Annotated in this window: 59 protein-coding genes and 1 pseudogene (1 of these 60 only partly in view); 31 read left to right on the top strand and 29 right to left on the bottom strand. The window is 39.7% G+C overall.

The features are described 5' to 3' along the window. Nucleotides 1–114: 114 nt before the first annotated feature. The 3 genes from SLH46_RS14900 (at nt 115) to SLH46_RS14895 (ending at nt 2270) form a co-directional block, all read left to right on the top strand. Nucleotides 115–528 carry a hypothetical protein gene (locus tag SLH46_RS14900; protein ID WP_320282004.1) on the top strand — a complete coding sequence of 138 codons (414 nt, stop codon included), beginning with the start codon at nt 115–117 and terminating at the stop codon, nt 526–528. Nucleotides 529–734: 206 nt separating this feature from the next. Then, a complete protein-coding gene (locus tag SLH46_RS21715; RefSeq protein WP_442873562.1) occupies nt 735–1226 on the top strand; it encodes a helix-turn-helix domain-containing protein in 492 nt (163 codons plus the stop codon). 288 nt (nt 1227–1514) lie between these two features. After that, nucleotides 1515–2270 carry an energy transducer TonB gene (locus SLH46_RS14895; RefSeq protein ID WP_320282003.1) on the top strand — a complete coding sequence of 252 codons (756 nt, stop codon included), beginning with the start codon at nt 1515–1517 and terminating at the stop codon, nt 2268–2270. Between the two features lie 1325 nt (nt 2271–3595). On the opposite strand, the gene SLH46_RS14890 is transcribed toward SLH46_RS14895, so the two are convergent. From SLH46_RS14890 to SLH46_RS14865, 6 genes are all read right to left on the bottom strand, one after another. Continuing rightward, a complete protein-coding gene (locus SLH46_RS14890; protein WP_320282002.1) occupies nt 3596–5254 on the bottom strand; it encodes a right-handed parallel beta-helix repeat-containing protein in 1659 nt (552 codons plus the stop codon). Nucleotides 5255–5278: 24 nt separating this feature from the next. Further along, nucleotides 5279–5695, bottom strand: a complete 417-nt coding sequence (locus SLH46_RS14885; RefSeq protein ID WP_320282001.1) for a VOC family protein — start codon at nt 5693–5695, stop codon at nt 5279–5281. Nucleotides 5696–5819: 124 nt separating this feature from the next. Continuing rightward, nucleotides 5820–6512, bottom strand: coding sequence for an HAD family hydrolase (locus tag SLH46_RS14880; RefSeq protein ID WP_320282000.1), 693 nt, complete (start codon nt 6510–6512; stop codon nt 5820–5822). Between the two features lie 92 nt (nt 6513–6604). Then, on the bottom strand, nt 6605–9097 hold the full coding sequence (locus SLH46_RS14875; RefSeq protein WP_320281999.1) for an endonuclease MutS2: 2493 nt from the start codon (nt 9095–9097) through the stop codon (nt 6605–6607). 99 nt (nt 9098–9196) lie between these two features. Then, nucleotides 9197–10234: a sialidase family protein gene (locus tag SLH46_RS14870; RefSeq protein WP_320281998.1), complete on the bottom strand. Its 1038-nt coding sequence runs from the start codon at nt 10232–10234 to the stop codon at nt 9197–9199. 104 nt (nt 10235–10338) lie between these two features. Beyond that, entirely contained in the window at nt 10339–12069 is a 1731-nt protein-coding gene (locus SLH46_RS14865) for an alanine/glycine:cation symporter family protein (protein ID WP_320281997.1), read from the bottom strand. A 336-nt stretch (nt 12070–12405) separates the two neighbouring features. Here SLH46_RS14865 and SLH46_RS14860 point away from each other — a divergent pair, with 336 nt between their 5' ends. Further along, nucleotides 12406–12657 carry a hypothetical protein gene (locus SLH46_RS14860; protein WP_320281996.1) on the top strand — a complete coding sequence of 84 codons (252 nt, stop codon included), beginning with the start codon at nt 12406–12408 and terminating at the stop codon, nt 12655–12657. Between the two features lie 64 nt (nt 12658–12721). Beyond that, entirely contained in the window at nt 12722–12943 is a 222-nt protein-coding gene (locus SLH46_RS14855; RefSeq protein ID WP_320281995.1) for a PspC domain-containing protein, read from the top strand. On the opposite strand, the gene SLH46_RS14850 is transcribed toward SLH46_RS14855, so the two are convergent. From SLH46_RS14850 to SLH46_RS14835, 4 genes are all read right to left on the bottom strand, one after another. Continuing rightward, nucleotides 12933–13637, bottom strand: a complete 705-nt coding sequence (locus SLH46_RS14850; protein WP_320281994.1) for a M15 family metallopeptidase — start codon at nt 13635–13637, stop codon at nt 12933–12935. The two genes, SLH46_RS14855 and SLH46_RS14850, sit on opposite strands and share 11 nt — an antisense overlap. Before the next feature lie 3 nt (nt 13638–13640). Beyond that, nucleotides 13641–15776 carry a Tex family protein gene (locus SLH46_RS14845; protein ID WP_320281993.1) on the bottom strand — a complete coding sequence of 712 codons (2136 nt, stop codon included), beginning with the start codon at nt 15774–15776 and terminating at the stop codon, nt 13641–13643. Nucleotides 15777–15897: 121 nt separating this feature from the next. Then, the gene (locus SLH46_RS14840; protein ID WP_320281992.1) at nt 15898–16488 is read right to left on the bottom strand and encodes a hypothetical protein; all 591 of its coding nucleotides are present in this window, start codon (nt 16486–16488) and stop codon (nt 15898–15900) included. 192 nt (nt 16489–16680) lie between these two features. Then, entirely contained in the window at nt 16681–17361 is a 681-nt protein-coding gene (locus tag SLH46_RS14835; RefSeq protein WP_320281991.1) for a hypothetical protein, read from the bottom strand. Between the two features lie 228 nt (nt 17362–17589). On the opposite strand from SLH46_RS14835, the gene ffh reads away from it, so the two are divergent. From ffh to SLH46_RS14820, 3 genes are all read left to right on the top strand, one after another. Next, nucleotides 17590–18930: a signal recognition particle protein gene (gene ffh, locus SLH46_RS14830; protein ID WP_320281990.1), complete on the top strand. Its 1341-nt coding sequence runs from the start codon at nt 17590–17592 to the stop codon at nt 18928–18930. Nucleotides 18931–18980: 50 nt separating this feature from the next. After that, entirely contained in the window at nt 18981–19856 is an 876-nt protein-coding gene (folD, locus tag SLH46_RS14825) for a bifunctional methylenetetrahydrofolate dehydrogenase/methenyltetrahydrofolate cyclohydrolase FolD (protein WP_038554468.1), read from the top strand. A gap of 212 nt (nt 19857–20068) precedes the next feature. Beyond that, nucleotides 20069–20458, top strand: a complete 390-nt coding sequence (locus tag SLH46_RS14820; protein ID WP_320281989.1) for a DUF3276 family protein — start codon at nt 20069–20071, stop codon at nt 20456–20458. Between the two features lie 11 nt (nt 20459–20469). Here SLH46_RS14820 and SLH46_RS14815 read toward each other — a convergent pair whose 3' ends face one another. From SLH46_RS14815 to SLH46_RS14805, 3 genes and pseudogenes are all read right to left on the bottom strand, one after another. Further along, on the bottom strand, nt 20470–22356 hold the full coding sequence (locus SLH46_RS14815) for an ABC-F family ATP-binding cassette domain-containing protein (RefSeq protein WP_320281988.1): 1887 nt from the start codon (nt 22354–22356) through the stop codon (nt 20470–20472). Nucleotides 22357–22359: 3 nt separating this feature from the next. Further along, nucleotides 22360–23304, bottom strand: a pseudogene (locus SLH46_RS14810) (serine hydrolase domain-containing protein); the annotation flags it as partial. Between the two features lie 12 nt (nt 23305–23316). Further along, complete coding sequence (locus SLH46_RS14805) at nt 23317–23625, bottom strand: hypothetical protein (RefSeq protein WP_320281987.1); 309 nt, start codon at nt 23623–23625, stop codon at nt 23317–23319. Between the two features lie 290 nt (nt 23626–23915). Between SLH46_RS14805 and nth the strand changes: the two genes are divergently transcribed. Then, nucleotides 23916–24560 carry an endonuclease III gene (nth, locus tag SLH46_RS14800; protein WP_320281986.1) on the top strand — a complete coding sequence of 215 codons (645 nt, stop codon included), beginning with the start codon at nt 23916–23918 and terminating at the stop codon, nt 24558–24560. 21 nt (nt 24561–24581) lie between these two features. Here the strand turns inward: nth and SLH46_RS14795 are convergent, their stop codons facing one another. The 4 genes from SLH46_RS14795 to SLH46_RS14780 are packed head-to-tail and all read right to left on the bottom strand — an operon-like array spanning nt 24582 to nt 27702. Continuing rightward, nucleotides 24582–26024 (bottom strand): pyridoxal-dependent decarboxylase, encoded by a 1443-nt coding sequence (locus tag SLH46_RS14795; RefSeq protein WP_320281985.1) that lies wholly within the window; start codon nt 26022–26024, stop codon nt 24582–24584. Between the two features lie 44 nt (nt 26025–26068). Continuing rightward, nucleotides 26069–26341 (bottom strand): acylphosphatase, encoded by a 273-nt coding sequence (locus SLH46_RS14790; RefSeq protein WP_320281984.1) that lies wholly within the window; start codon nt 26339–26341, stop codon nt 26069–26071. A gap of 42 nt (nt 26342–26383) precedes the next feature. Next, complete coding sequence (locus SLH46_RS14785; RefSeq protein ID WP_320281983.1) at nt 26384–27301, bottom strand: hypothetical protein; 918 nt, start codon at nt 27299–27301, stop codon at nt 26384–26386. 44 nt (nt 27302–27345) lie between these two features. Continuing rightward, entirely contained in the window at nt 27346–27702 is a 357-nt protein-coding gene (locus tag SLH46_RS14780) for a hypothetical protein (RefSeq protein ID WP_320281982.1), read from the bottom strand. 161 nt (nt 27703–27863) lie between these two features. Between SLH46_RS14780 and SLH46_RS14775 the strand changes: the two genes are divergently transcribed. After that, nucleotides 27864–28112 carry a hypothetical protein gene (locus SLH46_RS14775; RefSeq protein ID WP_320281981.1) on the top strand — a complete coding sequence of 83 codons (249 nt, stop codon included), beginning with the start codon at nt 27864–27866 and terminating at the stop codon, nt 28110–28112. On the opposite strand, the gene SLH46_RS14770 is transcribed toward SLH46_RS14775, so the two are convergent. The 3 genes from SLH46_RS14770 to SLH46_RS14760 form a co-directional block, all read right to left on the bottom strand. Then, nucleotides 28069–29118, bottom strand: coding sequence for an FAD:protein FMN transferase (locus tag SLH46_RS14770; protein WP_320281980.1), 1050 nt, complete (start codon nt 29116–29118; stop codon nt 28069–28071). The two genes, SLH46_RS14775 and SLH46_RS14770, sit on opposite strands and share 44 nt — an antisense overlap. Nucleotides 29119–29222: 104 nt before the next feature. Beyond that, complete coding sequence (locus SLH46_RS14765) at nt 29223–29660, bottom strand: MarR family winged helix-turn-helix transcriptional regulator (RefSeq protein WP_320281979.1); 438 nt, start codon at nt 29658–29660, stop codon at nt 29223–29225. Between the two features lie 88 nt (nt 29661–29748). Beyond that, the gene (locus SLH46_RS14760) at nt 29749–30234 is read right to left on the bottom strand and encodes a glutathione peroxidase (RefSeq protein WP_320281978.1); all 486 of its coding nucleotides are present in this window, start codon (nt 30232–30234) and stop codon (nt 29749–29751) included. A gap of 253 nt (nt 30235–30487) precedes the next feature. Here SLH46_RS14760 and SLH46_RS14755 point away from each other — a divergent pair, with 253 nt between their 5' ends. The 7 genes from SLH46_RS14755 to SLH46_RS14725 all read left to right on the top strand — a co-directional run bounded on the left by SLH46_RS14755 (nt 30488) and on the right by SLH46_RS14725 (nt 34437). Further along, nucleotides 30488–30787 carry an ArsR/SmtB family transcription factor gene (locus tag SLH46_RS14755; protein ID WP_320281977.1) on the top strand — a complete coding sequence of 100 codons (300 nt, stop codon included), beginning with the start codon at nt 30488–30490 and terminating at the stop codon, nt 30785–30787. A gap of 56 nt (nt 30788–30843) precedes the next feature. Continuing rightward, nucleotides 30844–31074: a thioredoxin family protein gene (locus SLH46_RS14750; RefSeq protein ID WP_320281976.1), complete on the top strand. Its 231-nt coding sequence runs from the start codon at nt 30844–30846 to the stop codon at nt 31072–31074. A gap of 57 nt (nt 31075–31131) precedes the next feature. Next, on the top strand, nt 31132–31569 hold the full coding sequence (locus SLH46_RS14745) for a nitrophenyl compound nitroreductase subunit ArsF family protein (protein ID WP_320281975.1): 438 nt from the start codon (nt 31132–31134) through the stop codon (nt 31567–31569). 6 nt (nt 31570–31575) lie between these two features. Further along, nucleotides 31576–32289 carry an aromatic aminobenezylarsenical efflux permease ArsG family transporter gene (locus SLH46_RS14740; RefSeq protein WP_320281974.1) on the top strand — a complete coding sequence of 238 codons (714 nt, stop codon included), beginning with the start codon at nt 31576–31578 and terminating at the stop codon, nt 32287–32289. Next, on the top strand, nt 32277–32501 hold the full coding sequence (locus SLH46_RS14735; protein ID WP_320281973.1) for a (2Fe-2S)-binding protein: 225 nt from the start codon (nt 32277–32279) through the stop codon (nt 32499–32501). Before SLH46_RS14740 ends, SLH46_RS14735 begins: the two co-directional genes overlap by 13 nt. 146 nt (nt 32502–32647) lie before the next feature. After that, on the top strand, nt 32648–33631 hold the full coding sequence (locus SLH46_RS14730; protein WP_320281972.1) for a permease: 984 nt from the start codon (nt 32648–32650) through the stop codon (nt 33629–33631). Nucleotides 33632–33663: 32 nt separating this feature from the next. Continuing rightward, nucleotides 33664–34437 (top strand): pyrroline-5-carboxylate reductase family protein, encoded by a 774-nt coding sequence (locus SLH46_RS14725; protein ID WP_320281971.1) that lies wholly within the window; start codon nt 33664–33666, stop codon nt 34435–34437. Nucleotides 34438–34534: 97 nt separating this feature from the next. On the opposite strand, the gene SLH46_RS14720 is transcribed toward SLH46_RS14725, so the two are convergent. Next, entirely contained in the window at nt 34535–34927 is a 393-nt protein-coding gene (locus SLH46_RS14720; protein ID WP_320281970.1) for a hypothetical protein, read from the bottom strand. A gap of 96 nt (nt 34928–35023) precedes the next feature. Then, nucleotides 35024–35347, bottom strand: a complete 324-nt coding sequence (locus SLH46_RS14715) for a hypothetical protein (protein ID WP_320281969.1) — start codon at nt 35345–35347, stop codon at nt 35024–35026. Nucleotides 35348–35655: 308 nt separating this feature from the next. Between SLH46_RS14715 and SLH46_RS14710 the strand changes: the two genes are divergently transcribed. The 10 genes from SLH46_RS14710 to SLH46_RS14665 all read left to right on the top strand — a co-directional run bounded on the left by SLH46_RS14710 (nt 35656) and on the right by SLH46_RS14665 (nt 46771). After that, nucleotides 35656–36588 carry a magnesium transporter CorA family protein gene (locus SLH46_RS14710; protein WP_320281968.1) on the top strand — a complete coding sequence of 311 codons (933 nt, stop codon included), beginning with the start codon at nt 35656–35658 and terminating at the stop codon, nt 36586–36588. Nucleotides 36589–36853: 265 nt separating this feature from the next. After that, a complete protein-coding gene (locus tag SLH46_RS14705; protein WP_320281967.1) occupies nt 36854–37192 on the top strand; it encodes an ArsR/SmtB family transcription factor in 339 nt (112 codons plus the stop codon). A 20-nt stretch (nt 37193–37212) separates the two neighbouring features. Continuing rightward, entirely contained in the window at nt 37213–37638 is a 426-nt protein-coding gene (locus SLH46_RS14700; RefSeq protein ID WP_320281966.1) for an arsenate reductase ArsC, read from the top strand. A gap of 120 nt (nt 37639–37758) precedes the next feature. Next, on the top strand, nt 37759–38838 hold the full coding sequence (gene arsB, locus SLH46_RS14695) for an ACR3 family arsenite efflux transporter (RefSeq protein WP_320281965.1): 1080 nt from the start codon (nt 37759–37761) through the stop codon (nt 38836–38838). Nucleotides 38839–39295: 457 nt separating this feature from the next. After that, a complete protein-coding gene (locus tag SLH46_RS14690) occupies nt 39296–41656 on the top strand; it encodes an arylsulfatase (protein ID WP_320281964.1) in 2361 nt (786 codons plus the stop codon). Between the two features lie 217 nt (nt 41657–41873). Beyond that, a complete protein-coding gene (locus tag SLH46_RS14685; protein ID WP_320281963.1) occupies nt 41874–44204 on the top strand; it encodes an arylsulfatase in 2331 nt (776 codons plus the stop codon). Between the two features lie 176 nt (nt 44205–44380). Then, a complete protein-coding gene (locus SLH46_RS14680) occupies nt 44381–45355 on the top strand; it encodes a helix-turn-helix transcriptional regulator (protein WP_320281962.1) in 975 nt (324 codons plus the stop codon). A gap of 140 nt (nt 45356–45495) precedes the next feature. Further along, entirely contained in the window at nt 45496–45669 is a 174-nt protein-coding gene (locus SLH46_RS14675; RefSeq protein WP_320281961.1) for a hypothetical protein, read from the top strand. A 220-nt stretch (nt 45670–45889) separates the two neighbouring features. Beyond that, nucleotides 45890–46063 (top strand): hypothetical protein, encoded by a 174-nt coding sequence (locus SLH46_RS14670; protein ID WP_320281960.1) that lies wholly within the window; start codon nt 45890–45892, stop codon nt 46061–46063. Nucleotides 46064–46603: 540 nt separating this feature from the next. Further along, nucleotides 46604–46771: a hypothetical protein gene (locus tag SLH46_RS14665; protein ID WP_320281959.1), complete on the top strand. Its 168-nt coding sequence runs from the start codon at nt 46604–46606 to the stop codon at nt 46769–46771. 638 nt (nt 46772–47409) lie between these two features. On the opposite strand, the gene SLH46_RS14660 is transcribed toward SLH46_RS14665, so the two are convergent. Together SLH46_RS14660 and SLH46_RS14655 are read right to left on the bottom strand one after the other, a co-directional pair. After that, nucleotides 47410–47805, bottom strand: coding sequence for a hypothetical protein (locus tag SLH46_RS14660; RefSeq protein WP_320281958.1), 396 nt, complete (start codon nt 47803–47805; stop codon nt 47410–47412). 443 nt (nt 47806–48248) lie between these two features. Next, complete coding sequence (locus SLH46_RS14655; protein ID WP_320281957.1) at nt 48249–50174, bottom strand: hypothetical protein; 1926 nt, start codon at nt 50172–50174, stop codon at nt 48249–48251. Nucleotides 50175–50426: 252 nt separating this feature from the next. Here SLH46_RS14655 and SLH46_RS14650 point away from each other — a divergent pair, with 252 nt between their 5' ends. From SLH46_RS14650 to fabF, 3 genes are all read left to right on the top strand, one after another. Then, entirely contained in the window at nt 50427–50948 is a 522-nt protein-coding gene (locus SLH46_RS14650; protein ID WP_320281956.1) for a GNAT family N-acetyltransferase, read from the top strand. A 96-nt stretch (nt 50949–51044) separates the two neighbouring features. Next, nucleotides 51045–51872 (top strand): nitroreductase family protein, encoded by an 828-nt coding sequence (locus SLH46_RS14645; RefSeq protein ID WP_320281955.1) that lies wholly within the window; start codon nt 51045–51047, stop codon nt 51870–51872. Between the two features lie 170 nt (nt 51873–52042). Next, on the top strand, nt 52043–53290 hold the full coding sequence (gene fabF / locus SLH46_RS14640) for a beta-ketoacyl-ACP synthase II (protein ID WP_320281954.1): 1248 nt from the start codon (nt 52043–52045) through the stop codon (nt 53288–53290). Nucleotides 53291–53306: 16 nt separating this feature from the next. On the opposite strand, the gene SLH46_RS14635 is transcribed toward fabF, so the two are convergent. The 5 genes from SLH46_RS14635 to SLH46_RS14615 form a co-directional block, all read right to left on the bottom strand. Further along, entirely contained in the window at nt 53307–54092 is a 786-nt protein-coding gene (locus tag SLH46_RS14635; protein WP_320281953.1) for a class I SAM-dependent methyltransferase, read from the bottom strand. Between the two features lie 6 nt (nt 54093–54098). After that, a complete protein-coding gene (locus SLH46_RS14630) occupies nt 54099–54440 on the bottom strand; it encodes a GIY-YIG nuclease family protein (RefSeq protein ID WP_320281952.1) in 342 nt (113 codons plus the stop codon). A gap of 74 nt (nt 54441–54514) precedes the next feature. Next, complete coding sequence (locus SLH46_RS14625) at nt 54515–55471, bottom strand: Fic family protein (protein ID WP_320281951.1); 957 nt, start codon at nt 55469–55471, stop codon at nt 54515–54517. A 159-nt stretch (nt 55472–55630) separates the two neighbouring features. After that, nucleotides 55631–56482: a T9SS type A sorting domain-containing protein gene (locus SLH46_RS14620; protein ID WP_320281950.1), complete on the bottom strand. Its 852-nt coding sequence runs from the start codon at nt 56480–56482 to the stop codon at nt 55631–55633. Between the two features lie 180 nt (nt 56483–56662). Further along, the gene (locus SLH46_RS14615; protein WP_320281949.1) at nt 56663–57139 is read right to left on the bottom strand and encodes a nuclear transport factor 2 family protein; all 477 of its coding nucleotides are present in this window, start codon (nt 57137–57139) and stop codon (nt 56663–56665) included. Between the two features lie 221 nt (nt 57140–57360). Here SLH46_RS14615 and SLH46_RS14610 point away from each other — a divergent pair, with 221 nt between their 5' ends. Then, nucleotides 57361–57671, top strand: partial view of a helix-turn-helix domain-containing protein gene (locus SLH46_RS14610; protein WP_320281948.1) — the 5' end (the start) only. 1216 nt of this gene lie beyond the right edge of the window; the window shows 311 of its 1527 coding nt (coding positions 1–311); its start codon is at nt 57361–57363; the stop codon falls past the right edge of the window.

Raw genomic sequence — 57671 nt, 5'->3', positions numbered from 1 at the left:
ACGCATTTAATATTTAGCATAACATTTTTTAACATTTCGATAAAACTTATCAGTTGGAGCAGTGTTATTTTTCGTTAATTTAGCAAACGACAAAACCACTATAACTTGCATATTATGAAATTATTGAGCAAGTTAATCCACAAATCGTACATGACATTTCTGCCAACCCATTATCCGGTGCACTTTTATGGATTGCCTGACGGTAAGGTATATTTGTGTTTTGCAAGGTTCTACGAAATGGGTTTTGGAAAAACGGACATGGAATTTGTTTTTGCCCGCCACAATGATTTTGGATATAATTACGAGAATGAGGTTTTGGTTCCGTGTACTGAGTTCAGGGCACCTGTTTACAACGAAATGGTAGATAATCCCGATCCGGATATTACCATTCTGGAAGTTCGGCGCGATATTGAAACGTATCCAAAAGCAGTTGAATATATTTCCGATCTTTATAAATCAAATTTATTGGCTACTTCAACATTGCACAAAGTTGGAAGGGAACGCGAAGATGTTCAGCTTGGTGTGTGAAATAAAGTTTTAACTCATAAGCTTCATACAAAAATACATCGCCATGCCTTCTTAACTCTCCCTAAATACGATAGTCAACAAATAATTTAACCAATTTTAAGTCAGTAAACTCATATCTTTTTTTCAAAAAAAACGTATGTAATAGCGAATTTCCATTCGCGGGCACACTAAAAATCGGGGAAAAATAATAGTTAACCAAAACTGATGTGTTGGCAACAACTGAAAATAGGGATGTTGAGTATGAATCTGAATTTATAACTGAATTACGCGGAATTGTCTTAAGCAAGCTGAACAATGATAATTTTTGTGTAAAAGATCTTGCAAAAGAAGTCAGTTTAAGCAGATCGCAGTTGCACCGCAGATTAAAGACCTATGCGGGGCTGTCGGCGAGTTGTTTTATCCGTGAAACCCGATTGCTGAGAGCAAAGGAACTGTTGCTAAGTAGCAACAAAAACATTTCAGAAATCGCATATTCGGTTGGATTTGCAAGCCCAAGTTATTTTAATAAATGTTTTCACGATTATTTTGGGTATTCGCCGGGTGAATATAAAAAACATGCTAAAGTTTTAATCCCACCTTTCATCCATAAAACAAAAGCACAAAATAAAAAATGTAGATCAAAGCAATACCGGCGTCTTCTGTACTTCGTGTTTATTATTATTCTCGTGCTCATCCTTTCATTCTTCCTTTTCAGGTAATGCTCCAGGTTTTATAAAACGAATCCACCGGACTATTTTCTTCTCCTGAATTTTTAAACTCATGTTTTATGAGATCTAGACTTTCGAGTTTTCAGCAGGTGAGACATAGTTTAAATAATCGCTCATAATTTAAAGGATTTAAAATCATGTATAACAATTGCAACATAGTTGTTAGTAATAACTTTGGTATTTGGCTTACCTTGAATATTAAAAGTTTCTGACCAGGAAAGGAGGGAAAAAGCGATCAGAAACCAAAGTATTAATGTTAATTAAAGACCATAAAAAGCCATGAAAAAATTATTAATTACAATGCTGGCATGTTGTATATGTTTGCTGGCACTCGGTCAAAACGAAAACACTAACCTTAACAAAAAAATTGATGAAGTTGCAATCTCGCCGCCTGCTTTTACAGGCATTGATAACTACATTAATTTGACAGCTCCGGATGCCAACAACTTGCACAACTACCTGGTAACAAATATAAAGTATCCTGATAAAGCTGTAAGTTGTGCAAACGAAGGCACAGAGGTAATTAAGTTTAAGGTAAATGCCCTTGGTAAAGTTACAAACATTGACATTGTTAATGGCATTTGTCCGGTTATTAATGAAGAAATTGTTCGTGTCCTTGAGTCAACAAATGGCAAGTGGAAACCCGGTATCAGGGATGGTATCCCAGTTAGTATGGAGCAGGAAGTGTCAATTGTCTTTTCAATAGAGGAGAACGCGGAAAAAGCACATGAAAAATTTCTTGCCATTTCTGAAAATTGTTTTAAAAAAGGCGCAAAATCTTTTTACGCTAATGGAAAATCAAAAAAAGCAGAACGTCTTTTTACACACGGTATCAAATATATGCCATACGATCAAAGTCTGCTTTTAATGCGTGGACTGGCCAGGTACGAAAGAGGGAATATTGAAGGTGCACAGGAAGATTGGACACGTTTATTTGAACTCGGAACGCTTGATATGAATGCCGAATTCTTTGCCCGGGTAGAAGGATTAGAATCGTACAAAGCATTTTTGGCAATGAAGGAGGAAAACAGGTAGCTTTAAATCATCATTTTTACATGAAAATAAATAGCCCGGAATTTGTTCCGGGTTTTGTTTTATACATCAGTAATTACCAGTTTCATTAGTCGTTGACATTAAAGTAATTGACAAATTGCTGAGTCTCGTATCAGCAATTTGCTGAAAATAGCCTAAAATACACCTGTTTATTTGTGTAAATAAAAAAGAATTATTTATTTTGCTGTTGATAGGTCGTTCAGACCTATTGTGTGTTTGGGGGTTAACATTAATAAGGGCAGTTGATGAACTGCCCTTTTCTTTTGCTTCAATTTTAAATCCCCTTTCAATGGTTCATGAATAGCTCTTTAACTTTAATACAACTATCGCATAAATGTTATTGCTTAGAGTGAGGACAAAAACGCTGAGAGGCATGTCAGCTATTTGCTGAAAATTGCTGAAATGCCATGTGTGTTCAAGGTTTTTGTGTTTGTTATTCATAACTTTGATTGAGTTAGAACGATCGAAGCAGATCGGAGGATTAGCAAAATACCTCAAAAAGATCTGAAACCTGATCACTTAAAAATGGCACAATTCTTTTACATCTTACGAAGACGTAAGAACATATAAAAAGGCAACTGTTGAGTTGCCTTTTGTTTTTATCTCGCTTTTGTTCTTTTTATCAATTACCGTAGGTATTAAATCCATGAATTTCCCTTGAGATTATGTTGCTCTACAATTCCATACAGTAACACACTTTACCCTGCACTTATATTAAATGGGGCAGATCGTTTTTGAGTCTATTTGAGAAAAATGTCCCATATCGGGAAGCGGCAAATAAAGCTTGGCACGCTTAAGTGTCATATAAACAGGTATTTATAGTTTTTGGTCTAAAGCTTGCTCATTATAACTCGAAATTAGGAAAATAAAAATATAGGGTTTGTATAACAGGGTAGAACGACTTCTAATTTGATTGGTTCTGTATAAAGGGGTTTGTAAATTATCAATCATCATTAAAAAGCGTCCATTAGTTCTACCCTTTCTTTTTGCTTATATTTTAGAATTATGTAAAATAAAATATATTCCCTCTTTAGACAGAGTTCTAAATATTTATTCTTTCCGAATTATAGCAAATGAAAAAAACCGTTCAAAAAATGAACGGTTTTTGTGTTTACAAACCACTTCAAAAAGTGTACTGAAAAAGCAGGACCACTCATCAGTGGAACCACCAACAGTATTTTAAATATTTTATGAAAATTGCGTCCAGCGCCAAAAGTACAATAATATTTTTAACGGATTTAGCCCTGCAATCAGATTAGGAATTATTGACCTACGATGTCAGAAATTATGAATGTTGGTATCAGTATTTAGTACCTTTCAATGCTAAAAGTTTCAGCCAGATCGGTTTTGAGTTGATCCGGTGATGTTTTCTTTAAAAGCATATTTTTACCCCGAACATCATCAGAGAAAATATTTCCCGTAACAGTAATATTCCTGCAATAATCAAAGCTGAAATTGTATTGGCGGTCGTGAAAAGGTTCAAACTCCAAATTTTCGGTGATGGTGTTGTTATTAAAAACAAGTCCGTTAACCGACAATGCATAGATTAACGGAAAGTCAAAAGGATTAAATTGATTACTTACAATACTGATATTTTTATTATAGGGGAGAGACTTTTCGTTAATTTCCGGGATAGTGGGGAAAACGGAAATAACAGCTTCACACAAGTTGTAAGTGCTGGAGTTACAATAGGCTTTAAATGTATTATTGGCTATTGTTACCTCCTTAATAGCCTCTGTTTGATGGCTATTTTTCGGTTCTGCAGTAATAAGAACTGCACTTCCGCTGGTTTCAAAAGTATTGTTCTTAATCTCAACGGTACCGGCCGTTGTTAATACAATTCCGCTGCCCCGGCAACTGTTAAAGTTATTGTTTGCAATAGTAAGTAGTTCAGAGTTTGTATTTATATCATTAAGCTCTCCGTTTGATTTGAAGGTTGAGTTGCCACTAACGATTGCGTCACCCATTAATCCCTGAAATGTACAGTTTTTGATTTCGATATCTCCTTTGCAGTTAGCTAGTTGAAGACCGTTGCTTAAGCCCGAAAAATATCGATTATTAGAGCGATTTGGGATTGCCTGATAGCGATCAATGGTTAAATCGTTACAACGATTTGCAATTATGCCCGGGCCAGCCGAGTGAAATATTCTCAGGTTATTTATTTCAGTATGCTCCGATTGGTGAATAAAAACACCAGCCTGCGATGATACGGAATGCGTCATAACAAGGTAATTCCCAATTTGGGGCTTTCGTTGAAATTCGAAGTGTAGTCTCACAATTCCGGGCATTGTGGGTTCTGCGTGATACAAGTCCCAGTCTTTTCCTAAGCAGGGATTCTCTCCGGTTTGTGGAACGATAAATCGGCCTTTCCGATCAAATTCCAAAGTCCCATTCCATTCATTCGAATTGCCATTGCCTACGTCAAAAAATATTTTCCCTTCAACCAAGCGGTAGGGCGATTCTTTCGGATCTAGTCCGATATCGATGTAATGGTCGGTTACTCTTAGTATTTCGACCTGGGCAACAAAAGGTTGCTCCCAATCGATAATCAGGTTTTTGAGCGTGATATTTTGGCAATTGTCGAAAGTAAAGGGCTGCATTTCCTGATGAAAAATCAAGCGGCTACCGCGACCGTCGATCACCAGATTTTTTATATTCTCAAAATGAAACGCACAAACTTTCGGATTTTTGTTCGTTGTATTTCCCTCAGAATAATCTTTAATGATACATCCATCAGGATAAAAATGGTAAGTGCCGGTGGAGAATACCAAAACCTTTGGTTGGTCTGTTTTTAAATCTTCCAGTGCCTTGTAGAAGTACTTTGTGGCATTCTTTTTCCGGGTTTTGTACAAGCCATAATCTTTAAGAAAAATGTAAGTCGTATCGTTTGGAACTTCCGACGCTGAAGATTGTACGGGCAAAATGAACAGCAACGAAAACAGTATTATGAGGAAACCGGGTTTCATAATAATTGATTTTATTGCAAGATACTATTTTGTGGTTTTTCCTTCGTACATAGAATGGAAAACTTCATCAACAGGTTCCCAAAGTTCTATTTTGTTGTTTTCCGGGTCGAGGATATGGACAAATTTTCCGTATTCGTAGGTTTCAATTTCATCGCAAATTGTTACACCGGCTTCTTTCAATTCGGCCACCAGTTTTTCAATATTTTCAACCCTGTAGTTGATCATAAACTCTTTCTCCGATGGTTCAAAATAATCGGTGTCATCTTTAAACGGACTCCAAACCGAGTAGGCTTTTTCGTCCGGTGAATCCGATTTTCGAAATTCAAAAACTGATCCGTATTCGTTTGTTACTAGTCCAAGATTTTTGTTGTACCAATCCTTCATTTGTTCCGGATCTTTTGTTTTAAAAAAGATTCCGCCAATGCCTGTTACTTTTTTCATTTAATGCGCTTTTTAGTATTGAAAGTAAAATCGTTTTGTTAATGTACTTTACAATTAAAGCAGGGAGCCGGCAAAATGTTTAAACGATGTATTTATTGGTGAGAGGAACGGGTATAAAGGAGGTTTACAGAAGTTGCCCGAGTTCTTTAATTGTATTTAGTTTTATCCAGTTTGGATGTTCTTCCATTTCATCTGTTTTTTCGTGAATCCAGGTTATATGAAATGGAATGTGAATACCAAAACCGCCAAGTTGTACAACCGGCTCGATATCCGACTTGTAGGAGTTTCCGATCATCAGAAAATCTTCGGGATCAATTTCAAGGTGACGGATCAGCTTTTGGTAATCAGCACGTTTTTTATTGCTCATTACTTCCACATGATGAAAGTATTTCTCCAGTTGCGATTTTTGTAGTTTTCGTTCCTGATCAAGTAAATCACCTTTGGTAGCAACAATCAGTTTGTAACCTTTTGCTTTCAGGTATTCCAGTGTTTCAATAATACCATCAAGCAATTCAACCGGCTGATTGATCTGCGTTTTACCCAACTCAATAATTTGCGCCAAAGTTTGTTGCGGCACTTTGTTGCCGGTAATCTTTAGTGCCGTTTCAATCATCGAAAGCACAAAACCTTTGGTGCCGTAACCGTATTCTTCAAGATTTTGCATTTCGGTGGCAAAAAGCACTTCCATAGTTTCATCCGAAGTGCTGTAATCCGATAAGAGAGCGCAAAACTTTTCCTCGGTTTCGCGGAAGAATGTTTCGTTTACCCAGAGGGTGTCGTCGGCATCAAATGCTATTACTTTGAAATTGGTTTTCATTTTTGTTGCTCGCTGATTTTGCTGAATTTACTGACAATTAATTTGTTTTGGCTTTCAGCTATTTGTAAGCATTTGTATTTAGAATTACACTTTTAAAGTGCCAAATTTACCACTGTAATTCCCGCACCACCAAAGTCAACATGCTCATCTTTGTAGCTGCGAACCATTGGTTCCGATCGCAGGTAATCGCGGATACTTTGTTTTAAAATTCCGTGTCCTTTGCCATGTAAGATTCGGAGCTGCCCTGCTTCAAACATAATCGCTTCGTCGATAAATTCGGTAATTTTAGCAATGGCTTCTTCCACACGTTGACCGCGAATATCAATTTCAGGTTTAAAACTCAGGCGACGTTGCGAAAAACTCTCTGTTAAAACAGATGCTCGTCCGCCACGGTTTTTATCCAGTTTTTTCGCCTCATTATTACTGATGCGCTCCAGATTTTTACTTGGCATTGTTGTCATTAGCTGACCAAAAGCAACCACCGCATTTTTTTCGTTAATTTCAATAAGGTCGCCAATGGTGTCTTGTCCTTTTAAACGCACCTTATCGCCGGGGCGCATTTCAATTCGTTTCTCCAGCTTTTCTTTGGTTAAAGGCTTTTTCGACTCATCGGGGCGGTGTTTGTTCCGGTTGTCTTCACGTCGACGCAGTTTCTCCATTTTTTTAGAGATCTGCGAATCGTTGCCCGTAATTTTGCGGTCGATATCTTTTTTCAGATCGCCTAGTTTCGATCGTGCCTCTTTTGTTTTTTCCTTATCGGCCTGTGCTTTTTTAATTTCCTGAATGGTGTTTTCAATCCGTTTGTTCACACCTTTCAGCAAGGCATCGGCTTCTTCTTTTGCTTTTTTCAGTATCTCTTTCCGCTGTTTCTGAATTTCCTGTAATTCCGATTCGTACGTTTCCGCTGTATCATCAAGAATTTTTTCCACTTTGCGGATTTTCATACGCTTGGTTTCCCAATACCGTTTGTCGCGGTTAATTTGCCTTAGGTTTCGATCGAAATCAATATGGTCTTTCCCCACTTTTTCGGTAGCATGTTCCAGAATATCTTCAGGTAATCCAATTTTTCGGGCAATCTCAAAAGCAAATGAACTGCCCGGTTTGCCAATATCCAGTTTAAAAAGCGGATTCATGTGTTGCGAATCGTATAGCATGGCACCGTTTATAATTCCTTCGGCCGACGATGCAAAGTGTTTCAGGTTGGTGTAATGCGTGGTAATTACACCAAATGTGCGAATTTGAGTCAATTTATCGAGAATGGATTCTGCAATGGCGCCGCCTAACATTGGCTCGGTTCCGGTACCAAATTCGTCAATCAGGATCAGCGTTTTTTCGTTGCAGTTGCGCACAAAATGTTTCATGTTCATCAGGTGCGAACTATACGTACTCAGGTCGTTTTCCAACGACTGTTCATCGCCAATATCAATAAAAAGTTGCTCGAAAACTCCTGTGCGGCTAGCTTCGTTAACAGGAATAAGCAAACCACACTGCAGCATGTATTGCAGCAGACCGGTGGTTTTTAAACAAACCGATTTTCCACCGGCATTGGGTCCTGAAATGAGTAGAATATGTTTTTCGTCGGTAAGTTTTATATCGAGCGGAACAATTTTCCGATTCTCTTTTTTTAATGTTTTTAATAGCAACGGGTGAACGGCCTGGTACCACTCTACTATCGGTTCTTCTTTAAATTCCGGTATGATGGCGTCAAATTCAACAGCGAGGAGAGCCTTTGCCCGGATGAAATCCATTTCGCCAAGAAAGTCGTAGGAGTAGGCCAGCTCTTCCAGGTAAGGACGAATGTCGTTAGCAAAATTGGTAAGTATTTTAATAATCTCGCGGCGTTCGGCATATTCCAACTCGCGGATCTCGTTGTTCATTTCCACGATTTCGTTGGGCTCAACATACGATGTTTTTCCGGTGGCCGATTCGTCGTAAACAATACCTTTAAGTTTACGTTTGTTGGCAGCTGCAACAGGAATTACAGCACGTCCGTCACGGATTGAAACCGATGCATCGTCATCCACCCAGCCATCTTTTTGCGCCTGTTTTAAAATGGCGTGCAAACGTTTCGACATGCTCGACTGCATGTTTAAAATACTCCGGCGGGTTTGTGCCAGCTCCGGCGATGCGTTGTCGCGTATCTTCCCAAATTTATTGATGATCACATCAATGCGGTCGTAGATGTATGGGAACACCTGAACCCGCGACGTTTTTTGCTTGAGGATAGGGAAGACCTCGTCTTCTTGTTTCGAAAAGAAATTTACGATGGCACGAACTGATTCCAGCGAACGTTTCAGGTCAAACAATTCTTCGGGTTCGAGGAAACGACCTTCCAACCGAATTTTTTGCAAAGATTCACGTAAATCATAAAAGTGCGTGGCCGGGAAACTATCGAATTCGCGAATGATTCTGCAAAACTCATTCACCTCATTCAGTTGTTGCAAAATGGTATCGTACGACGATTGAAAATGCATTTCCTGCACCCACTCGTTTCCCATCGTGCTAATGCACTTGTTGGAAATCATTTCGCGAATGCGGTCGAAACCAATTTTTGCCTCGAAATTATTTGGATATATGTTTTGCATAGCCTTTTCTTAATCAGCTGCAAAAATAGTGTTAGGAGTTTAGAGTACAAAGTTTTTCACCAGCAGACTTTTGAGAGGCGAATCCAATAGGCTAAATTTCTAATTTACAGCGCTCAAAACCACATGTTTTATTTGCCTGCGATTGTAGGTGTAAGTTATGTGAATTAATCCATCAGTTGTTTGAATGATACACGGATAACTGAATTCTCCTTCCGGTTCATCTTCCAAGTGCATAATGGTATTCCAGATTTTCCCGTCCGCGGAATAATAAAGGTCGAGTTTGTTTCGCCCGGCTTCCCATGAGTTGCCACCTGGCAATGGATTATTGACCAGTAACTTTGCTCCCGATTGTAAAGTGATAGCATCAATACCCGAATTCGGGTGAGGAATGGTAGTTGGTTGAACTTCCGACCATGATTTTCCTTCGTCGTGCGACCAGCTTTCCATAACAACATTTTGATTGCTGCGCAGAAGCGCCTGTATACTTTCATCAGGATAAACAAGTAGCGTTGGTTGAATAACTTTTACTGAATCGGGAGAAGGAATGGTAATTTTTGTCCATGTTTGTCCATTGTCGGTTGATCGTTCAATATGTGCTTTCCAAAGCTCATGGCTTTCTTCAATGCTTGAAGGACTGAGGATAACACCTGAGTTTAGTTGAATCGGTTTATTACGGATAGGACCAAGAATTCCGTTCGGCAGTTTTTCGGGTGCCGACCATGTTTTTCCTTCGTCGTTTGAATGTTCTACCATTCCCCACCAGTCGTTTGGGCTGGGGCCAATTTTATAGAAAAGATCAATCTGCTCGTTTGTGTTTCTAAACAAAACCGGATTCCAGGTTGGGAAATAGGTTGTATCAATTTTCCCATCGGCAACTTTTTGTGGTTTTTGCCATTGTCCGTTTTCAAAGGCAGCGGTGTAAATACTAACCTGGGGATGGCGTTCGTACTGTCCGCCAAAGAACGAAAGGAGAAGCCCGTTTTTCGTTTCAATAATAGTTGATGCGTGGCATTGAGCGTATTGTAAGGTGTCGGAAATGTAGCTTTCAGAGACAAGCGCGAAGTTCGTGTTATTCTCTTGCCGGCACGCAGTAAATACTATAAAAGCAAGGCAAAATAAAATGAATAAATTCTTCATTTTTCAACTGAATGATTAATACTGCTAAGAAAAGAAAAAGATGTCATTCGTTATTTAACAAATGACATCTTTTCTCTGATGTAGACTGCGACGGTTTACAGAAACTATCCTTTTGGAATTTTCTCGCCCGGGAAGCGTTTGCCATATTCCACCCAGAACAATTTCACCTCGCTCTTCATTTCTTTTGAAAGGAAAAGCAGACCGATGAGGTTAGGGATAGTCATAAGTGCAATGGTAATTCCCGAAAGTGTCCAAACAATTGTAGTGTCGGTAAATGATGCCAGGAAAAAGCCGATAACATAAACCAGTCGGTACCAAACAACACCTTTTACGCCAAACAGGTAAGTAACCGCGCGGCCACCGTAGTACGACCAGCTAATGGCTGTTGAAAAGGCAAACATCAGCAGGCCAATCGACACAATGTATTTTCCGTAATCGCCAAACCAGCTACGGGTAAAGGCAATGGTGGTAAGCGGTGCACTGTGCATTAACGATTTTCCTTCTAACGACAGATTCTTTGGATTTGGACTGTTTGGACTTCTGTCAATTTTTCCGCCGGTGATTTTAATTTCACCCGAATAAGGTTGTTTATCCACAAATACGCGAATGTTTTCGGCTACTGAACGGGCATGTAAAATGGTAGGCTGATTGATAATTTCTCCATTTTGTACCTGCAGATTGTCGTTAAACATTGGTAAATCAGCATTTCCAACCAGGTAATCATGTAATTGGTTTACATCGCTTTCGTTTGATTCCGAATAGGTTTCATTAAGCACTACGATATCGGTATTCTGAAAAAGGTTTTGGTGTTTTTCAGTCCATACTCCCGACGATAAAAGTACCAGTCCGGTTAGTGTACAAATGATAATCGTATCGATAAATGGTTCAAGTAATGCAACCAGTCCTTCCGAAACCGGCTCGTGTGCACGCGCAGCGGCGTGGGCAATTGGCGCCGATCCCTGACCAGCTTCGTTCGAGAATAATCCACGGTTAACACCGCGGTTAAAAGCAAAAGCAATACTTCCTCCAAGGAAACCGCCAACGGCAGCCGAACCACTGAAAACATCAGCGAAAATGGCAACAATTGATGGTACAATATTGTCGTAATTGTAGGTGATAACGGCCAGTGCTCCGATAAAATAAATGATGGCCATTAATGGAACCAGTTTCGAAGTAACATTGGCAATACGTTTAATACCACCAACAATTACCAAACCGAGTAACACCGCTAAAAATCCGCCACTTACCATATGGTTGATGCCAAATGTTTCGAACAGCGAATTGGAGATACTGTTAATTTGTGGCAGGTTACCGGTACCAAAAGATGAGAGGATGGTTGCAACGGCAAAAATACCTCCGAGTAGTGTTCCGGTTTTTAAAACCTTATTGTTTTTTAAAGGAATGTTCAAACGTTTTTTCATGAAATACATCGGTCCACCGGCAATCGATCCGTCGGCTGCTTTATCGCGGTATTTGTGCGACAGAGTAACTTCCACAAATTTGGTGGTCATACCCAGAGCAGCCGTTACCAGCATCCAGAAAAGTGCTGCCGGACCGCCCAGGTGAATGGCCAAAGCCACACCGGCAATGTTTCCGGTACCAACAGTTCCTGACAAAGCTGTGGTTAAAGCCTGAAAGTGCGATGTATCACCTTCGTCGCCTTCTTTGTCAAATTTTCCGCTTACAATTCGCAGCGAGTGTTTCAGGTAACGGAACTGTGGAAATTTCAGATAAATGGTAAAAAAGATACCGGTTCCGAGTAATAAAAATACGAACCATTCCGAGCCTCCAATATGGCCGTCGATGGTTGAAAGAATCTCATTGAGCTTGTTCATTATTTGCAGTTTTTTTTATTCGTTGAATTGTTAATTCAAAAGGTGATTAATGAACTTGTATGGCTGAATATTTACCCGGGAACAGGCAGTGTTAGCGCATGCTTGTTTCAAAAATCGAGCTAAAAATAGTAATCCTGTTCAATTTGTTAAAAAATGCAGGTTTTTATTTTTAAAATGTTATTAAATCTTGAGAAATGTCATCTTTTGTGATCGTTTGTCCGGCGAATCGTACTGAACGTAACATTGTTTATTACTTTTTGATTATCCTTTTATGAATACTGGAATTCGATTGGATTTTGTCGTAATTTCGCATTAGCAACTTAAAAACAATTAATCATGCTACCAAAATTTTTATTGGCCGACAATTCAATGGAGACTCCGGATACTATTTTTGTGGTGCACACCGAAACACCGCGTTTTATTGTTGAAGCTGACATTGATGATTTCTGGAATAACCAGGAGATACACTGGATAGATGGAGAACCCGGCGACGAGAATTTGATTTCGGAGTTGGTTGAGGCAGCCGAAGAATTTCTGGAGAAAGAATTCGAGAACGAAGAATTGTTGGCGGAAGAAGACGAGGACTAAAAATCACGTCTTATAGCAGGGCCCGGAAAATCGTTCCGGGTTAAGAAATAAACAAGGAATTGCGATGGCAGCTAATCGTTTATATCGTTCGCACAACAAAGTGTTGGGTGGGGTTTTGGCAGGTATTGCCGAATATTTTTCGGTTGACGTGGTTTTGGTGCGCCTGCTTTATGTTTTGCTATCGCTGTTTTCTGCCGGTTTTCCGGGGTTGTTGGTTTATGTTATTTTTTTGGTTGTAACACCCGAAAAACCTTTTGATCCGTACAATTCGAATCCTAATTTGTAAGCTCTTCAAAAGACAGGTCCATCAGCGGAAAATCTTGCCAACCGTTATAATCAAAATGCCACCATTCAGAACTAATCACTGAAAACCCAAAATGCGACATCACACCAATCAGGATGGAGCGGTTTTGTATCGCTGCATCCGGCAGATTCATGTAATCTGAATGGGCTTTTTCCGAAAAATCATCAAAAGATGTTGGCATTTCAAGTTCTTGTTTTGTATTCAAATTCACCAGCGAAACGTCGACAGCACATCCCCGGTTATGCCGTGATCCGGTTTTCGGGCTGGCTACAAAATCCGGATCAGGATAAACTTCGTAAAACTTAAGTGTGGCAGCATACGGACGGTAAGCGTCGTAGACTTTTAATCCCATATTTAACGATTCCAATGAATCCTGCACCAGTTTTAACGCATCAGCCACTGGTTTCCGGGCGTAAGCTTTGGGCGATCGGTAAATTACTTCTTTTGTGAAATTATCACTAGTTGCGTAACGGATATCCAGCACTACATTTTCAATCGCTGTTTCAAGGTCAATCAGTTCCATTTCCGGATTTCCGGCAACTTGAGTTTTGTATTCTCCCACAGAATTTACTAGTGGCAGATTATGCGGGTTGCGATGTTCGGTTTTGCTGTTTGTAGCGCACGAAAACAGCAGCGCTGCAAGCAATACAACTGGTAATATTTTAATCGTTTTCATAATTTACTCCTGGTCAACTCCTTTTAATGATAACTGAATACGTTTTCGGGCAATATCAACTTCTTTTATCCGCACTTTTATATGCTGATGCAATTTTACAATTTCGTTCGGATCGGAGATAAAACGATAGGCCATTTCAGAAACGTGGATCAATCCGGACTCTTTAATGCCCACATCCACAAATGCACCAAATTTGGTAATGTTATTCACGATCCCGGGAAGTACCATACCAACCTGCAAATCGGTGATGTTAAAAATACCATCGGCAAATTCAAAAACTTTAATTGGTTTTCGGGGATCGCGGCCCGGTTTTAGTAATTCGTTTTTTATATCGGTTAGGGTGGGGAGGCCAACCTCAGCAGTTACGTAATTCTTTAAATCGATTTTAGAAATCAGCTCTTCATTTCTAATTAACTCTTTTACCTCACAGTTCAGGTCTTTCGCAATTTTTGAAACAATTTTATACGATTCGGGGTGTACTCCTGAATTGTCCAATGGATTTTTTGCATCAGGAATACGCAGGAATCCTGCAGCCTGTTCATAGGCTTTCGGACCCATTCGAGGCACTTTTTTTAGTGCATCGCGCGATTCGAACAAACCGTTCTCTTTTCTGTAAGTGGTAATGTTTTCGGCCAGTTGTGGTCCAAGCCCTGAAATATAAGTAAGCAAATGTTTGCTGGCAGTATTTAAGTTTACACCAACGGCGTTCACGCTTAATTCAACTACCGAATCGAGACTGTTTTTAAGGTTTTTCTGATCGACATCGTGCTGATACTGACCAACGCCAATACTTTTAGGATCGATTTTTACCAACTCGGCAAGTGGATCCATTAAACGGCGGCCGATAGAAACGGCTCCACGCACGGTGACATCGTATTGCGGAAATTCCTGGCGGGCCACCGATGAGGCGGAATACACCGAGGCTCCGTCTTCGCTTACCACATAAACACGAACTTCGCGATTGTAGCGCAGCTTTTTTATAAAAGCTTCGGTTTCGCGGCTGGCCGTTCCGTTACCGATGGCAATGGCGTCAATCTGGTACATTTCTACCATGGATGTTACTTTTTTAGCCGCCATCTTTTTTTCTTCCTGCGGTTTGTGCGGGTAAATATTTTCGTTGTGCAAGAGGTTTCCCTGCTCGTCTAAACAAACAACTTTACAACCCGTGCGGTAACCCGGATCGATAGCCAACGTTCGTTTTTGTCCCAACGGAGGAGCAAGTAACAACTGTTTCAGGTTTTCGGTAAAAACATTTATAGCTTCGGTATCAGCTTTTTCTTTCGATAATTTGGCAAATTCTGTTTCAATCGATGGTTGGATGAGGCGTTTCAAACTGTCTTTAACGGCAAGTGCAACCTGCTCCGAGCTGTCGTTATTGCCTTTTACAAAAAAACGTTCCAGATTTTCCAAAACCCGTTCTTCGTTTGGTGTAATTGAAACACGCAGAAAACCTTCGTTTTCGCCACGACGCATGGCAAGTAAACGGTGCGAAGGACATTTTTTCAGCGCTTCGCTCCAGTCGAAATAATCACGAAACTTGGCAGCTTCTTCCTCTTTTCCTTTAATTAGTTTTGAAGTAATATAAGCGCCAAGATCGAATCCTTTACGCACAATATTTCGGGCACGTTCGTTTTCGCTCATCCATTCGGCAATAATATCGCGGGCACCCGAAAGTGCATCCTCAACCGATGGTACTTCGTCGTTTATAAACAGGTTGGCCCGGTATTCCGGATCGCGTTCCATTTGTTTCATTACAATTTTTGCGAGCGGTTCAAGTCCTTTTTCGCGTGCTATGGTAGCTTTTGTCCGGCGTTTTGGTTTGTAGGGTAAATAAATATCTTCCAGTTCTACCGCATCAAAACAATCTTCAATTCTCGATTTTAGTTCAGTAGTTAACTGGCCCTGTTCATCAATGGTTTTCAGGATGGTTTCTTTGCGTTTTTCCAGCTCAACAAACTTTTCATTTTGTTCCTTTATTTGCTGAATCTGTACTTCGTCGAGACTTCCCGTACGCTCTTTTCTGTAACGCGAAATAAATGGAACGGTAGCTCCTTCGTTAAAAAGCTGAATGGTATTAACAACCTGGTGAACTCGTAAATCAAGGTTTTGGGCGATAAGGTTTATTATTTTGTCTTGCATATTTCTTTTTCTAGAAACAGCAAAGGTAGGCAAGGAACTTTTATTTCAAAAGAAGATTATAAAACAAAAAAACCATCCAGGGGCAACTGGATGGTTTAGCAGCTAACTAATAAAATTCACGCTATTTACGTAACGTAAAAATATGATCTTTAAAATCGTCGGTAACAACTACCTGGTATTCACCGCTGGATAAATTCGAAATGTCGAAACATTTCTGGATCTCTAATTTTTTACCCAGATTGAATCCCTGCAAGTGTTCATCGTTCTGATAAATATTCAGATAAACACGTTTTTGGGGTGTATTTAAAAATGATACGTTCAAATTATCGTCATCGAGTTTCATGTAAGGTTCGTATAAATGTTGAACGGTTGAAGTTGTAATTTTATGATCCGAAACCATTATTTTATTATTCAAACTTTGGTTGCCGTAGTTAATGCAGATACAATAAGTGCCATCGCCAAGTGCCGAGAAATCGATGTTTTCCTTAAAATCGGCTTTCTTTTTTTCTGTTTTATGAAAATAGATGATTGAATTACTTTCATCGGTAACCGTTACCTCGAATGTTTTTGGAACGCTGGAGTTAAACGCCAGTAGTGCAATTTCGTCTCCCGCTTGAGAGATGTTCATTTTAGGAAGTTCTGTGTCGCCTGCATACACCGTTGCTACAACGAATAGTACAAGCATTGTTAATAGTGTTAACCTTGTTTTCATGTTGCTTTTTTTGAATTATTGATTGCAAAATAAATAAAGACTAAAAAGTCTTTAATGCAATTTACGACTATTGCAATTGAAATACAATGGTTTATGGATTTTAATTTGGAACGTTAACAAGCTGTGGTAAAAAAAAGAAACCACATTGTTAAAATGTACAATGTGGTTTTTGAAAATATAGCTATAAGAATATTAAAAACTGAGTCCGATTGTAAAGTTTGTACACGGAAGTTTTGATTTTTTTGAGTCGTTCTCTAAAGTTACCAGTTGTTGCCAGTAAACATCGGAGTAATCATCGCTTTCCAACTCCGTACTGATCGTATTGAACTCAACACCAAGCAGCAAAATCCCATAGCGGACGTTTAAACCAGTTGAAAATCCAAAATCAGCTTTACTCAGAAAAAACTCGTCGGCATCATCGATCATATCATCAAAGTAGGTAACAAGGCCGGTTCCCCACGCAAAGTCAAGTTTTGCATAAACGTCAAATTCAAGTTTGTCAACCGGGCTGTAGGTAAACGATGGACCAACTTTTGAGCCGGCACGGAAAATGCCAATATTTGTTTCGAGAATGTCGCTATAGGTTTTTGCTTCAAAATTATTGAAAACCGCATAAAGGTAATCGGCATTTATTCCAAAAGACATATCGTTTCGGTTCAAAATACTTTTTATCAAAAAGATGGATCCCAACTCGAAGTTGGCTCCGTATTTTGAATCAAATCCCGATGATTGAAATTCCTGCTCATCCAATCCGAAATGTTTCCACGAAGGACTGGAGTAACCAAACCGAAAATAAAACTGGTTATCGATACTTTGGGCAAAACTTAAACCGGAAATAAAAATCAGTAGGGATAAAATTGTAATCTTTTTCATAATGTGTTTTTACTATATGGTTAATCAAAACTGTTATTTGCTATTTAAATCAGGAAGTTTTGCTTCAAGTTATGATAATCTGATGGAAAATGAAAACAGTACGAAACAAATAATGTTTTCTACAGTTTTTCAATAATCGTTCAGGCTTTTTCTTTTTGCAGAAATTCCTTTCATCTTTTGTGTTGTTTTTGCTATTTTTGCACCTCATTTTCAAAAAGAAGTAAAAGCATGTTTGAGAATTTAAGCGACAGGCTGGATAAGTCCTTTAAACTACTTAAAGGGCAAGGGAAAATCACCGAGATCAATGTGGCGGAAACGCTAAAAGATATTCGTCGTGCGTTATTGGATGCCGACGTTAACTTTAAAATTGCCAAAAAATTCACCGACGACGTAAAAGTTAAAGCTTTGGGGCAGGATGTTCTTTCTGCAGTAAAACCGGGGCAAATGATGGTGAAAATCGTGAAAGACGAACTGGCTCAGTTAATGGGTGGTACTTTTACCGATATCGAACTAAAAAGCAAACCGGCAGTAATTTTAATGTCAGGATTGCAGGGTTCTGGTAAAACAACGTTCTCCGGAAAACTGGCAAACTTGCTGAAAAGCAAAAAAGGCCGTCATCCGCTTTTGGTTGCAGGAGACGTTTATCGTCCGGCTGCGATTGACCAGCTAAAGGTTTTGGGCGAGCAAATTAATGTTCCGGTTTACACCGAAGAAGGTAACATGGATCCTGTAAAAATTGCCCAGGCAGCTATCAAACAAGCAAAAGCCAACGGTAACGATGTGGTTATCGTGGATACCGCCGGTCGTTTGGCAGTTGATGAGCAGATGATGAACGAAATTGCTGCCATTAAAAAAGCCATCGATCCGGATGAAATTCTTTTTGTAGTTGACTCAATGACAGGTCAGGATGCGGTAAATACGGCTAAAGAATTTAACGACCGACTTGATTTTGATGGTGTTGTTCTTACCAAACTTGATGGTGACACCCGCGGTGGTGCTGCACTTTCGATTCGTGCGGTAGTTGAAAAGCCAATTAAATTCGTAGGTACAGGCGAAAAGGTTGATGCGCTCGACGTGTTTCACCCCGATCGTATGGCCGACCGTATTTTGGGAATGGGTGATATTGTTTCGCTGGTTGAAAAAGCCCAGGAACAATTTGATGAAGAAGAAGCAAAACGCCTGCAGAAAAAGCTGCAAAAAAATACATTCAACTTTAACGATTTCCTGAAACAGATTAACCAGATTAAAAAGATGGGTAACCTGAAAGATGTGATGGGAATGATCCCGGGAATGGGAAAAGCATTGAAGGGAATGGATATCGACGATGATGCATTTAAACACATCGAAGCGATTATTTACTCGATGACACCAGAAGAGCGCGAAAATCCATCGTTGATTAACGGAGGCCGCAGAAAACGTATTGCCAATGGTTCGGGAACCGATGTTCAGGAAGTAAACCGTTTGCTGAAACAGTTTGGCGAAACCCGTAAAATGATGCGTATGGTGTCGCAGGGTAAAAACGTTCAGCGTATGATGTCGGGTATGCAGGGACAAGGACGGAAGTTCTAGAGAATCCCTCGCAATATTTAGATAAGAAGAAATCATTTATACGAAATACTATGAATTTGATCGACGGAAAAAAAGTAGCTGCTGAAATAAAGCAGGAAATAGCAGAAGAGGTTAAACAAATCATCGACAACGGAGGCAAACAACCTCATTTGGCAGCTATTCTGGTTGGTCATGATGGCGGTAGCGAAACCTATGTTGCCTACAAGATTAAAGACTGTGAGGCCGTTGGTTTTAAGTCTTCGTTGATTCGTTACGAAGATGATGTAACCGAAGAAGAATTGCTTGCCAAGGTGGAAGAATTGAACAACGACGACGATTTGGACGGTTTTATTGTTCAGTTACCGCTGCCAAAACATATTTCGGAACAAAAAGTTATTGAAGCTATCGACCCTAAAAAGGATGTTGATGGATTTCACCCGATAAATGTTGGACGAATGGTAATTGGTTTGCCATCGTTTGTGTCGGCAACTCCATACGGAATTGTTGAACTGCTAAAACGTTACAACATTGAAACCAGTGGTAAAAACTGTGTGGTTTTAGGCCGTAGTAACATTGTTGGCCGCCCTATGAGTGTGTTGATGTCGCAAAAGGCCATTAATGCCACTGTAACAGTTGCACACAGCCGCACTGCCAATCTGAAAGAGGTTTGTGCCAATGCTGATATTTTAATTGTTGCAATGGGTGTTCCTGAGTTTGTAACTGCTGATATGGTTAAGGAAGGAGCTGTTGTAATCGATGTGGGTACTACCCGCGTAAAATCGGACAAAACAAAATCTGGCTGGAAATTAAAAGGCGATGTATTGTACGACGAAGTAGCTCCAAAATGTTCGTACATCACTCCGGTACCGGGGGGAGTAGGCCCGATGACCCGAACATCGTTATTGTTGAATACCTTGTTATCGGCGAAAAAAGAAATTTATAAATAAACCATATATTTTTCAGGAAAGGGGGCATGTTCATGTCCCCTTTTTTTGTGGCTGCTTTCCAAATAGTTAGAAATGGATTTTTGATTCTGGAATCAATATAAATAGTGTTTTTTGCCACGGAATAAATCTGCTACGTGACACATTATGAAAATTTGTCAAATATTTTTCTATTTTTGAAATCTAACTGAGTCCAAAAACCAAAATATTGAAGAATGGAAAGTGGTGAAACCAAGGAGGGTGCTAAGTTTAAAGACAGTAAATTCAAACAAGAGATTCATTCAAAAGTAATCCGTGCAGGTAAAAGAACTTACTTTTTTGATGTTAAAAGTACAAGAAATGATGAGTACTATTTAACCATTACCGAAAGCAAAAAACGCTTTGGTGACAACGGTAAATTCTCCTACGAAAAACACAAGATCTTTTTATACAAGGAAGACTTCACCAAGTTTATAGAAAGTCTGCAGGAAGTGGTTGAGTTTATTCACGATAAACAACCTGAAGAGGTGCGGGAGGAAGCAGAAGTACAAACTGAGACCGAAGAAGTTGTTGAAGAAGAAGCTCCTGTAAAAGACTACACCAGTGTAGAGTTCGAGGATATTTAATCAGTAACTTTTTACCCCAACTCACTTAATTCCAACCAACGTAACTCTTTTTCGTCGAGTTGCGATTTCATGTCGTCGAGTTGCAACGATTTTTCGTACAATTCGTCGTGATTGAGATTCCCGGAATTGAGCAACTCTTCCAATTCTGTTATTTGTTCTTCCAGCTCTGGAATATCCTTTTCCAGTTGCTCGAACTCGCGTTTCTCATTAAAAGATAATTTCTTCTTTGTCTGAGTTTGTACCGGTTTTGCTGCAGCTTCAGTTTGTGCTTTAACTTCCGCTTTAATTTTAGCTTCCGCTTTTGCCTTTTGCTGTTCGTCCTCTTCAACTTTATTGCGGTAAATCGTATAATTCCCGGGGAAATCAGTGATCTTTCCTTCACCTTCAAAAACAAAGAGGTGATCCACAATTTTATCCATAAAAAAGCGGTCGTGCGAAACCACTACCACACAACCTGCAAACGACTGAAGATAATCTTCCAGCACATTGAGTGTCATAATATCCAGGTCGTTGGTTGGCTCATCGAGGATCAGGAAATTCGGATTTTGCATTAGCACCGTACAAAGGTACAACCTGCGCTGCTCGCCACCACTCAGCTTTTCAATATAATTGTATTGCGTTTCGGGCGGGAATAGAAAACGTGTCAACATTTGTGTGGCACTCATTTTCGAGCCATCTTCAAAGTGTATGAACTCGGCTATTTTCTGCACCGCTTCAATTACTTTGTCCTGCGGATCGAAAGCTATTCCTTCCTGGCGATAGTACCCGAATTTAATGGTCTGTCCAATATCAACCGCTCCGGAATCAGGTGTAAGTGTTTGGGTCAACAGGTTTAGAAACGTCGATTTCCCGGTTCCGTTTTTACCCACAATTCCCACTTTCTCGAATCGTTGAAACTTATACGAAAAATCTTCGATCAGTTTTACGCCGGGGAAAGATTTGGAAACATGCTCCAACTCGACAATCTTTTTACCAAGCCGAGCCGATTTAACGTTCATTTCCACTTTGTCTTCGTGAATATTTTGCGAGGCTTTGTCTTTCAGGTCCTGAAACGCATCGACACGGTATTTTGCCTTGTGGCTCCGTGCTTTTGGCATCCGGCGCATCCACTCAATTTCTGTGCGCATCAGGTTTTTTGCTTTGGTTATGCTGGCCTGTTGCATGGCAATACGTTCGTCGCGTTTTTCCAAAAAATACGAGTAGTTTCCCTGGTAACGGTAAATCTGGTTGTCTTCCATTTCGATGATCTCGTTACAAACACGATCAAGGAAATAGCGGTCGTGCGTTACCATCAACAAGGTAGATTTCGTTTTTTCAAGGTAGGCTTCCAGCCATTCAATCATTTCCAGATCGAGGTGGTTAGTAGGCTCGTCAAGAATAACTAAATCGGGCTGGTTGATCAGCACTTTTGCCAGTGCCAATCGTTTTTGCTGTCCACCTGAAAGTTCGGCAACTTTTTGCTCCAGAAAATTAATTTTTAGCTCAGTAAGAATCTGTTTAATCTCCACTTCGATTGCCCAGGCATTTAGCTCGTCCATTTTTGCAGAAATAGCTGCAATTTCGTCTTGCCTGTTGTGAGCTACGGCCAACTCAAAAGCTTTAACCGTTTTTATTTTTTCATTGTCGCTTTCAAAAATCTCTTCAATAACGGTGTTGTTGGGATTCAGATTCGGAATCTGCTCAAAATACCCAACTTTTACATCGTTGGTAAGTGTAATTACACCTTCATCAGGCGTGTCGTTACCGGCCAAAAGATTTAGCAATGTTGATTTTCCTGTTCCGTTTTTAGCAATCAGGGCAACTTTTGAACCTTCAAATACTGTAAAGGAAATATCTTCGAATAGCATTAACTCTCCCCATCGTTTCGAGAGGTTTTCTGCTTGTAAGTATGGTTTCATGATTTACGATTTGTTTACAGGAGAATCTTCGTTCTCTTTTTCTTCAAGGGCTAATTTGTCTTTATAATCAAACAACATGTTCAGAAATGCCGGGATGTTTTTAGCCGTTGCACTATTCGGAGAGTTGCTAAGTATGGCAATGCCAATATCCTCCTGGTCGCACAATGCAATTTCTGCTTTATAGCCCAAAACATAACCTCCGTGATAAGCAACTTCGCGACCTTTATAATCAACAATTCTCCAGCCAATTGAATAACGTTTAGCTTTTACATCACGTCCCCAGCTTCTGAAATAAGTCCGTTTTAGCGGAGAATTTACCTGAGGTGTAAATACCGTTTGACGCGCTTTATAATCAAAAACTTCAGATTCATCGTCGGTGATGGCACACAAGAAATTTCCAAGGTCTGAAATACTGGCATTTACTCCGGCAGCCGGTGCGGTTGAGTAATAGCGATCGTTCAAACGCATTGGGCTGTAGCGGTTGTGGCCACGGTTGTAATGCGGATATGCTTTGTTATCGTTGTTCTTAAAATCTTCAAAATTTACAGATGCATCAGCCATCCCGAAGGGTTGAAAGAGTTTCTCCTTCATCACTGATTCAAACGACTTTTGTGTTTTTGCCGATGTAACAGGATCGTAAATGCTGTAAACCACATTTTGGTAACCGTAAAGTTGGCCGGGAGCTGCAGTTAAATCCACCTGATCCAACCGTTCGATGATTTTTTCCAACGGCACTTTGTCTTCAACCATCAGGTCGTAAGCGTGTGGAATCAACCCGGAGGTGTGACTCAATAAATGACGTACGGTAAGTTGATTGGTGTATTCTGAGTTTTTTAGTTTGAAATCAGGCAGGTAGTCAACAATACGGTCATCCAGTTTTACAATGTTTTCTTCGTCGAGAATACCAGCAAGTACACCGGTTACCGATTTTGAAACAGAAGCCAGTCGGAAAACAGTATTCTAATCCACCGGATTTTTTTCTCCGGCTTTTCGGACACCGTAACATTTTACCAACGCAATTTTTCCTTTGTAGGTAATAACTGCCGCCGCACCAACTGTGCCTGATTCTTTTAAATTTTGTTCAAGCAGACTGTCGAACTGGGTAAGTGTGTTTTCAATTTCAACTGCCGGATTATACTCCGGTTCAGCAACAGCAATTTCTTTGGGTTCTTGTATTTCCGGTGCTCCCGATCTAACGAACGACTGTAATTTTAAAGCCAGAATCGCCAACCCAATTACCACAACGACAAAATAAATTCTTCTCTTCAAAACTTAATCTCCTTCACAATTTCAAACAAAAATAGAATTTATCTGCTTGATTTTTAGATGAACTCTGAATTTCGGGGTATTTTTTATTCACCATTTACTTTTAATAACATTCAAAAAAGAAAAAAGCCGGTGGGAGCCGGCTTTTTATTTTGCTGTTTAAATATTACTTAAAACCATTTCTTAAAAGGGGAGAAACGGTGATTAAGTAGTTGTACTAATAGGACTGAACATTCTCCGTTTTGTTACACTAACCGACAAAAAAATCTTTTATTTTTGAAAAAAATTGAATTATGAGAAAGAAAGAACTCTTCGATTACATAATTGACTATTTCGAAAAAACGATGCCCATTGCGGAAACAGAACTCGATTATGGAAATCCGTTTGAGTTAATAGTCGCTGTTGTTTTGTCGGCTCAATGCACCGACAAACGGGTGAATCAAATTACCCCGGAATTGCTGAAACGTTTTCCGACACCTTACAAAATGGCAGAGGTGGAACCGGCAGAAGTTTTTGATTACATCAGAAGTTGCTCGTATCCGAATAATAAGGCCAAACACCTGGTTGGAATGGCACAAAAGCTTATTGAACTTTTTGACGGAGAAGTGCCAAGTGATGTTGATGACCTGCAAAAACTCCCCGGCGTTGGACGAAAAACAGCAAATGTTATTGCTTCGGTGGTGTACAATAAACCGGCACTGGCTGTTGATACGCATGTTTTTAGAGTTGCAGCTCGAATTGGTTTAAGTACAAATGCAAAAACTCCGTTGGCAACCGAGCAGCAGTTAATGAAATATATTCCGGAAGAATTGGTACCAAAAGCACATCACTGGCTCATTTTACACGGACGTTACACTTGCCTGGCGCGCAAACCAAAATGCGAAAAATGTGGATTAACTGAGGTCTGTAAGTTTTATAAAAAGGAAGTAAAAAAGTAATTTTTATACTTCCTTAAAAATTTATTTCGCTGATTGTAAGTCTTTAGCAGTTTGCTGAATTATTTCCCAGGCATTTTTAACGTGCTTTTCTTCAATATGTGTTTGCCCGATATTCATTCGAAGTACAACCTGCCCGTTTAATTTTGTGTGGGTAAAAAATATTTTGCCGGCTTCGTTGATGGTATTCATCAGTTTCATGTTAAAATCGTCATCGGATTTATGGCGGAAGCAAACCAGGTTCATTGTTGTCGGAAACACTACTTCAAAGTTTTCTGAATCCTTTACCCATTTTTCAAATTCCTGGGCCAGTCGCACATGTTGCCGAATAAGAAACTGAAGTCCTTCTACACCATAATGACGAATTACAAACCAAAGTTTTAACGCCCGGAAACGTCTACCCAATTGAATATGCCAGTCACGATAATCAAATACTTCTCCCGATTCGGTGGCTTTGTTGCGCAAATATTCCGGCAGAATGGAGAAGGTATTGATAAGTTCTTTTCGGTTGGCCACCCAAAATACATTACAGTCAAAATTGGTGAACATCCATTTGTGCGGATTAAAACTGTAACTATCGGCCAGTTCAACACCAGCGGCCAAATGTCTGAATTCCGGACAAAGCATGGCAGTTCCCAGCGACGCCGCATCAATATGAAACCAACATTTTTCCTGTTTACAAATTCTGCCAATTTCCGAGAGGGGATCGATTGCGGTTGATGAGGTTGTACCAATGGTTCCGCAAACAAAAAAAGGGATTAATCCGTTGGCGCGGTCTTGTTGTATTTGTTGTTCGAGTAGGTCAGCCCGCATCGAGCTATTTTTGTCAACGTCGATCAATCGCAAATTCGTTCGGCCGATACCGGCAATTTTTATCCCTTTTTCAACGGATGAGTGGGTTTGCGACGAAACATAAGCTACCAGTTTTTTATCCAGTCCTTCTTCGTTTGTTTTAAACCCGGTAATTCGTTCGCGTGCAGCAATAATTGCTGTTAAAGCTGCTGTTGATGCGGTATCCTGAATAACACCACCTCCGGATGAGGTTGAACGGAATTGTTCGGGCATATCCATCATGCCGGCCAGCCAGTCGAGTACTCTTGTTTCAACTTCGGTTGCCGCTGGGCTGGTTGCCCATAACATTCCCTGCACACCAAGCCCTGAGGAAACGAGGTCTCCTAAAATTGAAGGAAAAGAAGTGTTGGCATTAAAATAGGCGAAAAAGTTGGGCGACTGCCAGTGCGTAATTCCCGGCATAATTTTTTCGTCCAGATCTTTGATCATATCGTCGATGCTTTCGCCTTGTTGAGGTGCTGCATCCGGTAAAGAGTTGAGAATGTCACCTGGTTTTACCTGCGACAGGACCGGATAATCTTCGATCTGTTCGTAATAATCAGCAATCCAGTCGATTATTTTTTTGCCTTCTTTCCGGAACTGTTCCGGGCTCATATGATAGTTATGCTTTTCCAATTTTGTGTGGTTTAGTTTTTCAAATTAAGCAGTAAGGATAAACGTTAATACCTGACTTCAAAGTCGGTGTACGTTTCTATTACCTGAAGTTGGGCAGGATGAACACTTTTTACCAGGGAGAGGGGAGGACCGATCCAAAGGTAATCTATCAGTGTTTTTACTGCAGGTTCCGGACCTTGTGCCAAAACCATTACACCTCCATCCACGGTATTTCGCACCCAACCGGTAACATTTAATAATTTGGCCTGTTGTTGCACATAGTATCGAAAACCCACTCCCTGAACTCGGCCGGTAACCCGTATTTCGTATTGAATCATATTTTTACTTTCAGCGAAGGTAAAAGTAATAAATTTGATCGTTTACGCCTGTACCAAATAGTCGGTCAGTTCTTTTTTGGTTGCTTGATATTTGTTGGTCAAAGTAGAATCTGCAGACTCAAGTTGTTTAACAATTAGGGAAACCTGGTTTAATACATCAAGACATCCATCATACGAGCGGTTAATTTTACTTTGCACCACCCAGTCCATAATCAGGTTATCGAAAAAGTAATCGGCAAAAGTTGTCAAGCCATCCAATTGCAAATCCATGGTACTTACTTCATTAACCTGAACGTCGTTAAGTTCGCGGTTAAATTTACGCAACCAATACTGCACATCGTGAATCAGGGCTTTTGCTTCGTCCATTTTCGAATGTTTTACGGCGGTAGCTATTAATCCTCCTCCCACCATGTCGAAGGTTCCCCAGTTTTGAGCTTTTCGCAAAGATGCTAATGCCAATTTTAATCCTTTAATGGCCATCTTACCGGCATTTATGGCCTCGTTCACTTCTTCCTTTTGTGAAAAAAAGTAGCCAAGCTCATTTTCATATTTCTTTAGCGTATCGTCGTTTGCGACTTTCAGTTGCTGCTCTTTTGCTGACAAAAGCGCTTTATAATCATTTTCAGGATTTCCGCATTGTTGTAATTCGCGATTCAGGCGTTCAACTTCTTGTTTCAGATTTTCGATTTGTTTCTGGCAATTCTCATATTTAAGTTTGGCTGCCAGGTATTCCTGCCGTTCTTTATCGAGCTTCTTTTCCCTGGTTCCGAGCAGCTCGTGAAAAAGGTTGGTCAAACCACCTTCTTCCAGTCGTTTTACATCTTCGAACTCCTTATGTAATTCTTTTTTGAGTTGAATTAATTTTGCTTCTTCTTGGGTAAGTTCTTCTTGAGTACGATTTAAAAGTTTGTCAATGCGGTTTTTTTCTTCCGCACGTTCTTTAAGTTGAATGAGGTTCATGTTGAAAATATATTTTTGTAAAAATAGGAAAAGATTTTCCCAGGTTAATTTTTAAAAGCTTCTACATTTTCGGGTTGTACGAGTGCCCAAATTGAGTAAACACCGATACCGGTTCCGATTGGGAAACTAAACAGGTTGAGTACAGAAATGACCAGTGTGAGAATTCGTGCCCATTCTTTGCGTTTTAATAAACCAATTCCTGCTAGTATTCCGGGGAGGCTTACAATAAACGCAATAATCATGATTACGTTGGCGATGATTGAAAGTACAAATTGTGCATCGTGATCATCAGCAAAATTTCCAATAATATGAAAGAGAACAAAGATGGTTCCTGCAAGAAAAAGACCTAAGATGCTGTAGATAATTTGTAGTGTAGCAACTACATTGATGTGTTTTTCCATGACTTGTTGTTTTTTGTTTTTATGAATGTACAAAATTGACGCGTGAAGCGGCGAAACTTTTAGATGAATGGCAACAATTTGCCGTTAAATTAGTTATTTAGATAGGGTTAGTTAATTAGAAAACTTTAATTTTGCAACGCAAAGTTTGAAAGGTTTAGAATATGGAAATTTTAAAAGTAGTGTTATTAGCAGTTGCCTTGTTAGGCATTGGTATGTTGGGAATGGCGATGAGGATTGTTTTTCTTAAAGGAGGAAAATTCCCGAATACACATGTTGGAGGAAACGCACATTTAAAGAAAAATGGTGTTCACTGTGCTACAACGCAAGATAAATTGGCACAGCGTGAAGCCCGAAAAGAACTGCAATTCAAAAAATTGAATTTAGCAACAGATACAGAAGCCGGTAAGTAACCGGCTTTTTTTGTTTCCTGAGCATTTCGCCAAACCCTTCCGACATATAAACCTGGTTTTCACCACTTTCGTCGGCATAAATAAAATAGATTTCCATTCCCGGTACCTGGCGTGCAATTTCAATACCTACATCTTTACCAAGCACCATAAAAGCAGTGGCAAAAGCATCAGCCGTCATACAATCGTTGGCAACAACCGAAGCACTTAACAAACTGTGTTGAACCGGGTAACCTGAAATCGGGTCGATGGTGTGCGCATATTTTTTACCGTCTTCTTCGTAAAAGTTCAGGTAATTCCCTGAAGTTGCCATTGCTCGGTTATTGAGCATTAAAGCAGCACTTAATTCATTCTCAAAAGGATTTTCTATTGGTTCACGGATTCCGATTGTCCAGATTTTGTCTTTATCGTTCACTCCTTTGGCAACAACCTCGCCACCAATATCCACCATATAATTCAGGCAGCCTTTCTTTTGCAGAAATTCACCGATCAAGTCGCAAGTGTAACCTTTGGCAATGGCACTCATATTTATGGTCATGTGCGGATTTTCTTTTAAGATCTGTCCGTTTTCGAGACGTATCTTTTCATATCCACAAAATTCTTTTAGTGAATCAACCTTTTCTGCCGTCATCTTTTCACGGTCTTCAGGTCCAAATCCCCAAGCGCTAATCAGCGGACCGGCGGTAATATCAAATGCGCCATTTGTAATTTTTGAAATTTCCTCAGCTTTTAAGAAGCATGTTACAAATTCGGATTCGAGTTCAACAGGCGTGTTACTATTTACTTTCGTAATAGTCGCCTCTTTGTCGTAATGCGAAAATATACGCGACAGGCGGTGCAGTTCTTTTTCAATGTCAGGTTGCAGATCGACTCCGTCCGGGATTTCATATTTTATGCTGTAATAAGTGCCATAAATTGTTCCGTTGTTGGCAATGTATTTTGCCCCGTCGCGATTACAAGCCTGAAAAATTAAAATCAGACCAATAAGAATAAGTAGACGCTTGTTCATAGTACTGCTGCTTGAATTTCGTGCAAAATTAGAAAATTTATAAGCAAGCAGCGAGTTCCGGGGCGGAAATGCTAAAGGAGTTTCAATGAAATTTCGGATCGAGATTAAATCATTGAATCAATCAGGCGGTTTAGTTTATCCCGCAAGTCGATCAGGTCTTCAACAGGTATTTTGTCGGTATCGAACTCTGCAACCAGTTTTTCCGGTATTTCAGCAGCCTGAGTACGTAACTGGTTGCCTTTTTCTGTTAGGGTAACCGTTACTTTTCGTTCGTCCTCTTCCGATCGGGTACGTTTTACAATTCCCTGCACTTCCATTCTTTTCAAAAGCGGAGTAATGGTGTTGGTGTTCAGGATCAGTTTTTTGGCAATGGTGTTTACCGGCATGGAATCGTGCTCCCAAAGTACCATTAAAACCAGGTATTGCGGATAGGTAATTCCCAGTTCGTCGAGCATTGGCTGATAAGTGCGTGTTATTAAACGCGAGGCCGCATAGATGGGGAAACAAAGCTGATTACTGAGTTTTAGCTGTTCGAATTCCATGTCGTCAAATTTTCTTGTAAAGATAAAAAATGAAGTCGCTGTTATGCATTTCAACAGCAACTTCATTTTCAGTGCTTACTATTCTGATTTAATTTTGCAGAAGTTTTGCGATATCACTTTCCAGTTTTTCAGGCTTGGTGGTTGGTGCAAATCGTTTCACCGGATTACCATCTGCATCAATCAGAAATTTGGTGAAATTCCATTTGATCTTACTTCCCAAAGTTCCGCGCAGTTCTTTTTTCAGGTATTTATAAATGGGGTGGGCTTCATCACCGTTTACATCGATTTTCGAGAACATTGGGAAAGTAACACCATAGTTTAACAAACAACCTTCAGAAATTGACTTTTCGTCGCCGGGTTCCTGGTTGGCAAACTGGTTGCACGGAAATCCCAGAATCACCAATCCTTTGTCTTTGTAGTCTTTGTACAGTTTTTCCAGACCTTCAAACTGTGGAGTTAATCCACATTTGCTTGCCGTGTTTACCACTAACACTGTTTTTCCTTTGTAGCAGTTCATGGCAACTTCTTTACCTTGTAAACTTGTTGCTGTGAATTGATAAAAATTGTTTTCCATTTTAATTGTCTTTTATTTGTTTTCTTAATTATGTCGTTCGCGATACAAATGTAAGAACAATCTATTATGTCGCAAGCGATATAAAATAAAAATTAAAAAATGGTGATGATAAGTTTACATTACGGAAAACAGTTCGTATTTTTGCGAACAACGAACAATGCACCCCCTATCTTCGTACCTCAGATTATCCCCCTGAAGGGGGAATCGCAAAAAAGATAGGTTAACAGGTGAAAAAAGAGATGGAGAATAATAGATGGAAGTACAAATAATTTCAGATCAGCAACAAAAAATTGCGCGGTATGCAAAAGCGCTCGGACACCCGGTGCGTGTTTATGTATTACAATTACTGGGCAAACAAAGTTGTTGTTACAGTGGCGATTTAAGCGATGAGCTGCCAATTGCAAAGTCAACGTTATCACAACATTTAAAAGAATTAAAAGACGCGGGATTGATTCAGGGAGAAATTGAAGCCCCCCGAATTAAATACTGTGTGAACAAAGAAAACTGGGAAGAAGCGCAGGAGTTATTTAAAGGTTTTCTGAATCTGGACTAAAGAGAATACAAATCGTTCGTGTATGAGCGGACAATAAATAAAAAAACCAAAGAAATATGGATATAAAAGTATTAGGAACCGGCTGCGCAAAATGCAAAAAGCTGGAAGAGCGGACAAAAAATGCAGTGAGCGAATTGGGCGTTGAAGCATCGATTGAAAAAGTGGAAGACATTTATAAGATCATGCAATTTGGTGTAATGAATACACCTGCACTGGTAGTTGACGGAAAAGTGGTTATGAGCGGACGACTTCCGGGAGACAAAGAATTAAAAGAATTGTTGTCGTAGCTACTAACCGCAAAAACCGATTTAGTAAAATAAACATCAACCTTTAACAGCAATATTATGAAGAAATTAATTAGCCTTTTAAGTATTATGCTCTTTGTTGGAGCCATTTCAGCCAATGCACAATGTTGTTCAGGTGCAGCCAAAAGCGGTCCTGCTGCGTCGTGTGATGGTTGTGCGGTAGTTCCGCAATCAAGCGAGGTAAAAGCCTACTATTTTCATGCAACCAGCCGTTGTGTAACTTGTCAGGCAGTTGAGAAAGTAGCTAAAGAAACGATTGAAGAGAACTACAAAGGGAAAGTAACTTTCGAGTCGATCAACCGTGAAGAGGACAAAGACAATCCTTTGGTGAAGAAGTATAAGGTTAGCGGACAAACGTTGTTGCTGGTAAAAGGCGACGAGATGGTTGACCTTACCAGTTCTGCATTTATGAATGCGCGCACCAAACCCGAAAAATTTGAAAAGAGACTGAAGTCTGAAATCGACGCGATGCTCTAATCCGATATGGAGGTATTACAAACAATTTTTGAGAACTCAGAAATTCCGATTTTGTCGGCATTTATGCTGGGGCTTATGACCGCCATAAGCCCTTGCCCGCTGGCAACCAATATTACTGCAATTGGCTACATCAGTAAAGATATTACCAGCCAGAGAAAAGTCTTTTTTAACGGTCTGGTTTATACCTTAGGACGTGCCTTTTCTTATACCGCGATAGGTTTGTTGTTCTTTTTTGGTGCGAGTCAGTTCGAGTTCTCTTCTTTTTTTCAAACCTGGGGCGAAAAAATATTAGGTCCGCTACTTATTATAATCGGACTTTTTATGTTGGGTGTTTTGAAACTCTCCATTCCGGGAGTTGGTTCGCTAACCGAAAAAATGCAAAACCGTTCGAAAAGCGGATTTTGGGGTGTCTTGTTGCTGGGGATTGTTTTTGCACTGGCCTTCTGTCCGTACAGCGGAGTACTGTATTTTGGAATTCTGATTCCGATGACCATAGGCAGTGCCAGCGGATTATACCTGCCAATTGTTTTTGCACTGGCCACAGGAATACCGGTTATCATTTTTGCCTGGTTAATCGCCTTTAGCATTGGTTCGATTGGTAACCTGTACAACAAAATGAAAACCTTTGAGATTTGGTTTCGCCGAGTAATTGCCGTGCTGTTTATCGGAGTTGGTGTTTATTATATTCTTGTACTATTTGTTTTGCCATGGATAAGATAATCTGTTATTGTAAAAATATTAGCGAAGCCGAAATTCGGTCGGCAATGGATAAAGGCGCTAAAAGTTTGCAGGATATAAAAGAAACAACCGGCGCATGTACCGGTTCGGATTGTAAGACACTAAATCCTTCAGGAAAATGTTGTGCTGATGCTATTCGCACGATATTGGGAGAGCAGAAATCGGATAAGCCAAAGTGTTGCTGTTGTGGATAAAGTTGATTGCTGAGTAGGATTGTGCAGCGATTATTGAGATAAAAAATTTTAAAGAAATAGTTCGTAAAAATACGAATGGAGAAGTGATGAGAGAGAAAGTGATTTATTTGAATAGAAAAACAAACGGTTGGTTATTACCCCTTTTTATGTTACCAGTTTGGCTGTTGTTGTACATGAACCTGCAAAATATTGCCGATTTAATTATCGACGATGTAGTTGGGATGACCGCCGGAAAACATTTAACCGAAACACTGCGCTTTTTTATTTATGAAGTGCCAAAAGTAATGCTACTACTGGTGCTGATTATTTTTGGTGTGGGCATTATTCGCAGCTATTTTTCTACAGAGAAGACAAGGAAAATGCTTCAAGGAAAATCCTTGTTTACCGGAAATATAATGTCGGCCTTGTTAGGTATCGTAACTCCTTTTTGCTCGTGTTCGGCAATTCCTCTGTTTCTGGGATTTGTTGAAGCCGGAATTCCCATCGGAGTAACTTTCTCGTTTTTAATTGCAGCGCCTATGGTAAACGAGGTAGCACTTGTTTTACTGGTAGGTCTGTTTGGCTGGAAAGTGGCACTTATTTATGTGGCTACCGGATTAACGATCGCTATTCTTTCGGGTTGGCTGATCGGGAAACTAAAAATGGAAAAATATGTGGCCGAGTGGGTTTACAGCGTAAAAGCAGGTGCCGGGGGAATAGAAGAAGAAAAACTTTCGTTTAGCGATCGTATTCAAAAAGGATTTGATTCGGTACGCGAAATTGTTGGCAAAATATGGATTTACATTATTATTGGTATTGCTGTTGGGGCAGGAGCACACGGTTATGTTCCTGAAGATTTCCTCGGTTCGCTTCTTGGAAAAGAAAACTGGTACGGTGTTCCGCTGGCCATTTTAATGGGAGTTCCGATGTATTCTAATGCAGCCGGAATTATCCCAATAGTAAGTGTATTAATCGATAAAGGAGTGTCGCTGGGTACTGCCCTGGCATTTATGATGTCGGTTATTGCCTTGTCGCTCCCTGAAATAATCATTCTGAAAAAGGTATTAAAGTGGCAACTAATTGCGGCGTTTGTGGGTATTGTTGCCACCGGAATTGTAATTGTGGGTTTCATTTTTAACTATGTGATGTAACAAGTTTCAACTAACGATAAATAACCATAAAAATGAAAACAAAAACCATTGGATTTATTGGTGGCGGACGGATCACAAAGATCTTTCTGCAGGCATTTCAAAACAAAAAAGTTGGTTTTGAAAACGTTAAAGTATTCGACCCAAACAGCGAAACGCTGAGCGCACTAAACGATTTATTTCCTGGGATTGAATTAGCCGAATCGGCACATGAAGCCGCCCAACAACAATTGGTTGTTTTGGCTGTTCATCCGCCGGTAATGGCCGAAACGTTGGCAGCTATAAAAGACGTTGTTACGGAAGAAACACAGGTGCTTTCCCTGGCTCCAAAAGTAACGATCGAAAAAATTACCGGTGCTTTGGGAACGTCAAAAGTTGTAAGGATGATTCCGAATGCAACATCCTTTATCAACAAAGGATACAATCCCGTAGCATTTCACTCTGAAACCGAGAAAAAAGCCAAAAAGAGCTTTATGAAACTGGTAAAAGCTTTGGGCAAAAACTTCGAGGTGGAAGAAAATAAACTCGAAGGATACGCGATAGTTTCTGCCATGTTACCTACCTATTTCTGGTTCCAGTGGGAAGAGATGCTAAAAGTTGCAGAAGCTACCGGTTTGGAAGAAAAAGAAGCGCAGAAAGCTGTGGAAGCTACCTTAAAAAAATCGCTATCCATTTTCTTTAAATCCGGTATGTCGGCAGATGAGGTGAAAGATCTGGTTCCTGTAAAACCTATTGGTGAAGCGGAAGAACAAATCAAAGAAATTTACCAGACAAAATTATTAGGCTTGTACGAAAAGATTAAAGCCTAAAAAAGAACTAAAATAGGAGAAAAGCGAAAGAGGGTAGTCGTTGTGACTTGCCCTCTTTCTATGAACTCATTATGGTTACAAAAACAAAAAACTCTTACTAATCTGCCATTCCTAAAACAATCTTCAGGTAAAGGTCTTGTGGAATTACTGCCGATTTTATCATGTAAAAATCATCTCCCGGCAATAAAAACGAGATGTGATGAAACCGTACATAGGTATGATAAAAAAAGCTGGCCCACGCAAACTCCGGAGCCCGGTCGGGGTATTCGGCCCGAACAAACTCTTCAAGCGTTAATGTCAGCCGGTCGCCTGCAATTTTAATGTTTCGCGGGGTGCGAATAAACAGTGGAGACTGAAGTACAAGCTCCAGGTTGCTGTCCTGATTATATGTTATATCGGCAATTTCTACCTGGTTTGAACTGTCGTTTACTTTTTCAAGATGAATTGCTTGATTTTGAGGGTATTCGTTGAAATATTGTATTGTTCTCATTATTGTGTTTTTTTAGTGTGAATAATTTTTTCCTTGAACGGAAAGCGCATAACCTGCTAAAAAAGAATAGGTTCGTACCTATTACTTATATATGGATCACACTAAAGAGGGCGGGGGAAGGTCAATCAACCAAACGGATAAAAGATAGGAGTAAGTTGCCGGTTTAAATTGAACCGTGCAGTTCTCGTATTCAGAAAAAGAAGAGGCCAAAGTGTCTGATACCAACAAGCCGGAACCTAAAGTAAAACCATCTGAATCCAGGTCTTCAGAAATAAAAACAACAGGTGAAGTGGAATAATAAAATTCTATTGGTTGTGCTGCAACTGTGGTGTTGGTAGTTTGTTGAGATGAAATGGTAGCCTCACTCGCGGAATTTATTCCGAGAAGCAAAAAGCATACGATGTAAAAAATCCATCTCATTTTTCTCTCTTTATTCGATACCTAAAGGTAGCGCTTTGCCGATTGAATTGAACAGAATAAAAGTTAATTAGCGTTAACGTTTCTTATCGAGTTGTTAATAGCAGTTCCTAGCTGATCATTAAGAGTTCATTAACATATTTCTTTGATCAAAAACAGTGTTTTGTGTGTTAAAGGTTACCTTTGCAAGCGAAATCACAAAAAATTTAAATATGGACGAAGGCCCGTATCATCGAAAACTGAAGTTAAACTCTTACCAATAAGGGGCCTTTTTGCCTCCTGTTGGTAACTAAAGAAAAGGAGGTAACACCATGTTGAAAATTTTCAAAACCTTTGGCGGTTATATTGAAATCGATCAGCCGGAAAAAGGTTGCTGGATTAATGTAACAAAACCCAACGCCGAAGAACTCGAATTACTTACTGAAGGCTTTAAAATGCCAAAAGATATTGTCAGGGATATTCTTGATGCCGACGAACGCTCGAGGATTGAGTACGATGATGGGTGGTCGCTGATTATTATCCGTATTCCTGTGCCTGACAAGGATAACGGAGTCCCGTTTTTTACGGTTCCGCTTGGAATTTTTATGACAGATAGTTTTACAATTACGCTGTGCCAGGTAGAAAACGAGGTGCTTCCTTACGAAAGTCCTTCGCTTTACCGCGATAATTATCGTCCCGTAAAAGACGTTCTGAACTTTGCGTTGAAACTGTTTTTACGTACAGCAAATACCTATTTGAGTTACCTGAAATACATCAACCAGCAAACGGCCATTATTGAGCAGGATCTGGAAAAATCGATTCGGAACAAGGAATTGAACCGCTTGCTGAAAATGGAAAAATGCCTGGTGTTCTTTATTACATCGATAAAAGCAAATGAGCTGGTTTTAGCCAAACTTAAGAATGCAAACCGACGTTCGATAAGCGAGATAAACGAAGACCTTTTAGAAGATGCCATTATCGAAAACAAACAGGCCTTGGATATGGCGCAGATTTATTCCGATATTCAAAGTGGAATGATGGATACCTTTGCATCGGTTATTTCGAATAACCTGAACGTGGTAATGAAACAGTTGGCTTCCATCTCCATTATTTTGATGATCCCGACACTTGTTGCCAGTTTTTACGGAATGAATGTTCCAAACAACCTGGAAACACACCGTTGGGCATTTTTTCTGATACTCGGAATTTCAATTATTCTGGCGGTAATTGGTATTCTTATCTTCCGAAAACGCGAATGGTTCTAAAACCAATACCTTAGTACATAATTCTACTTTAACAGGTTATCTTTTTTAATACAATTTTTTGGACTTTTACCCCAACCCTAAAGGGTGAAACCCAAAAATCAATTTGCTTCCCTTTTGGGTTTAGGGTAAAACAGATTGAATTTTTAAATGAATCTGTTAAACTAAAAAGATTCAGTTTACCTTAATTTAATGATTTCTTTAGATGTATATATACGTCGTAATTAAATTTGACGTATATTTACGTCGTTAAAAAAGGTTTGTAAAAATGGTACAATCAAAGACAGATTTATTTGATGAGGAGCTAAAAACGCAGGCAGCTTATTTTAAGGTGTTGGCGCATCCGGCGCGGTTAAAGATACTTCAGTATTTGGCGGAAGCAAACAGTTGCATAACCGGCGATCTGTCGGAAGAGTTACCATTGGGCAGAACCACCGTTAATCAGCACATTAAAGAGTTAAAGGAAGCCGGCTTGATACAGGGACACATCGAAGGTGTTCGCACAAAATATTGTTTAAATCCGGAGAAGATTACTGAAGTGAAAGCGATAATCGAACAATTCTTAAATGGCCTGGATGCCGGAGATTATGAATGTAAAACATCGTAAAATTTAATTAGATAAATAAAATGAAAGTATTAATTCTTTGTACAGGTAACAGTTGCCGCAGCCAGATGGCACATGGTTTTTTACAATCGTTCGATGAACGAATTGAAGTGTTTTCAGCTGGAACGGAAGCCTCAGGAAAATTAAACTCGGGGGCCGTAAAAGCTATGGCCGAAATCGGTCTGGATATTAGTGGTCACACATCAGATTCGGTTCAGAAATATCTGAACGACGAATGGGATTATGTAATTACTGTTTGTGGCGGTGCCAACGAAGTTTGCCCGGCATTTATTGGTAAAGTAAAACACCGTTTGCACATGGGCTACGACGATCCGTCGCATGCAGAAGGAACGCCTGAATTTGTATGGAGCGAATTCCAGCGTGTGCGCGACGAGATTAAAGCCGGATTTTTTAAGCTTTACGAAGACGATATTAAACCGCAACTTTAAAAGGAAGAGGCAATTTGCAGTTGGCAATAGACAAACGCTACAAACTTTGCCTATTGCCATTTTGCTTACTGCCAATTATTAGCTTGATATTTACATCTGTCATTCTCAAATAAAAATGATATGCCATCAAAAAAGCGTTTAAAATTCCTCGACCGTTACCTTACCTTGTGGATCTTTCTGGCCATGGCCGTTGGTGTTTTGGGAGGATACTTTTTCCCTGGAATTGCTGATTTCTGGGAAGCGTTAAAACCATCGGAAGAAAGTACGACTAATCTACCCATTGCCATTGGATTGATCCTGATGATGTATCCGCCGCTTGCCAAAGTCAGGTACGAAGAGTTGGGTGACGTTTTTAAAAACTACAAGGTTTTAACGCTCTCGCTGGTTCAAAACTGGATTATTGGCCCGGTGCTGATGTTTGCGCTGGGGATTTTATTCTTTAAACTTTTTCCCGGACAGGATAACGCCAACCTTCCGTATATGTACGGAATCATCATGATTGGTTTGGCACGTTGTATTGCGATGGTAATTGTTTGGAACGATCTCGCGAAAGGAGATACGCAATATGCTGCCGGTTTGGTAGCTTTTAACTCTATTTTTCAAGTGTTGTTCTTTTCGGTTTATGCCTGGTTTTTTATTGCCGTACTTCCCGGATGGTTTGGTGTGCCAACAAATACGGCAGTTGAAAATATTACCATTGCCCAAATTGCGGAGAGTGTACTTATCTACCTCGGAATACCTTTTGCTGCCGGCTTTCTAACCCGTTTTGTTTTGGTTCGGGTAAAAAGTAAAACCTGGTACGAGCGAAAATTTATTCCAAAAATTAGTCCGCTTACACTTATCGCACTGCTGTTTACCATCGTAGTAATGTTTTCGTTAAAAGGGGAATACATTGTGAAAATCCCGCTCGATGTGGTTGCCATTGCCATTCCTTTGCTGATCTATTTTGTTATCATGTTCCTGCTTTCGTTTTTTATGAGCAAGAAAGTTGGTGCCAATTACGAGCAAAGTACCACGCTGTCGTTTACGGCTGCCAGCAACAATTTCGAGTTGGCCATTGCAGTTGCCATTGCAATTTTCGGAATGAACTCCGGCGAAGCTTTCGCCGCGGTTATTGGTCCGCTGGTTGAAGTGCCGGTTATGATTGCTTTGGTTAATGTGGCACTGCGTTTTAAGAAGAAATATTTTTCTACGCTATAAAAGCTTAAAATATTACATTAATATTAATTGAGAAACCTCGTTACATTTTAAAGTAACGGGGTTTACTTTTTTACCTGAGTACTTTATCCTGGTGCCCCAAACATCACTCCCTTTATAATTCGTGTTTGTAAACATTTGTGCTTATTTAAGGCGTGTCGTATTTTGATACACAATCATTTGTTTGTATCTTTTTCGGAAATTACTAACTCTTTAGGTGCCTACAAATGAAAAAACAGTCTTTAGTTTTCCGAATTCCTACACTCTTCAGTTTTTTTTAGACTGTTAGACGAAGTGCTCATCTTCAATTCTTTCAAAAAAATGATGATCTAACTCGAATGGATATGAGTATGAATCTTATTGATAAATCATTGAGAATGGTACAACCTAGTTTTGTAATGTGAAAAATGCTAAAGCAAATCACAAAACAAATAAGTATAAATTTTAACAACAAAGTATTATGAAACTAGTAACATTATTAGCAGGCATTCTGTTATTTTCAGCTTGCCAGCAAAATTCAAATGAGCTTGGTAAAACGCAAGCCGCTTCAGGTGAACCTGACAGAACTGTTCTGCCAATTACTCCTCCTGAACTTCCAAAATATACCGAACTCGACGCCAGGGATGCTACACCTCCTGAGCCATGGTCACTGAAGGCTCCAGAAGACGCCCCTAACGTAGTTGTTGTATTACTCGATGATATGGGATTCGGACAAAGTAGTGCTTTTGGAGGTCCGATTCGAATGCCGGCAGCAGATAAACTGGCCAGGCAGGGACTCCAATACAATAGTTTTCATACAACGGCTATGTGTTCTTCTACTCGCGCCGCTTTATTGAGCGGACGTAATCATCATACCAACAGGATGGGCGCAATTGCCGATGTGGCAACTTCATTCCCGGGCTACACAGGAATGACACCACAGAGTTGTGCTACCATTGCTGAAGTGTTAAAACTGAATGGTTACAACACAGCGCAATATGGTAAAAACCACGAAACCGGACCATGGGAAGTAAGTGTTTCGGGACCTAAGACCCGTTACCCGAATTACAAAGGTTTTGAAGAGTTTTATGGTTTTATGGGTGGCGAAACCAACCAGTTCCGCCCTGCTCTTTTCCATAACACAACAAAAGTGGAAATGGATGAGGAAGATCCCGATTATCACTTAACCGAAGATATGGCTGATAAAGCAATCCTGTATATGAAAAGTCAAAAAGCATTAACTCCTGATAAACCATTCTTTGTATATTTTGCACCGGGTGCTGTTCATGCCCCGATACATGTTCCCGACAGATATATGGATAAGTATAAAGGTGAGTTTGACGAAGGTTGGGATGTATTGCGCGAAAAAACTTTAGCTCGTCAGATTGAAATGGGTATAGTCCCGGAAGGTACCAAACTGGCAGAGAAACCTGACTACATCAAAGACTGGGATGATTTGACAGAAACAGAAAAGAAAGTTTATGCCCGTCAGATGGAAGTATTTGCAGCATTTGGAGAACACACCGACGATCAGGTTGGACGACTTTACGATGCAATTGAAGACATGGGAATTGCTGAAAATACCATATTTATCTACATACTTGGAGATAATGGTGCCAGTGCTGAAGGAATGGCAACAGGATTGTTTAACGAAAATGTGTATTTCAATGCAATACCCGAGTCAGTTGAATTCTTAAGCGAGAACCTCGACAAATTTGGAACAGATGAATCATATGCGCATTATGCTTCAGGTTGGGCGATTGCCGGTTGTACACCTTTTAAATGGGCAAAACAGATTGCCGGTAACTTTGGTGGAACCCGAAATGGATTGATTATTGATTGGCCGGGTCATATTGAGGAAACGGGAGTTATTCGTGAGCAATTCTGCCACGCTATCGATATTGTTCCCACTATCCTCGATGCAGTAGGTTTACCTCAGCCTGTAAGTGTTAATGGAGTAGAGCAATTACCTATGGAAGGAACAAGCCTTATTGAAACTTTTACAGATCCTTCAACACCGGAATTACGCACTACCCAATATTTCGAAATAGCAGGTAACCGCGGTATTTATCATGATGGCTGGATGGCTTCTGTTGTGCACAAAGCTCCGTGGGAATTGCATCCACGCTGTTCACTAGCCGATGATGTATGGGAATTGTTTAATGTAGAAGAAGACTTTAGCCAAAGCACAAATCTTGCTGATCAGTATCCTGAAAAGGTTAAAGAGATGGAAGCTTTGTTCATGGAAGAAGCTGAGAAATACAATGTATTGCCACTTGACGACCGCACCATCGAGCGTTTTAATGCAAAAGAGGCAGGGAGACCTGATTTAATGGAAGGTCGAAAAACGCTTACTGTGTACGACGGTATGTACCGGATGTTGGATAACGCATTTATCAATGTTAAAAACACCAGCCTTTCTTTCACTACCGAAATTGAAATCGGGAATAACGCTGACGGGGTTATACTTGCTCAAGGTGGACGTTTTGGCGGTTACAGTTTATATATGATGAATGGAAAACCTGCATACAGTTATAACTGGGGAGGTGTAGAACATTACGATATAATTAGTAATAAAGTATTATCCGCGGGCAAACATACCCTTGTTTACGAATTTGAATACGATGGAGGAGGACTTGGGAAAGGTGGTACCATGACTATTTTAGTAGATGGTAATAAGATTGCCGAAGGCCGTATCGAAAACACCATCTCAAACCTTTACTCATTAGATGAAGGTGCCGATGTTGGCTTCGACGAAGGAACGAACGTTACTCCAAACTACGGCGAGTACAATAACCGTTTCTCAGGAAAAATCAATTTCGTTAAAGTGGATATTGAATAGAGAATTAATCAATAGATAAAAAATAGGCTGTCCAATAAGTAAAATGGGCAGCCTGTTCAATCAACTACGTAATGAATAATCTTGATTAAGGATTATTAAAATATTGAGAAGTGGTTTTCGGATGGTAATTAGGAGATTTATCAAAATCACTGATAGCACGGAATCCACTTATCCTTTTGGATATAATTAAATTCTTTTATCGCATAAAATATAAAAAATGAAAAAAATAAAAACACTAACAGGCTTTTTGTTGGCAGTGTTGCTGTTTGTAGGCTGTGCAACAGAGAAACCGGAAGGAGAAAAACTTCCGAAAGGATTGCCCGAATTTAAAGGGGAAATTGGAAGGACATTTGAAGACTCAAAAGAAGATTACCCGCAACCACTACATGCACCTGAGGATGCCCCAAATGTGATCTTGATACTATTGGATGATGTGGGCTTTGGACAAGCCGAAACATTTGGAGGGCCAATCTCCACACCCGCGTTAACTAAACTGGCAAAAGAAGGTGTTTCATATACTCAGTTTCACACCACCGGTATTTGTAGCCCGACTAGAGCGGCGCTGCTAACCGGAAGAAATCATCACCAAATGGGATTTGGAACGATTTCAGAACTTTCAACTGGTTATCCCGGCTACCATAGTATTTGGGGCAAAGATGCAGCCAGTGTTGCAGAGGTACTAAAACAAAACGGTTACAGTACCGGGGCATGGGGAAAGTGGCACAATACACCCGACTGGGAAACCAGCCCAATTGGCCCGTTCGACAGATGGCCAACAGGAATGGGATTCGAGTATTTTTATGGTTTTCAGGGAGGTGAAACCAGTCAATGGGAACCTCAGTTGTTTAAAAATACAATTCCGGTTGAGCCAGGTAAAACTCCGGAGCAAGGATATCATTTAACCGAGGATATAACAGAAGATGCCATTAGCTGGCTTCGTAATCAAAAATCGTTAGATGATGAAAAACCGTATTTCCTGTATTTTGCTCCCGGAGCAGCACATGCACCCTTACATGCTCCCAAAGAATGGATCGCAAAGTTTAAAGGACAATTTGATGACGGTTGGGATAAGATGAGAGAGTATACTTTGGAGCGTCAGAAAAAAATGGGAATTATTCCTGCTGACACAAAATTAACTCCACGCCCTGAAAGTATTCCTGCATGGGAAGACCAAACGGAAGACGCTAAAAAAGTATATGCCAATCAAATGGAAGTGTTTGCCGCCTTTTTAGCGCATACCGATTATTATATAGGAAAGCTGATAGAAGAAGCGCGCTCACTACCGGGTGGTGAGAATACCATTGTAATGTATGTTGTAGGTGACAATGGTGCCAGTGCCGAAGGAAGCATGACCGGTACTTTAAACAACATGATGACCCAAAACGGGTTTCCTGACAGTATTGAACGACAGTTGGAATTAATGGATGAAGTTGGAGGAAAAAACCACGAAAATCACTTTGCTGTGCCATGGGCTTGGGCTGGAACTGCTCCTTTTCAATGGATGAAACGAGTGCCTTCACACTTTGGTGGTACCCGAAACGGTTTAGTTGTTTCGTGGCCTGAAGGAATAAAAGCTAGTAGCGAAATACGTACTCAGTTTCACCATGTGGTTGATATTGTGCCCACTATTTATGAGATAGCAAATATTAAAGTTCCTCAGGAGGTTAATGGTGTTCAGCAGTTGGATATGGCTGGCGTTAGTATGGCCTATTCATTCGATAATAAAGATGCAGAAAGCACACGTAAAACACAATACTTCGAAACCGGAGGTCATCGTGCAATTTATAATGAAGGCTGGGTGGCAGCATCATTTCATGGAGTACCATGGGAACTTCAGGGATCTATTGGTTTCGATAACGATGTTTGGGAGTTGTACAATATCGAAGAAGATTTCTCGCAGGCGAATAACCTGGCCGATCAATACCCTGAAAAACTGGAAGAATTGAAAAGGCTATTTGATGAAGAAGCCCAAAAATATAGTGTTTATCCATTGGATGACCGCTTTGTGGAAAGGGCCTCGAATCCTGAAAGACCATCATTAACAAAGGGCAAAAATTCGTTTACTTATATGCAGGGAACTGTTCGCGTACCCGAAGGATCAGCTCCAAAAATATATGCAAGAACACATAGTATTACAGCAGAATTGGATTATAAACCAGGTGATGAAGGAGTGATTGTTGCTACCGGTGGTAGCGCAGCCGGGTATACATTCTATATAAAAGATAACAGGTTGCACTACTCTTATAACTTTTTTCATATGAACCATTACGATATTTCATCGAATATTACTTTGCCTGAAGGTAAGTTAGAAGTAAAAATGGTTTACACCCAGGAGTCTGAAGAATGGGGCGGTGGCGGTACTGCCCAGATATTTGTGAATGGACAAGAAGTTGGAAAAGGGAAAGTCGATAAAGTTGTACCCGCCCGATTCTCGGCTACTGAAACTATGGACATCGGAATGGATTTAGGAGCTCCGGTGACGCCAAATTACCATGGCCCGTTTAAGTATCCGAATACGATTAAGCATGTAACATTCGATTTGATTTAGAAAACTTTAGCTGCAAGTCCCGGGTATTACATGAAGCTGTAATATTCGGGACTTTCATTTTAGAAAAGATAATCTTTCTAATGAAGTGAGAGGCTAAATAATTTTTTCTTTTGTTAAGGTTTCTCTATCTTTCTGTTTCATTACTAATCTTGAAACTTTTAGAGAATAAGTAGAAAATGGCTCTTAATGTTAGCAGTGACAGAATTGACAGATTTGACGATATTTTAAATCGGATAGCAGTTTTAGAGGGTGAAAATACCTATCGTATATTGCCCGATATTGGAACTGGCACTTTTGAGTGTTACCCTGCTGAGAACTGCAGTTTATACATTGGTCATTTTAAAACCTTACAGGATTTTCGTTTTCAACGTTTTCCCGACCCGTCCAATCCCTGGAATTATACTATTTCTTTTAAGACTTTTGAAAATCAACTGGATACTCACGAATGGGTAAACAGTACGATAAAAAAAGCGAGTGAAGGAATTATGCTGAACTCAAGCGAATCGACGATAAACAGCATTTGGCATAAAAATACGGAATGCAAAATGGTGTATTTAACGTTTAACCTGGAATGGATAAAACGGCTCGAAAAGTATCTGTTATTTCCTGAACTGGTGCGGAACCTGTTCGAAGAATATAAAAATCCGATGTTTCATGTACCGTTAACTGTTGATATGAAACATAACTTACGGCAGGTTTTTCATCCTTCCGGAGAGATTACCAAAGAATTTAGAGCTTCGTATTTATACAATAAAACTATCGAACTTTTCATTCAGGCCGCTGGCGGAACCTATCTTCGTGTTCAAAACCAGGCGAAGAAATTATCTGTTCATCCTGATGATTTACACACTATTGAGCAGGTTAAAATTCAGCTAATAAATAGTTACCAGGAACCGCCAACGGTTGCCGATTTAGTGGCGCAAACCGGAATGAGTAAAAGTAAATTGCAACGTCTTTTCCATGCTGTTTATGATACATCAATTTACCAGTTCATTAAAAACATCCGGCTCGAAAACGCCATGGAACTTTTAATGCAGGGGCTTTCGGTAACCGAAGTGGGTTACGATGTGGGTTATTCATCTATTCCCAATTTTTCCAAAGCTTTTAAAGAGCAATTTCAAGTGCTTCCCGGTCAGGTGGGGGCTCGGTAATCCTTACTTTTTTCTTAATCCCAACACTTTAACCCTTTTCCATAACTACTTGATTCTTTTGGATAAGAAAGCTGTTCGCTTATGCTGCATCTTTGTAGTGTAATAATAAAACAACAAGTATTAATTAAAAAAGAATTAAAATGAAAACATTAAAAAAATTAGCAGTAGCGTTTGTAGTATTAGTAGCAATGGGAGCAACATTTGCATCGTGTAATGAGGATGCTTATTACGAGGAGCCAATTGATATTCAACATCAGATTCCTGTGGAAATAACCAATCCTACAAATGTTGAAATCGATCTTCATGGTAACTAAAACGAAAATCGTTTTAAATTTTAAATCCCGGATAAGCAGTTGGCTATTCGGGATTTATTTTTCGAATTCGTTTCAGGAAGAAGACACAGCACTGGTTATTTTATTTTGAATCATCCTGATAAATGTCTGATTCTTTTGGATAAGAAAGTCGGATGACTGTGCGGCATCTTTGTAGTGTAAAAATAAAACAACAAGTATTAATAATTAAAAAGAATTAAAAATGAAAACATTAAAAAAATTAGCAGTAGCGTTTGTAGTATTAGTAGCAATGGGAGCAACATTTGCATCGTGTTCAGAAGATCCTTATTTCGAGGAGCCGGTTGATATTCAACATCAGATTCCTGTGGAAGTATACAATCCCACAAATGTTGAAGTTGAGCATCATAATAACTAGATCGGAAGAAATAGTATAGTAGATTATTGAGTTTCAACCCCGGGTAGGCACTTGCTTATCCGGGGTTGTTTTTAGGTGGTTTGGGAATGATATCTCCATCTTGTTCAGAAGATCCTGTTCAACCTTTACCACAGGAGCAGTAAACGCAGCATACTCCTCTATGCATAAAATCATATGGAAATTAACTGATATTGAATGGATAGGTTTTCATAACTTAGTTGTTGCATTACGAACCTCGTAGCGAAATTTGAATTTTCAAATGGAGCTGCGGGGTTATCCATTTTTTATACACCCACATCTTTACTTGGTAATAAGAATTAAAAAGAAAAAAACATTATTAATAATTCTCTTGACGGGAGATCAACTCTAACTACATTTTTAGAGGTATGGCCGGTTAATACCGGTCTTTTTTTATGCTTGTTTTAGTTTGATTCTTCATGATAACTACTTGATTCTTTTGGATAAGAAAGCTGCTTGGTTATGCTGCATCTTTGTAGTGTAATAAAAAACAACAAGTATTAATAATTAAAAGAATTAAAAATGAAAACATTAAAAAAATTAGCAGTAGCGTTTGTATTGATTGCAGGTTTAGGAATGAGTTTAGCATCGTGTAATGAAGATGCATATTACGAGGACCCGGTTCAGCCTTTACCACCGGAAACAATTGAGCAGCCACTTCCTCCCTACATTGAGCCGAACGTGAACTAGGAAAATCAGTCTCTAAAAGATTTCCAGGTCTTAACTGAATTTTAAGAGGGGTCTCAGAGGGTTACTTTAAGTCAAAGCACTTGAGTAACATTCTCTGAGTCTCCTTTTTTTTGGCCCCAGAAGCTTCTCAACAGAACAAAATAGCCGTCTCACAGATCCTATTATTTACGTTAAACGCTGTCGTTTTCGATAATAAAATGAAAACAGAATCTGCATTCAGAAATTGATTTTATAAAGGGTAAAGTATTTGTGTTGAAATAGTATAGCCTGCCCTTTAAAGACCTTTCATGGCATCATTAATCATCCAAATGATCCGGTCATTTAAAAGATTGCTGCAGATTAGGAAGCGCGGACTTATTACAAAGTGGTTGATGCGTTAAGAAATACCACAAACCGGTATCCAGCAATGTTTCAGCAACTATAATGCTAATTTATTTGATTGTCGGTAAATTGAAAATAGCTCCAAGTGGCACCAAACGATGGAAATCCTTTTTCGGGATTTATGAGACTTTAGAACTTTTTCTAAGTTATTTTTTCTAACACAGTTTCCTTTAGCCTTTTTTGGTTAACAGTCTACTGCAAAAAAAAACAGCTAAACCTAAAAAAGGAATAGCTGTCATCGGTAATTACTGGTAGAATTAATTCATATTTGCCAGGTACGCTTCGTTTAATAAGTCCTGTTCCCTTATCTCAGTCCATTGTATTGAGACAGTTGATTGTTTGTTGTTGTTAACTGGTTCGGGTACAGTACGATCGGTCTTTTTTAATGCTTTCGTTCCGAAAATGAAAGAGGTATTACAGTGTACTTCACGGGTATAAACTGTACGCTCCGAATCAAGGTCATACATAGTGTAGAAGTCGTTTACGTCTACTGCCTTCGAGCTCATGTATTCGTATTCAATATCTCCAACTTTTACAAATGAGCTTGAAATGACTGCCATCTGCGATGTTCTTTCTTTGTACCTAAATTGTTTCAGTAGAGAATTTACTCCTACTTTAATTGGGATAAAAATGCTTTGATTTCTTCTTTTCATATCTAATTGTTTTATAAGTTATTACTGCTGCAAATTTATCCTGGTAGGCCTTGTGTGTCAGATCGGTTTGGTTCATTTATTATTCTATTTGGTTCACATTTGACAGGGGGGGATTTGTGAACCAATCGAACTTTGAAATAAACAGGGGCAAGCACTCTGGCTTACCCCCGTTTTAAACTAACAGTAATAACAAACGAAACTGATTCAATTTTTTTTGAGCTTCTGGTAATTCCTTATGAATTCGTTTGCTTACTGCAGAACATTATTGTTATTTATTCATGATCGTCATAACGATTCATCGGCACAATTACAGTACTGGTAATTTGTAAGTAAAAGGCGAGATCTGATCTTTATTCAGAGCAGAATCTCGCCAGGTGATATATATAGTTAAAGTTTGAAATGCGAAGTACATGTCAATGGTGCTTACTTCTTTAACTGCTTCCTTAACGTCGTAATTGTATAGCCCCCGGATTAGGTCGTGCTGCCGGTTGCATTGGTCGCGTGCTTGGTCGAGTTGGTCGCATCATAGGCTGACTTGGCCGTGTTGACGGTGATATTGGTCTTACATTCGGCTGACCGGGCCTAGTACTCGGCTGCGTCGGACGCATACTTGGCTGACTTGGTCGTGTTGTAGGCTGCTGAGGCCGGGTGGTTGGTCGTTCCGGTCGCGCAATCGGATGTTCCGGTTTTAACGGTGGCTTATGATGAGGCGGACGATGATAAGGCGGACGGTATCCATACCAGTGATTCCAACCCCATCCCCAATGCCAATGCCAGTTCCAGTAAAACGATGAACCAAACCACGGCGAGTATATCGGTACCCATCCGTAAAACGGATCGTAGAAAAATCCGTAGCCATAAGTCATCGGGTGGTGGTAATAAAAATGACCGTACCATCCGTGATAGTGGAAACCGGTTCCGAAAACCACTGTAGGACCATAAATGTAAGAACCTGTATAACCCGATGTATATCCGGTATAAACCTCACGGTCGGTATTTTTATAAATGTGAACAAACTGTATATTATAAAGCGGATTATCAGCCGGTATATTTTCTACACCTTCAGGACGCTGTGTTGCAATTTGCCAGGCACCAAAAGGCGATGAAGAATTGTACCAAACTGCATCATCTACCAAATAATACCTATTGTTCCATTTTAAAACTGATTTGGAAGTATTTACCGCATACGATAATTCCGTTCCATCGATTCTTTCAAATTCCGGCTCTCCGTTGTATTCAACTTTTGTATCCAAGGTAGTTGTAATATCTATCTTTTTTACCGACGGTACCTGTGCATCGCGAACTGCATCCTCAGCCGCTTTTGTTCCGGGAACACTTACCAGTACATTTGCTTTATCGTGGGCTTCAGGAATTTTTGCAAAATCGCCCGGTAATTCACTCGGCTCAACGTATTGCCAGTTTCGTTCCAGTTGGTCGGAAACAAACCAGCGGCCTGAGAACAATGCGTAAAACTTGTTTGTATTCATATCCCGAAAAAGTTCTGCATCCGAATTTTCCACATACATCAGCTTCGTACCCGCTATAAGCACAGACTTTGGACTACCGTCGGTTGAAATAAGTTCTGCCGGTTCGGTACTTACAATAATATCGGGTACTGTTCTAGCCTGAAACTGCTCATTTTGCATGCTGTCGTACAATTCGCGTGCGTGTTTTTTCATCACTCGTTTTATACGGTTTGCTACATCACTGGTGTATTCCCAGCCTTCCATAACATCGTCAGACGTAAACCAAAGACCACCTCCATACATGAAATAGTTACCTTGATTGTTATCTTTTACTATAAATGCTCCGGTGTTGGCTATTCTCGAGTAGCGGTTATCCAGTTCTTCGTAAAAGGGCTCGCCATCAATAACAATCAGCGCCGATGGTTGATTACTATAAATAATCGGGGGAGCATCTGTATTAAATGTTGCTTCCATCGCGCTGTTCGATGATTTTGTTCCATCAATTGCACTCTTTGGAAGTTCATTGAAATGCGTTTCCAATTCCAGGTAAAAGGCAGTTTCAAGTTGATCTTTGTCCTCTGAAGACAGGTCCTCAGCTAAACGGATGTCATTTATCTTCCAGTTCTTTACATTATACATCTCAGAGGAATTTCCTCCGTCGTATTCAAACTCGGCCCAAAATGAGCCGAATAGTTCTTCCGATGAGTTATTCTGTTTCGCCAGAAAGGCACTGCTCATCTCAATAGTTCCATTTTCTCCTTCTTTAAATTCAGGAGAGACATTCAGAATTTCTACCGAAAATTCTACCGGGTTCTTTGTCTTATTTTCTCCGGATTTTTTGGTTGATGCGTATCCTCCCAGAGAAAGCATCACAACCAGGATTGTTCCTAATATCGCTTTCATAACGTTATTGTTTTTAATTGTTATTACTGATGCAAAGATGTTGGCTTGCCGGCTGCTTTTTTATTCAAAAAAGTTCAATCGTTATCCCAAAAGATTCAAAGCCATTAAAAAAAAAAGGGTGTAGCTATTTATTCTATTTTTTAGCCAGCTCCTTCATTTGGAATGATGTAGCAGAAAAGAATCATAAAGTATCTCGCATAAATTCAAGAAGAAATATTTCTGAAGCAATGGAAATTGAAGTATTTTCATACCATGAATCAGAATTTTGAAATCAGGGAAGCCAAAAGCGAGGAATACAAGGCGATTGGTAAATTAATGGTAAATGTTTATTCGAAACTGGAAGGATTTCCGAAAAAGAATGATCAGCCTGAGTATTATAAAATGCTTGCCAACATTGGTGAGTGGTGCAAAAAGCCTTGTACTAAACTATTGGTGGCAGTAGATTCTGAAGGAGAGGTTGGAGGTGCTGTTGTTTACTTTTCTGATATGAAATATTACGGTTCAGGCGGAACGGCAACACAAGAGGAAAATGCAGCAGGTTTTCGTTTGTTGGCCGTTGATCCCAAACTTCGGGGAAATGGTTTAGGAACCGAAATTACTTTGGCTTGTATCGACAAAGCTAAAAATGATGGAGTTGGTGAGCTCATTATTCATTCAACCGAATATATGCGTATTGCCTGGAATATGTACGAGAAACTGGGTTTTAAACGTTCTTCTGATCTGGACTTTATGCAGGAAGAGTTGCCGGTGTTTGGATTTCGACTACAGCTATAAATTAACTCTCTGCAATCATTCATGTTCTTACTCCTCCAAAGCTATTTCTTTTTGTATCAAGCTGTATCTTTGTCATGACCAAAAATAAAAACCAAAATGATCGATTTTATAATTGACAAAGAGAAATGTACGCAATGTGGTTTGTGTGCGGCCGATTGTCCAACATTGGTAATCAATCCAAAAAGCGAATACCCTGAGATTAAAGAAGGCAAAGAAGCGCAGTGTATAAAATGTCAGCACTGTCTGGCTATTTGTCCAACAGCAGCGCTCTCCATTTGGGGGAAGAAGCCGGAAGACAGCATCCCAGTAAAAAAGAATATTGTTGAACCCGCGGCATTGGAACAACTTATAAAAACACGTCGCTCGATTCGTAAATTCAAAGCCGATGAACTGGCGCCGGAATTCATTTATGAATTGCTTGCAACAGCTGCATATGCTCCAACCGGGCACAATAAAAATGAAGTGTTATTCTCGGTAACCGAGACGAAAAGCGAGCTGAGTAAATTACGAAATGCGGTTTATAACGCGATTAAAGAAGCAAATGCTGCAGGAAAAATTCCCGAACGGATGGCGTTTTTAAACGATCTGCAACGTTTATGGGAAAGCAAACAAATTGATGTGCTGTTTCGCGATGCACCGCATGTTTTAATTACCTCGGCTCCAAAAACTGTTGCTTCGCCCGATGCTGATTGTCACATTGCATTGTGCTATTTCGAGTTGCTCGCCAATTCGTATGAAATAGGAACTCTGTGGAACGGATTTATAAAAATGGTGCTGAAAGTTCTTGCTCCGGAGTTAGAACGCCAGATTGGTATTCCTGAAGACCATGAACTGGGCTATATCATGCTTTTTGGTAAACCGGCCTTAAAATATGCACGATCAGTACAAAGCGAAGGTTTACATTTGAACAGAATTACGCTTTAATTCGGTTCTGATCGGCCAAAAAACTGAAGAGACGAAAGAATAAAATCGCTTCTTTTAAATAAGTAGCTATATTTGTTGCGTCTCACAACAATCTGTGCGTTGTGAAGAAATCAGTAACTAAAGCATAAAAAGTTGTGCAAACCGCAAATTGTTGGTCTGCAATTTAATTTATGGGAAAAAGAGTTGTAGTAACCGGAATTGGAGCAATTACTCCAATCGGCAATAACATAAACGAATTTTGGGATAACGCAGTAAAGGGAAAAAGCGGAGCTGCACCAATCACACGATTCGATACCACAAATTTTAAAACAAAGTTCGCCTGCGAGCTTAAAAATTACGATGTAAAGGATTACCTCGATCGTACTGATATTAAGCGCACCGACCTTTTTTCGCAGTATGCTTTAATTGCTACTGAAGAAGCGCTGAACGACAGCGGCCTGGATTTACAAAGTATCGATCCGTACGACATTGGCGTAATCTGGGGATCGGGACAGGGAGGAATGGATGTCTACGAAAAAGAGACAATGGCGTTTGCTAAAACCGGAATTCCACGTTTTAGTCCAATGCTCGGCCCCAAAATGCTCATCAATATGGCATCGGGAATCATCTCGCTGAAATACGGATTAAAAGGCATGAGTTTTACCACGGCATCAGCGTGTGCTACATCAAACACGGCCATTATGGATGCCTACAACTACATAAAACTCGGCAAGGCTAAAGTTTTTGTTACCGGCGGATCGGAAGCCGGAATTGTTGAAATGGGCATTGGTGGTTTTAATGCCATGCGTGCTTTGTCGGTGAACAACGAGCACCCGGAACAGGCATCGCGACCATTTGATGTAAACCGCGATGGTTTTGTGATGGGAGAGGGCTCTGGAACATTGATTCTTGAAGACTACGAACACGCCAAACAACGCGGAGCAAAAATATACGCCGAAATTGTGGGTGCTGCCATGACATCGGATGCCTATCACGTGGCTGCCTCACACCCCGAAGGCGAAGGTGCTGCAAAAGCTATGGAACTGGCATTAACCGAAGCCGGATTAAAGCCGGATGACGTGGATTACCTGAATGCTCATGCTACTTCAACACCCATTGGCGATGTAAGCGAAATAAATGCAGTGCGTCGTTTGTTTGGCGAAAATCCGGAGAAACTTAAGATTGGATCATCAAAATCGATGGTGGGCCACTTGTTGGGTGCTGCCGGTGCGGTGGAATCGATTCTTTGTATAAAAGCGATTGAAACTGGAATTATTACACCTACAATTAATACCTCGGAGCTCGATCCACTTATTCCGGAAACGATAAATATTGTTACCGGGCAAAGTGTTCAGTCAAACGTTGATGTGGCCATTACCAATAGTTTCGGTTTTGGAGGACACAATGCCACTCTGGTATTTAAAAAGTGGAAAGAATAGACCGGAATTTATTAGTTTACCTCACAGCTTTTATCGAATAAACCATTGGAATTTTATCTTCCAGTCCTTTTATTTTATACCGGCCGTCGGCAACTTTTACAGTATTTTCGAAACAGTTGTAAGGCGAATAGTTGTATTCTTTAAAGTCGGTGATATTAAACCCGGTTTTTATCAGTGGATTCATCACGGTACTTAAACCGTGGTTCCAGTTTACCGACTGCTTTTTAATCGGTGCATTTTTATTGGTATAAGTGCCTTCCTCTTCTTCAATAATGGGTTCGGAATCGGTGTACTTGTATTCAATCTGTTTAAAATCGTTGCTGAACATCCAAACCACCGGATGAAACTCCACCAGCACAAAAGTACCGCCGGGTTTTAAAAAACGGCCAACAACTTCGGCCCATTTTTTCATATCGGGAAGCCAGCCAAGCACACCATACGAGGTAAAAACAATATCATACTCTTCAGCCAAAACTTCCGGGAGTTGGTAAATATCGCTTTGTATAAAAGTTGCATTTAGTCCCAATGAAGTGTTTAGTTGACGAGCTTTTTTAATGGCTTTTTCCGAAAAATCGACACCCGTTACCAAAGCACCGTGGCGGGCAAGCGAAAGGGTATCCTGTCCGAAATGACACTGCAGATGCAAAACCTTTTTGCCTTCTATATCTCCCAGTAACAGAAGCTCTATTGGGTTTAACGAGTCTTTCCCGTTGAGAAAACTCTCCATGTCATAAAATTCAGAATCGTAATGAATTTCAGTACGTTCGTTCCACAGTTTTTTATTTATTTTTATGTAATCCATTGTGTTTTAGTATCTGAGTTCTTCCGGAATATTCATTTCGTCGATAAGCATCTGTTGCAGTAACTTTAGCTCCTTCGCGTAATTTATTACTTTCTTATCATCTTGTTTTAACTCCGATAAAATCTCAAGGTCAAAATTATCTTCACCTTTTTCGTTCCAGTCGTTTTGTAGTTCGCGATTTTTATGGTTGCCAAATTTTAACTCGGTTTTATGCCTGTTCCACTTCGATGCTATATCGACACTGTTATCGATAAATACCTTGTTATTCGAACGGTTTTTTACCTGAAAAACTCCCATCGAGAATTTCATCTGCTTGTATTCTTCCTTTATTTCTTTTCGTGTTTTCATTATCTGATTTTTGTAATTCGCTAAAACGGTTGCACAACGGCAACAAAGATACATCTTACGCCAATTGTCGGGTTTTATTTGTATTTATATTTAGTCGTTCTTTTGTCGCCTTGTTTTTCTATAATTCCAGCGTCAACTGCAGCTTTTAGGTCTCTGCTTGCAGTTGCCTGAGCTATATTTTTATATGCTCTTAAATAGTCCTGTCTCGAAAATTCTTTTGTACCAATTAGCGCTTTAAAATTCAAAATCCGGTCGTTGTTGGTCAAACTTATATTCTGAACTTTTAATAACTCTTCCAAAGCATCCTTTATAATTTCCAGCATGAACTCGATAAATGCAGTGGACGTTCCTTGTTTGTCTGATTTACCAAGGGCATTGTAATATTCCTGTTGTCTAGATTTTACCAGACTTTCAATCGGGAGAAACTCAAAAACAGGAGCGTGTTCCTTTAAAATCATGGTTTGCCAAAGTCTTCCTATTCTTCCGTTGCCGTCGGTGAATGGGTGAATAAATTCAAATTCGTAATGGAATACACAACTTTTTATAAGAATTAAATCATCGTCGTTTTTGAGGTAGTTAAACAAATCAGTCATTAATGAATAAACCATTTCTCCGGGAGGTGCCAAGTGGGCGATGTCGCTGCCTTTTACAATTCCAACCGAACCTGTCCGGAGTTGCCCCGGATTTTTAATCAAACCTTTCATTAAAATTTCATGTGCTTTGCACAACGATTTTAATTCGTAGACCTTAAATTTATTCAGCTGATTGTAAACATTGATTGCATTTTTGACTTCGAGGATATCCTTTTTCGGAGCAAGAATTCTTTTGTTGTCGAGAAGGTCGGTAATTTGTCCGACCGTAATTGTATTTCCTTCAATTTCAAGCGAGGCCTGAATCGTTTTAATTCGATTTCTTTTTCTTAATTCGGTTGGTGGTTTATTTAAATGGGCAGCATTTACTTCTCCAATTTTTTCTGAAATAGAAGCAATCTGATTTAAAATCCTACTTGTTATTTCGTATGGTGGTTTCATGGATCTAATTGCTGATACTATCATATGATACTATCAAAGGTAGTTATAATTATTTCCTACTGCAATTAATTGTTTTTATTAGGTTGGGGGTCCCCATGCAGTCGGAGGTATCAGGCCGCTAAAAGCCCCTCAATGCAATTTACAAATTGGTACCAAGCGTTATTGTTTTATTATCTTCGAACTTATTGTATTCCCGTCTTTTCTATTAATTATAATCAGGTAATAACCTGAATGAAACCCGCTCATATCAATAAATCCATCCTTAAACTCAACAAGTTTACTTCTCCCTAACATGTCGATAAGCCTGATATCATTTATAAAGTCATTTTGAATGTCAATGTATAAAAAGTCTTTAACAGGATTGGGATATAAATTAAACTCCAACGACATACTCTCAACATCCAGAGTAATTATTGTTGAATCGCCGAATGCCATCCAAAAAACAGGAATAGTGTCGTTTGACGAATTGATGTAAGAATAGTTACCCTTATATGCTGAAGAAGGCTTATAATTTGATGTAAAAGTCACCTGGTATTCGTTTGCTAATTCAACTTTACTTAAATCACTTGAAAATCCGACAACGTCCCACCAACCACCCGGACGGAAACTGGTGAAAACACTACCTTCTCTGCATTCGGTGTTAAACAACGAATTATCCCACGTTGCGGTAACCGGCCAGTTTTTACACTTAATATCAATCGAAACTACAGGAAACCTCCATCCTGAACATGAATCGGGTAAGATCTGCTTTTTGGTATGAAAAGATGCGACTCCATTATTAATGAATGCATCTGAAATTCTCACATCGAAGATGGAGTCGAGTGGGATTTCAATTATATTCGACTCACCAAATGCTGAGTCAATTAACTTAGTTCCATTAATGTCGTAACCGATTGTCAATGTGTCCATATTTCCAACAGCATCTTCAAAAAACATAGGGAATTGAAACTCCTGTGCACTTCCTAATTGGTAAAGAAAAATCAAAATTGCAACTAGTCTAAGCTTTTTCATAGTTTCTATTTTTTTTTAGTGCACCATTTCGAAAAGAAGACACTCTGTTTTTGCAAGCGACTTATTCAATGTATTCGGTAATTTTGATTTTGTTAAATATACACAAAAAAGTGCATTTTTATTCATGCATTACTTATAATGAAGCAGTAAGCTTTTTCCCTGATACGATAGTGAAATAAACTATTTTACCGTGTAATGGTCGGCATCGCCGTAAATCAACTTCCATTGCCCGTCTCGTTCTTCCCAAACAAAGGTATTTGGTCCGGTTGATTGGGTGATTGTACCATCTTTAGCAACGATGGAATCCGTAAAAATAAACGAAGAAATAGCGTGCTGATTTCCAAGCGGAATAATTTTTAACTCTGTCCATTTAGTATGAAAGGCTTCCAGCGATTCCATAAATGGTTCTGTTCCGGCTTTTATATCATCGTAAGTACTGTAATTGCCATCGGTTAACATAGTATATTCCGGCCATAATAAATCAATCACTCCCTGGGCATTCATTGCTGTGTCGGCCGTGTAAAAAGCCTCGACCTGACTTTTTACCTGCTCAACGATAGCTCCTGAATCAACTTCCGTATTGTTTGTTTGATGGTTACAGGCGATAAGTAAAAGCAGTATTCCTACTAAAGAAATAATTTGTGATCTGGCCTTCATAATGAGTTGTTTATAAGATTAAGATGCTAAGATTATTAACGATGTTTTGATAGTTGAATTTTATTCATCCGGCTATTTACATCTCAATAATTCCTAGCTTGACAACAGCTAAATATAGTCAAAAAGAAAAATAAATTGTGAGGGTTGAGGTCGTTGTTGAGAGATTAATATATATATGTGATTAGTTTCATATATCGCTAAGATTTATATTTTTGTTATTAATGGACGCAAACCCACAACATAATAACCCGTTAAACCAGAAGAAGGATAAAATCCCATTAAGCCAAAAACTGGAAGAAGAGGTTGAGAAGAATCTCAATAATGAGAATTTTGGTGTTGAGCTTTTAGCTCAGGCCCTTGGCATGAGCAGGTCCGGCCTTCATCGTAACCTGCAAAAACACACCGGGCAGTCAATTAGTCAGTTCATCAGGGAGTACCGATTAAAACGAGGACTGGAGTACCTGAAAAATGGGGAGTTTACGGTTTCTGAAGTGGCGTATAAAGTTGGATTTAACAGTCCCAGTTATTTTAC

The sequence above is a fragment of the Draconibacterium sp. IB214405 genome, from assembly GCF_033963885.1.
Classification (GTDB): domain Bacteria; phylum Bacteroidota; class Bacteroidia; order Bacteroidales; family Prolixibacteraceae; genus Draconibacterium.
Note: the sequence above shows the minus strand (reverse complement) of the source record. Positions and strands in the feature narration are given on the sequence as shown.

What these genes read in the sequence shown, in the direction of transcription:
- SLH46_RS14900 (WP_320282004.1), top strand. Translation starts at nt 115, where the DNA reads ATGAAATTATTGAGCAAGTTAATCCACAAATCGTACATGACATTTCTG.
- SLH46_RS14895 (WP_320282003.1), top strand. Translation starts at nt 1,515, where the DNA reads ATGAAAAAATTATTAATTACAATGCTGGCATGTTGTATATGTTTGCTG.
- SLH46_RS14890 (WP_320282002.1), bottom strand. Translation starts at nt 5,254, where the DNA reads ATGAAACCCGGTTTCCTCATAATACTGTTTTCGTTGCTGTTCATTTTG.
- SLH46_RS14885 (WP_320282001.1), bottom strand. Translation starts at nt 5,695, where the DNA reads ATGAAAAAAGTAACAGGCATTGGCGGAATCTTTTTTAAAACAAAAGAT.
- SLH46_RS14880 (WP_320282000.1), bottom strand. Translation starts at nt 6,512, where the DNA reads ATGAAAACCAATTTCAAAGTAATAGCATTTGATGCCGACGACACCCTC.
- SLH46_RS14875 (WP_320281999.1), bottom strand. Translation starts at nt 9,097, where the DNA reads ATGCAAAACATATATCCAAATAATTTCGAGGCAAAAATTGGTTTCGAC.
- SLH46_RS14870 (WP_320281998.1), bottom strand. Translation starts at nt 10,234, where the DNA reads ATGAAGAATTTATTCATTTTATTTTGCCTTGCTTTTATAGTATTTACT.
- SLH46_RS14865 (WP_320281997.1), bottom strand. Translation starts at nt 12,069, where the DNA reads ATGAACAAGCTCAATGAGATTCTTTCAACCATCGACGGCCATATTGGA.
- SLH46_RS14860 (WP_320281996.1), top strand. Translation starts at nt 12,406, where the DNA reads ATGCTACCAAAATTTTTATTGGCCGACAATTCAATGGAGACTCCGGAT.
- SLH46_RS14855 (WP_320281995.1), top strand. Translation starts at nt 12,722, where the DNA reads ATGGCAGCTAATCGTTTATATCGTTCGCACAACAAAGTGTTGGGTGGG.
- SLH46_RS14850 (WP_320281994.1), bottom strand. Translation starts at nt 13,637, where the DNA reads ATGAAAACGATTAAAATATTACCAGTTGTATTGCTTGCAGCGCTGCTG.
- SLH46_RS14845 (WP_320281993.1), bottom strand. Translation starts at nt 15,776, where the DNA reads ATGCAAGACAAAATAATAAACCTTATCGCCCAAAACCTTGATTTACGA.
- SLH46_RS14840 (WP_320281992.1), bottom strand. Translation starts at nt 16,488, where the DNA reads ATGAAAACAAGGTTAACACTATTAACAATGCTTGTACTATTCGTTGTA.
- SLH46_RS14835 (WP_320281991.1), bottom strand. Translation starts at nt 17,361, where the DNA reads ATGAAAAAGATTACAATTTTATCCCTACTGATTTTTATTTCCGGTTTA.
- ffh (WP_320281990.1), top strand. Translation starts at nt 17,590, where the DNA reads ATGTTTGAGAATTTAAGCGACAGGCTGGATAAGTCCTTTAAACTACTT.
- folD (WP_038554468.1), top strand. Translation starts at nt 18,981, where the DNA reads ATGAATTTGATCGACGGAAAAAAAGTAGCTGCTGAAATAAAGCAGGAA.
- SLH46_RS14820 (WP_320281989.1), top strand. Translation starts at nt 20,069, where the DNA reads ATGGAAAGTGGTGAAACCAAGGAGGGTGCTAAGTTTAAAGACAGTAAA.
- SLH46_RS14815 (WP_320281988.1), bottom strand. Translation starts at nt 22,356, where the DNA reads ATGAAACCATACTTACAAGCAGAAAACCTCTCGAAACGATGGGGAGAG.
- nth (WP_320281986.1), top strand. Translation starts at nt 23,916, where the DNA reads ATGAGAAAGAAAGAACTCTTCGATTACATAATTGACTATTTCGAAAAA.
- SLH46_RS14790 (WP_320281984.1), bottom strand. Translation starts at nt 26,341, where the DNA reads ATGATTCAATACGAAATACGGGTTACCGGCCGAGTTCAGGGAGTGGGT.
- SLH46_RS14785 (WP_320281983.1), bottom strand. Translation starts at nt 27,301, where the DNA reads ATGAACCTCATTCAACTTAAAGAACGTGCGGAAGAAAAAAACCGCATT.
- SLH46_RS14780 (WP_320281982.1), bottom strand. Translation starts at nt 27,702, where the DNA reads ATGGAAAAACACATCAATGTAGTTGCTACACTACAAATTATCTACAGC.
- SLH46_RS14775 (WP_320281981.1), top strand. Translation starts at nt 27,864, where the DNA reads ATGGAAATTTTAAAAGTAGTGTTATTAGCAGTTGCCTTGTTAGGCATT.
- SLH46_RS14770 (WP_320281980.1), bottom strand. Translation starts at nt 29,118, where the DNA reads ATGAACAAGCGTCTACTTATTCTTATTGGTCTGATTTTAATTTTTCAG.
- SLH46_RS14765 (WP_320281979.1), bottom strand. Translation starts at nt 29,660, where the DNA reads ATGGAATTCGAACAGCTAAAACTCAGTAATCAGCTTTGTTTCCCCATC.
- SLH46_RS14760 (WP_320281978.1), bottom strand. Translation starts at nt 30,234, where the DNA reads ATGGAAAACAATTTTTATCAATTCACAGCAACAAGTTTACAAGGTAAA.
- SLH46_RS14755 (WP_320281977.1), top strand. Translation starts at nt 30,488, where the DNA reads ATGGAAGTACAAATAATTTCAGATCAGCAACAAAAAATTGCGCGGTAT.
- SLH46_RS14750 (WP_320281976.1), top strand. Translation starts at nt 30,844, where the DNA reads ATGGATATAAAAGTATTAGGAACCGGCTGCGCAAAATGCAAAAAGCTG.
- SLH46_RS14745 (WP_320281975.1), top strand. Translation starts at nt 31,132, where the DNA reads ATGAAGAAATTAATTAGCCTTTTAAGTATTATGCTCTTTGTTGGAGCC.
- SLH46_RS14740 (WP_320281974.1), top strand. Translation starts at nt 31,576, where the DNA reads ATGGAGGTATTACAAACAATTTTTGAGAACTCAGAAATTCCGATTTTG.
- SLH46_RS14735 (WP_320281973.1), top strand. Translation starts at nt 32,277, where the DNA reads ATGGATAAGATAATCTGTTATTGTAAAAATATTAGCGAAGCCGAAATT.
- SLH46_RS14730 (WP_320281972.1), top strand. Translation starts at nt 32,648, where the DNA reads ATGTTACCAGTTTGGCTGTTGTTGTACATGAACCTGCAAAATATTGCC.
- SLH46_RS14725 (WP_320281971.1), top strand. Translation starts at nt 33,664, where the DNA reads ATGAAAACAAAAACCATTGGATTTATTGGTGGCGGACGGATCACAAAG.
- SLH46_RS14720 (WP_320281970.1), bottom strand. Translation starts at nt 34,927, where the DNA reads ATGAGAACAATACAATATTTCAACGAATACCCTCAAAATCAAGCAATT.
- SLH46_RS14715 (WP_320281969.1), bottom strand. Translation starts at nt 35,347, where the DNA reads ATGAGATGGATTTTTTACATCGTATGCTTTTTGCTTCTCGGAATAAAT.
- SLH46_RS14710 (WP_320281968.1), top strand. Translation starts at nt 35,656, where the DNA reads ATGTTGAAAATTTTCAAAACCTTTGGCGGTTATATTGAAATCGATCAG.
- SLH46_RS14705 (WP_320281967.1), top strand. Translation starts at nt 36,854, where the DNA reads ATGGTACAATCAAAGACAGATTTATTTGATGAGGAGCTAAAAACGCAG.
- SLH46_RS14700 (WP_320281966.1), top strand. Translation starts at nt 37,213, where the DNA reads ATGAAAGTATTAATTCTTTGTACAGGTAACAGTTGCCGCAGCCAGATG.
- arsB (WP_320281965.1), top strand. Translation starts at nt 37,759, where the DNA reads ATGCCATCAAAAAAGCGTTTAAAATTCCTCGACCGTTACCTTACCTTG.
- SLH46_RS14690 (WP_320281964.1), top strand. Translation starts at nt 39,296, where the DNA reads ATGAAACTAGTAACATTATTAGCAGGCATTCTGTTATTTTCAGCTTGC.
- SLH46_RS14685 (WP_320281963.1), top strand. Translation starts at nt 41,874, where the DNA reads ATGAAAAAAATAAAAACACTAACAGGCTTTTTGTTGGCAGTGTTGCTG.
- SLH46_RS14680 (WP_320281962.1), top strand. Translation starts at nt 44,381, where the DNA reads ATGGCTCTTAATGTTAGCAGTGACAGAATTGACAGATTTGACGATATT.
- SLH46_RS14675 (WP_320281961.1), top strand. Translation starts at nt 45,496, where the DNA reads ATGAAAACATTAAAAAAATTAGCAGTAGCGTTTGTAGTATTAGTAGCA.
- SLH46_RS14670 (WP_320281960.1), top strand. Translation starts at nt 45,890, where the DNA reads ATGAAAACATTAAAAAAATTAGCAGTAGCGTTTGTAGTATTAGTAGCA.
- SLH46_RS14665 (WP_320281959.1), top strand. Translation starts at nt 46,604, where the DNA reads ATGAAAACATTAAAAAAATTAGCAGTAGCGTTTGTATTGATTGCAGGT.
- SLH46_RS14660 (WP_320281958.1), bottom strand. Translation starts at nt 47,805, where the DNA reads ATGAAAAGAAGAAATCAAAGCATTTTTATCCCAATTAAAGTAGGAGTA.
- SLH46_RS14655 (WP_320281957.1), bottom strand. Translation starts at nt 50,174, where the DNA reads ATGAAAGCGATATTAGGAACAATCCTGGTTGTGATGCTTTCTCTGGGA.
- SLH46_RS14650 (WP_320281956.1), top strand. Translation starts at nt 50,427, where the DNA reads ATGAATCAGAATTTTGAAATCAGGGAAGCCAAAAGCGAGGAATACAAG.
- SLH46_RS14645 (WP_320281955.1), top strand. Translation starts at nt 51,045, where the DNA reads ATGATCGATTTTATAATTGACAAAGAGAAATGTACGCAATGTGGTTTG.
- fabF (WP_320281954.1), top strand. Translation starts at nt 52,043, where the DNA reads ATGGGAAAAAGAGTTGTAGTAACCGGAATTGGAGCAATTACTCCAATC.
- SLH46_RS14635 (WP_320281953.1), bottom strand. Translation starts at nt 54,092, where the DNA reads ATGGATTACATAAAAATAAATAAAAAACTGTGGAACGAACGTACTGAA.
- SLH46_RS14630 (WP_320281952.1), bottom strand. Translation starts at nt 54,440, where the DNA reads ATGAAAACACGAAAAGAAATAAAGGAAGAATACAAGCAGATGAAATTC.
- SLH46_RS14625 (WP_320281951.1), bottom strand. Translation starts at nt 55,471, where the DNA reads ATGAAACCACCATACGAAATAACAAGTAGGATTTTAAATCAGATTGCT.
- SLH46_RS14620 (WP_320281950.1), bottom strand. Translation starts at nt 56,482, where the DNA reads ATGAAAAAGCTTAGACTAGTTGCAATTTTGATTTTTCTTTACCAATTA.
- SLH46_RS14615 (WP_320281949.1), bottom strand. Translation starts at nt 57,139, where the DNA reads ATGAAGGCCAGATCACAAATTATTTCTTTAGTAGGAATACTGCTTTTA.